The organism is Vibrio sp. OPT20 (assembly GCF_963889365.1).
Taxonomy (GTDB): Bacteria; Pseudomonadota; Gammaproteobacteria; order Enterobacterales; family Vibrionaceae; genus Vibrio; species Vibrio splendidus.
Window position 1 is genome coordinate 115,344 of record NZ_CAWPOA010000075.1, and the last position, 50,382, is coordinate 165,725.

General features: G+C 45.0%; 40 protein-coding genes, 6 tRNA genes and 1 rRNA gene. 14 read left to right on the forward strand and 33 right to left on the reverse strand.

Annotated elements, in window-relative coordinates:
* Positions 1–123 precede the first annotated feature (123 nt).
* The 4 genes from AACR09_RS24640 to hemB all read right to left on the reverse strand — a co-directional run bounded on the left by AACR09_RS24640 (position 124) and on the right by hemB (position 5,413).
* A complete protein-coding gene (locus AACR09_RS24640) occupies positions 124–171 on the reverse strand; it encodes a hypothetical protein (protein ID WP_438356636.1) in 48 nt (15 codons plus the stop codon).
* Positions 172–364: 193 nt separating this feature from the next.
* Positions 365–3,178 carry a DNA polymerase I gene (polA, locus tag AACR09_RS16840; protein ID WP_193834448.1) on the reverse strand — a complete coding sequence of 938 codons (2,814 nt, stop codon included), beginning with the start codon at positions 3,176–3,178 and terminating at the stop codon, positions 365–367.
* A 678-nt stretch (positions 3,179–3,856) separates the two neighbouring features.
* Positions 3,857–4,291 carry a GNAT family N-acetyltransferase gene (locus tag AACR09_RS16845; RefSeq protein ID WP_193834449.1) on the reverse strand — a complete coding sequence of 145 codons (435 nt, stop codon included), beginning with the start codon at positions 4,289–4,291 and terminating at the stop codon, positions 3,857–3,859.
* A gap of 78 nt (positions 4,292–4,369) precedes the next feature.
* Positions 4,370–5,413: a porphobilinogen synthase gene (hemB, locus tag AACR09_RS16850; RefSeq protein WP_004735569.1), complete on the reverse strand. Its 1,044-nt coding sequence runs from the start codon at positions 5,411–5,413 to the stop codon at positions 4,370–4,372.
* A gap of 207 nt (positions 5,414–5,620) precedes the next feature.
* Between hemB and AACR09_RS16855 the strand changes: the two genes are divergently transcribed.
* On the forward strand, positions 5,621–6,382 hold the full coding sequence (locus tag AACR09_RS16855) for a TatD family hydrolase (RefSeq protein ID WP_017079345.1): 762 nt from the start codon (positions 5,621–5,623) through the stop codon (positions 6,380–6,382).
* A gap of 364 nt (positions 6,383–6,746) precedes the next feature.
* On the opposite strand, the gene tatC is transcribed toward AACR09_RS16855, so the two are convergent.
* The 7 genes from tatC to rmuC all read right to left on the reverse strand — a co-directional run bounded on the left by tatC (position 6,747) and on the right by rmuC (position 13,077).
* The gene (gene tatC, locus AACR09_RS16860) at positions 6,747–7,502 is read right to left on the reverse strand and encodes a twin-arginine translocase subunit TatC (RefSeq protein ID WP_004735567.1); all 756 of its coding nucleotides are present in this window, start codon (positions 7,500–7,502) and stop codon (positions 6,747–6,749) included.
* 142 nt (positions 7,503–7,644) lie between these two features.
* Positions 7,645–8,052, reverse strand: coding sequence for a Sec-independent protein translocase protein TatB (gene tatB, locus AACR09_RS16865; RefSeq protein ID WP_004735566.1), 408 nt, complete (start codon positions 8,050–8,052; stop codon positions 7,645–7,647).
* Positions 8,053–8,055: 3 nt separating this feature from the next.
* Positions 8,056–8,310 (reverse strand): Sec-independent protein translocase subunit TatA, encoded by a 255-nt coding sequence (tatA, locus tag AACR09_RS16870; RefSeq protein ID WP_004735565.1) that lies wholly within the window; start codon positions 8,308–8,310, stop codon positions 8,056–8,058.
* A gap of 54 nt (positions 8,311–8,364) precedes the next feature.
* Entirely contained in the window at positions 8,365–9,999 is a 1,635-nt protein-coding gene (gene ubiB, locus AACR09_RS16875) for a ubiquinone biosynthesis regulatory protein kinase UbiB (RefSeq protein WP_017079346.1), read from the reverse strand.
* Complete coding sequence (locus AACR09_RS16880; protein ID WP_017086336.1) at positions 9,996–10,601, reverse strand: ubiquinone biosynthesis accessory factor UbiJ; 606 nt, start codon at positions 10,599–10,601, stop codon at positions 9,996–9,998. Before AACR09_RS16880 ends, ubiB begins: the two co-directional genes overlap by 4 nt.
* 98 nt (positions 10,602–10,699) lie before the next feature.
* Entirely contained in the window at positions 10,700–11,479 is a 780-nt protein-coding gene (gene ubiE, locus AACR09_RS16885; protein ID WP_026012235.1) for a bifunctional demethylmenaquinone methyltransferase/2-methoxy-6-polyprenyl-1,4-benzoquinol methylase UbiE, read from the reverse strand.
* A 65-nt stretch (positions 11,480–11,544) separates the two neighbouring features.
* The gene (gene rmuC / locus AACR09_RS16890) at positions 11,545–13,077 is read right to left on the reverse strand and encodes a DNA recombination protein RmuC (protein ID WP_004735561.1); all 1,533 of its coding nucleotides are present in this window, start codon (positions 13,075–13,077) and stop codon (positions 11,545–11,547) included.
* Between the two features lie 138 nt (positions 13,078–13,215).
* Between rmuC and AACR09_RS16895 the strand changes: the two genes are divergently transcribed.
* Positions 13,216–14,109 (forward strand): DMT family transporter, encoded by an 894-nt coding sequence (locus AACR09_RS16895; RefSeq protein WP_004735560.1) that lies wholly within the window; start codon positions 13,216–13,218, stop codon positions 14,107–14,109.
* A gap of 168 nt (positions 14,110–14,277) precedes the next feature.
* On the opposite strand, the gene AACR09_RS16900 is transcribed toward AACR09_RS16895, so the two are convergent.
* From AACR09_RS16900 to ftnA, 3 genes are all read right to left on the reverse strand, one after another.
* Positions 14,278–15,471 carry a BaiN/RdsA family NAD(P)/FAD-dependent oxidoreductase gene (locus tag AACR09_RS16900; RefSeq protein ID WP_017094892.1) on the reverse strand — a complete coding sequence of 398 codons (1,194 nt, stop codon included), beginning with the start codon at positions 15,469–15,471 and terminating at the stop codon, positions 14,278–14,280.
* A gap of 250 nt (positions 15,472–15,721) precedes the next feature.
* Positions 15,722–16,045 (reverse strand): universal stress protein UspB, encoded by a 324-nt coding sequence (uspB, locus tag AACR09_RS16905; protein ID WP_004735557.1) that lies wholly within the window; start codon positions 16,043–16,045, stop codon positions 15,722–15,724.
* Between the two features lie 68 nt (positions 16,046–16,113).
* Entirely contained in the window at positions 16,114–16,641 is a 528-nt protein-coding gene (gene ftnA, locus AACR09_RS16910) for a non-heme ferritin (RefSeq protein WP_004735556.1), read from the reverse strand.
* A gap of 189 nt (positions 16,642–16,830) precedes the next feature.
* Between ftnA and uspA the strand changes: the two genes are divergently transcribed.
* Both uspA and AACR09_RS16920 read left to right on the forward strand, forming a co-directional pair.
* Entirely contained in the window at positions 16,831–17,265 is a 435-nt protein-coding gene (gene uspA, locus AACR09_RS16915) for a universal stress protein UspA (protein WP_004735555.1), read from the forward strand.
* Between the two features lie 52 nt (positions 17,266–17,317).
* A complete protein-coding gene (locus tag AACR09_RS16920; RefSeq protein ID WP_004735554.1) occupies positions 17,318–18,196 on the forward strand; it encodes a carboxylate/amino acid/amine transporter in 879 nt (292 codons plus the stop codon).
* Positions 18,197–18,343: 147 nt separating this feature from the next.
* Here the strand turns inward: AACR09_RS16920 and AACR09_RS16925 are convergent, their stop codons facing one another.
* The 3 genes from AACR09_RS16925 to AACR09_RS16935 all read right to left on the reverse strand — a co-directional run bounded on the left by AACR09_RS16925 (position 18,344) and on the right by AACR09_RS16935 (position 23,155).
* Entirely contained in the window at positions 18,344–18,919 is a 576-nt protein-coding gene (locus tag AACR09_RS16925) for a hypothetical protein (RefSeq protein ID WP_102449147.1), read from the reverse strand.
* Positions 18,920–19,080: 161 nt separating this feature from the next.
* Positions 19,081–19,860 (reverse strand): class I SAM-dependent methyltransferase, encoded by a 780-nt coding sequence (locus AACR09_RS16930; protein ID WP_017081709.1) that lies wholly within the window; start codon positions 19,858–19,860, stop codon positions 19,081–19,083.
* Positions 19,861–20,032: 172 nt separating this feature from the next.
* Entirely contained in the window at positions 20,033–23,155 is a 3,123-nt protein-coding gene (locus tag AACR09_RS16935) for an EAL domain-containing protein (RefSeq protein ID WP_193834455.1), read from the reverse strand.
* Between the two features lie 126 nt (positions 23,156–23,281).
* Here AACR09_RS16935 and asnC point away from each other — a divergent pair, with 126 nt between their 5' ends.
* Positions 23,282–23,746 carry a transcriptional regulator AsnC gene (gene asnC / locus AACR09_RS16940; RefSeq protein WP_004735550.1) on the forward strand — a complete coding sequence of 155 codons (465 nt, stop codon included), beginning with the start codon at positions 23,282–23,284 and terminating at the stop codon, positions 23,744–23,746.
* Between the two features lie 151 nt (positions 23,747–23,897).
* On the opposite strand, the gene prlC is transcribed toward asnC, so the two are convergent.
* Positions 23,898–25,940 carry an oligopeptidase A gene (gene prlC, locus AACR09_RS16945; protein ID WP_017081711.1) on the reverse strand — a complete coding sequence of 681 codons (2,043 nt, stop codon included), beginning with the start codon at positions 25,938–25,940 and terminating at the stop codon, positions 23,898–23,900.
* A gap of 279 nt (positions 25,941–26,219) precedes the next feature.
* Here prlC and AACR09_RS16950 point away from each other — a divergent pair, with 279 nt between their 5' ends.
* The 3 genes from AACR09_RS16950 (at position 26,220) to AACR09_RS16960 (ending at position 28,998) form a co-directional block, all read left to right on the forward strand.
* Positions 26,220–27,074 carry a 23S rRNA (adenine(2030)-N(6))-methyltransferase RlmJ gene (locus AACR09_RS16950; protein ID WP_029222664.1) on the forward strand — a complete coding sequence of 285 codons (855 nt, stop codon included), beginning with the start codon at positions 26,220–26,222 and terminating at the stop codon, positions 27,072–27,074.
* Between the two features lie 188 nt (positions 27,075–27,262).
* Entirely contained in the window at positions 27,263–28,618 is a 1,356-nt protein-coding gene (gene gorA / locus AACR09_RS16955) for a glutathione-disulfide reductase (RefSeq protein WP_004735546.1), read from the forward strand.
* Positions 28,619–28,746: 128 nt separating this feature from the next.
* A complete protein-coding gene (locus AACR09_RS16960; protein WP_029224300.1) occupies positions 28,747–28,998 on the forward strand; it encodes a DUF6482 family protein in 252 nt (83 codons plus the stop codon).
* 92 nt (positions 28,999–29,090) lie between these two features.
* Here the strand turns inward: AACR09_RS16960 and AACR09_RS16965 are convergent, their stop codons facing one another.
* The 11 genes from AACR09_RS16965 to AACR09_RS17015 all read right to left on the reverse strand — a co-directional run bounded on the left by AACR09_RS16965 (position 29,091) and on the right by AACR09_RS17015 (position 38,993).
* A complete protein-coding gene (locus tag AACR09_RS16965) occupies positions 29,091–30,332 on the reverse strand; it encodes an NADH:ubiquinone reductase (Na(+)-transporting) subunit B (RefSeq protein WP_193834450.1) in 1,242 nt (413 codons plus the stop codon).
* Between the two features lie 198 nt (positions 30,333–30,530).
* Positions 30,531–31,487, reverse strand: a complete 957-nt coding sequence (locus AACR09_RS16970; protein WP_102573478.1) for an SPOR domain-containing protein — start codon at positions 31,485–31,487, stop codon at positions 30,531–30,533.
* A gap of 187 nt (positions 31,488–31,674) precedes the next feature.
* Complete coding sequence (locus AACR09_RS16975; RefSeq protein WP_004735541.1) at positions 31,675–32,613, reverse strand: ABC transporter permease; 939 nt, start codon at positions 32,611–32,613, stop codon at positions 31,675–31,677.
* A gap of 2 nt (positions 32,614–32,615) precedes the next feature.
* The gene (locus AACR09_RS16980) at positions 32,616–33,593 is read right to left on the reverse strand and encodes an ABC transporter permease (RefSeq protein WP_004735540.1); all 978 of its coding nucleotides are present in this window, start codon (positions 33,591–33,593) and stop codon (positions 32,616–32,618) included.
* Between the two features lie 180 nt (positions 33,594–33,773).
* Positions 33,774–35,327, reverse strand: coding sequence for an ABC transporter substrate-binding protein (locus AACR09_RS16985; protein ID WP_004735538.1), 1,554 nt, complete (start codon positions 35,325–35,327; stop codon positions 33,774–33,776).
* A 94-nt stretch (positions 35,328–35,421) separates the two neighbouring features.
* Positions 35,422–37,149 (reverse strand): dipeptide ABC transporter ATP-binding protein, encoded by a 1,728-nt coding sequence (locus AACR09_RS16990; RefSeq protein WP_004735537.1) that lies wholly within the window; start codon positions 37,147–37,149, stop codon positions 35,422–35,424.
* Positions 37,150–38,385: 1,236 nt separating this feature from the next.
* Positions 38,386–38,462: transfer RNA gene (locus AACR09_RS16995), tRNA-Pro, on the reverse strand.
* Positions 38,463–38,517: 55 nt separating this feature from the next.
* Positions 38,518–38,593 (reverse strand) — tRNA-His (locus AACR09_RS17000).
* Positions 38,594–38,637: 44 nt separating this feature from the next.
* Positions 38,638–38,714 (reverse strand) — tRNA-Pro (locus AACR09_RS17005).
* 77 nt (positions 38,715–38,791) lie between these two features.
* Positions 38,792–38,867: transfer RNA gene (locus AACR09_RS17010), tRNA-His, on the reverse strand.
* A 49-nt stretch (positions 38,868–38,916) separates the two neighbouring features.
* A tRNA-Arg gene (locus tag AACR09_RS17015) sits at positions 38,917–38,993 on the reverse strand.
* A 296-nt stretch (positions 38,994–39,289) separates the two neighbouring features.
* On the opposite strand from AACR09_RS17015, the gene AACR09_RS17020 reads away from it, so the two are divergent.
* On the forward strand, positions 39,290–39,703 hold the full coding sequence (locus AACR09_RS17020) for a c-type cytochrome (protein WP_004735792.1): 414 nt from the start codon (positions 39,290–39,292) through the stop codon (positions 39,701–39,703).
* 95 nt (positions 39,704–39,798) lie between these two features.
* Here AACR09_RS17020 and rep read toward each other — a convergent pair whose 3' ends face one another.
* Positions 39,799–41,817 (reverse strand): DNA helicase Rep, encoded by a 2,019-nt coding sequence (rep, locus tag AACR09_RS17025; RefSeq protein ID WP_193834451.1) that lies wholly within the window; start codon positions 41,815–41,817, stop codon positions 39,799–39,801.
* A 180-nt stretch (positions 41,818–41,997) separates the two neighbouring features.
* Between rep and AACR09_RS17030 the strand changes: the two genes are divergently transcribed.
* From AACR09_RS17030 to ubiK, 4 genes are all read left to right on the forward strand, one after another.
* Positions 41,998–42,579 (forward strand): TetR/AcrR family transcriptional regulator, encoded by a 582-nt coding sequence (locus AACR09_RS17030; protein ID WP_198137852.1) that lies wholly within the window; start codon positions 41,998–42,000, stop codon positions 42,577–42,579.
* 18 nt (positions 42,580–42,597) lie between these two features.
* Entirely contained in the window at positions 42,598–43,704 is a 1,107-nt protein-coding gene (locus tag AACR09_RS17035) for an efflux RND transporter periplasmic adaptor subunit (RefSeq protein ID WP_193834452.1), read from the forward strand.
* Positions 43,705–43,715: 11 nt separating this feature from the next.
* A complete protein-coding gene (locus tag AACR09_RS17040; RefSeq protein WP_004735788.1) occupies positions 43,716–46,838 on the forward strand; it encodes a multidrug efflux RND transporter permease subunit in 3,123 nt (1,040 codons plus the stop codon).
* A gap of 119 nt (positions 46,839–46,957) precedes the next feature.
* Positions 46,958–47,209 carry a ubiquinone biosynthesis accessory factor UbiK gene (gene ubiK, locus AACR09_RS17045; protein WP_004735787.1) on the forward strand — a complete coding sequence of 84 codons (252 nt, stop codon included), beginning with the start codon at positions 46,958–46,960 and terminating at the stop codon, positions 47,207–47,209.
* Positions 47,210–47,483: 274 nt separating this feature from the next.
* Here ubiK and ilvC read toward each other — a convergent pair whose 3' ends face one another.
* Complete coding sequence (gene ilvC / locus AACR09_RS17050; RefSeq protein ID WP_017077813.1) at positions 47,484–48,968, reverse strand: ketol-acid reductoisomerase; 1,485 nt, start codon at positions 48,966–48,968, stop codon at positions 47,484–47,486.
* A 146-nt stretch (positions 48,969–49,114) separates the two neighbouring features.
* On the opposite strand from ilvC, the gene ilvY reads away from it, so the two are divergent.
* Complete coding sequence (gene ilvY / locus AACR09_RS17055) at positions 49,115–50,005, forward strand: HTH-type transcriptional activator IlvY (protein WP_054548024.1); 891 nt, start codon at positions 49,115–49,117, stop codon at positions 50,003–50,005.
* 124 nt (positions 50,006–50,129) lie between these two features.
* Here ilvY and AACR09_RS17060 read toward each other — a convergent pair.
* Positions 50,130–50,220 (reverse strand) — tRNA-Ser (locus tag AACR09_RS17060).
* Positions 50,221–50,291: 71 nt separating this feature from the next.
* Positions 50,292–50,382, reverse strand: a 5S ribosomal RNA gene (gene rrf, locus AACR09_RS17065); the annotation flags it as partial.

Genomic DNA, 50,382 nt, shown 5'->3' on the forward strand with positions numbered 1-50,382 from the left:
CTTGAGAAAGCGTAAGAAAAGACACTAAAAAGGGCGGGTTTACGGGAGTAATAGTAGGTTAGAAATATTTTTCTTTCGCACAAGAAAAAACGCCCCAGTCAAATACTGACTGGGGCGGCTGAATCAGCCTAATCCAATAACGTGAAACAAAAGGTCTGAAAGATAGAACATCTTACCTCTGTACCCTACAAGATTTAATGTACAACAATTGCTCAGAAATGAAAACAATTTTTGTAGTTTTTTTTCATGAATGTTTTATTAAAACATCTAAATTCTTCTTACAGCTCAACTTTATTCGAGACAAAAAAAAGCCAGTGTTTGTGCACTGGCTCATACTAATTCACTCAATAAGGTCAAAAACTGATTAGTGGGCTTGATCCCAGTTGTCACCGTGGCCTGCTTCCGCGACTAACGGTACTTCTAGATCAGCGGCTGACTCCATCAATTCTTGTACTTTACTTTCAATTTCGGCTAAAGCTGACTCTTGAACTTCAAATACCAATTCATCGTGTACTTGCATCAATAGCTTCACACGACCATCGCCTTCCGCTTGAATCCATTCATCCACTAACAGCATCGCTTTCTTAATGATGTCTGCTGCCGTACCTTGCATCGGTGCATTGATCGCCGCACGTTCAGCGGCTTTACGACGCATGCCATTACGAGATTGGATTTCAGGCAGGTGCAAACGACGACCGTAAATGGTTTCAACGAAGCCTTGCTCTGAAGCCGCGCTGCGTGTGTCTTCCATGTACTGCATTACACCAGGGTAGCGTTCAAAGTAAGTGTCCATGTAGTGCTGTGCTTCACCACGAGGAATCCCCAGTTGCTTAGCCAAGCCAAAGGCACTCATGCCGTAGATAAGGCCGAAGTTAACGGCTTTAGCACGACGACGCTGTTCAGTGGTAACTTGATCAATAGCCACGCCGATAATCTCAGCAGCCGTTGCCGCGTGAATATCTTTGCCTTGTTGGAACGCTTCCAGCAGCGCTTTATCACCCGATAGGTGCGCCATGATACGTAATTCAATTTGAGAGTAATCGACCGCTAGGATCTTCCAACCATGTTGTGCAACGAATGCTTGGCGAATACGACGACCCTCTTCATTACGAATTGGGATATTTTGTAGGTTTGGATCAGTCGAAGACAAACGACCGGTTGCCGTTACCGCTTGGTGGTAAGACGTATGAACGCGACCCGTTTCAGCGTTGATCATCTTCGGTAGTTTATCTGTGTACGTCGACTTAAGCTTCGCAAGACCACGATACTCAATGATCAGCTTAGGCAACGGGTAATCAAGGGCCAGCTCTTGCAACACTTCTTCGTTAGTTGAAGGCGCACCTGATGGCGTTTTCTTGATAACCGGTAGACCCATTTTTTCAAACAAGATCGCTTGCAGCTGTTTTGGCGAGTTCATGTTGAACTCTTGCTCTGCAATCTCGTAGGCTTTCTGTTCTAACTCATCCAGACGAACCGCAATCTCTTGTGATTGAGCCCCTAAGAGCATGTCATCGATGAATACGCCAGTACGCTCAATGCGAGACATCACAGGAATCAGAGGTACTTCGATTTCTTCATAGATGGTTTTAAGCTTTTCATCTTGCTCGATGTTTTCCATCAGGCGGTTATGCAGACGTAGTGTCACGTCAGCATCTTCTGCAGCGTATGGAGACGCTTCACCCAGCTCAATCTGGTTGAAAGTAAGTTGTTTCTTACCTTTACCTGCGATTTGCTCAAATGAGATGCAGCTATGCTGTAGGAAGCGTAGCGCTAGGCTGTCCATATCGTGCTTGCCACCTACGCTATTGAAAACGTAAGAAGCCAACATAGTATCGTGTTTGATGCCTTTCATCTCGATACCGTAGCGCGCTAGCACACTCATATCGTACTTCAGGTTTTGACCCACTTTTGCTTGAGCATCATCTTCAAGAATCGGCTTAAGCTGTTCAAGTACCCAATCACGATCCAGCTGCTGCGGTGCATCTAGGTAATCATGAGCAACCGGCACATAAACGGCAACGCCTTCTTCGGTTGCGAATGACAAGCCAACGAGGTTCGCGACCATGTAATCTAAGCTGTCTGTTTCAGTATCGAAAGCAAACAATTCAGCTGCTTTAAGCTTTTCTAGCCAAACATTGAATGACGCTTCATCTAGAATCGTTTCGTAGTTGCTGCGATCAATCGTCACGGCAGACGTATTCATCTCTACAGTAGACGTTGTTGCAGAAGCGCTGCTGCGTACTGAACCAGCTCCCGTTACTGCAGATCTTTCATCCGCCTCAACCACACCACTGCCACCTTCAAGCAGCTCGTTCAACCAAGATTTGAAAACCAGTTGGCCGTATAGTTTGATCAGCTTGTCGATATTTGGCTGTGCTTTGACGAGTGACTCTGGTGTCTCTTCAAGTTCAACATCTAACTTAATCGTCGCAAGCTGGTAAGACATATCAGCATTGTCTTTATTATCAGCTAGCTTCTTAGCCATGGTTTTCGAACCACGGAAACCAAGCGCCGCAATATCATCAAGATTTTGATACAACTTTTCGATACTACCGATACCTTGCAGTAATGCCGTCGCAGTCTTATCGCCAACACCTGGAATGCCCGGAATGTTATCCACTTTATCGCCCATCAGCGCGAGATAATCGATAATAAGCTCAGGCGGAATACCAAACTTCTCAATAACACCTTCACGATCCATCACCACGTTGGTCATGGTGTTGATCAGAGTAACGTTGTCATCGACCAGCTGCGCCATATCTTTATCACCGGTACTGATAAGCACAGGCATACCCATCGCAGAAGCTTGAGAAGCCAACGTACCAATCACGTCATCTGCTTCAACGCCAGGAATAGAGATAAGTGGCAAACCCATCGCACGAATCACATTGTGCAATGGTTCTATCTGGCAACGAAGATCGTCAGGCATAGGTGGGCGGTTTGCTTTGTACTCTGGGTACATATCATCACGGAACGTTTTCCCTTTCGCATCAAAAATAACCGCAATACGATCAGAAGCAAATTGACGCATCATGCTGCGTAGCATGTTAACCACACCATAAACAGCATTCGTTGGGATATCACCATTGCTCATGGTGCCAGGGTAAGCATGGAACGCGCGATATAGGTAAGAAGAGCCATCGATCAGAATCAATGGATTATCAGGAATACGAGCCATAATGTTTGTGAATCCAGTAAGTACAGAAATTATCTGTTAAGAATGCCACGTCTGTTGGTTGGATTCTACGTTGTCGATCTGTATCCGTTCACTCGGTTGTGTTCGTAATAATCGATTTGTTGTTATTTTTTGTTCTTAGACACAAGCGTTCTGTGGATAACTCTGTTTATATTATTTACCCACCCTGTTGAGAACTAAGGTAAACCAACAAAAAAACGCAAATAAGCCACTGAAAATAAACGATAAAATTACAGATCGAACATATGATCAACGATCTTTTCTCGATCTTGCATTGTGGAAAAGAATGCTGATGGCGTTTTATTCATAAAAAAACGTGCCACTAAATATGCATCTTGTTGAAATGGAGGTATAAAAAAAGCGACACCCGAAGATGTCGCCTAGCAAAAACCGGTAAAGCCATTCAAATTGAATACCACAGCTTTACCTAAAAGCTATAAATTACACTGGAAGCAATGTGAGCAATGTCGTGTCAAAAAGAACTTAGTACAAGTTCGCGAGAATTCTGTTGGGTAACCAAGTAGATACTTGAGTACTTAACATCCTTGTGAACATTTCCTCATTCCCTAAGACGAAGTTAATAATAATGATTCTCATTTAATAGTCAACACTTAAATGATAATAAATCTCATTTAATTTATAAACCGTTAACCGCAGTGCTCAAATTTTCTTCAAAAAATGAATTCTATGGGCATTAATGTCTTCTTTTTCTTCAAATTTTTCGATTAGGTAACCGTTTCTCAATAACAGGCGCAACATTGCAGGGAACTGGTTACGAGACTTAACCTTTAACTGCTTGTAGCCCTGCTCTTGCGCCCACTGTTCTTGAGCGTCTAATTGCGCCTGTGCAACGCCTTTGTTCCTCGCGAGCGGTGATACGCCACCAAACCAGCCATAGAACGTGTTTTCATCCAATTCATAACCGATCTTAAAACCCAGTAACACACCCGCCTCTTCAGCAACGAGGATCAGGCTTGTTTTACCCGCTAGTCGCTCCGATAAAGACGCTACACTCTCTTTTCTGGCAAACTCGGTAATCTGTTCAACAACAGAAACAACCTCTTCTAATGAGCCTTCACGCACAATGGCAGACATCTTGTTTCATCCTCATAAAACAAAAGGGCTGGCACAACGGCCAACCCTTTGGTGATCATATGGTTTACTTGATCGTACTTACTTGCCTTGCAAGTGTTCAGCAGCTTGTGCGTTATCTTCAGCAAGCCACTCTGCGACATCTTTAGCGAAATACGTCAGGATGCCATCAGCGCCAGCACGCTTAAAGCACAACAGTGATTCCATTACGGTTTCGCGCTCTTTCAGCCAGCCGTTTTGAATCGCCGCTTTGTGCATCGCGTATTCACCAGATACTTGGTAAGCAAACGTAGGCGCTTGCAGTTCGTGCTTAACACGACGAACAATATCAAGGTAAGGCATGCCTGGTTTCACCATCACCATGTCCGCACCTTCATTAAGATCCATCGCGACTTCATGAATTGCTTCATCGCTGTTGGCTGGATCCATCTGGTAGTTCTTCTTGTTACCACCTTTCAGGTTCGAAGCACTGCCAACTGCATCACGGAATGGGCCGTAGTAGCACGATGCATATTTTGCAGAGTACGCCATGATTTGAGTATGAATGTAGCCAGCTTCTTCTAACGCTTCACGGATTTTACCAATACGGCCATCCATCATGTCTGACGGTGCAACCACATCAGCACCCGCTTCAGCGTGTGATAGTGCCTGCTTGATTAAGACTTCAGTCGTCTCGTCATTCATCACGTAACCATCTTCATCGATGATGCCGTCTTGACCGTGAGTAGTGAACGGATCCAGTGCTACGTCAGTAATCACACCCATATTTGGCACGTGCTCTTTGAGTAAGCGTACTGCTCGTTGTACCAAACCTTCTGAGTTATGAGCTTCAGCCGCGCATAAACTTTTAGCATCTTGGTTCACTACTGGAAACAGAGCAATCGCAGGAACACCCAATTTTGACAGGTAATCCGCTTCCTCAAGCATAAGATCGATAGACAGGCGTTCAACACCTGGCATTGACTCGACAGGTTCACGACGCTCTTTACCCATAAGAATAAACATTGGGTAGATGAGGTCATCCACAGACAATTGATTTTCTGCCATTAGGCGACGGCTAAAGTCGTGCTTACGCATACGGCGCATACGACGACCTGGGAATTGACCTTGAATTGAAACAGACACTAGATTCTCCTTGCCTAGTCTAAGCACCAAAATGCTCAGATATGAAAGTGCTAAATACAGGCAAAAGCATATCACTGATGGCTCAGGACGCTAACAGTAAAATATAAAACCCACTCAAAAACAGGGATAAATGGCAAAAAATGACCTTCTCCTCACACTGCCGTATACTCATGACAACTCAGAAAAGACCGCTTTCAGGACACAACAATGATCGACACCCATGCCCATATTTACGCGAGCGAATTCGATGAAGACCGCGAACAAGTCGTGCAACGCGCGCTTGCTCAAGGTATTGATACCATTCTGCTGCCGAACATCGATTTAGAATCTATCGAGCCAATGCTCGCGACGGAAGCTCAGTTTCCTGAGGTGTGTCGTTCAATGATGGGCTTACACCCTTGTTATGTGGATGCGAATATCGAGCAAACCCTCAAAACCATTCGAGCTTGGTTTGATAAACATGACTTTATCGCGGTGGGTGAGATTGGTATCGACTTGTACTGGGATAAAACCTTTAAGGCTGAACAAGAGATGGCTTTCGTGACTCAACTACAATGGGCAAAAGAGCTCGATCTACCTGTGGTGATCCACACTCGTGATTCCATTGAAGAGACACTTGCTCTGCTTCGTAAAGAGCAAGATGGCAGCTTACGCGGCGTATTCCACTGTTTTGGCAGTAGCTTAGAGGAAGCCCAAGCGATCAACGAGCTAGGCTTTCATTTAGGTTTAGGCGGCGTATCGACCTTTAAGAACTCGGGGATGGATAAGGTGATTCCACATCTTGATATGAATTACGTCATCCTAGAGACAGATTGCCCATACTTAGCACCAACACCGAATCGCGGTAAACGCAACGAGCCCGCGTACACTGAACTGGTGGCAAAACGCATCGCTGAATTACGCGGAATTACCCTTGAAGAAGTCGAAAATATAACCACCATCAATGCTAAATCATTGTTTAATCTATGATGAATCTATTAATAAGTAATTATTACGGATTTATCCTCAATTTATTTGAGAAAACAAGGTGATATGTATACTATCAACCGCCTGCATATGGAGGTAGTTGATTATGTGTGACCATTCACAACACTTACAACGTCAACATCGAACTCTATGGCATAAAATTTGGGGCATCAAAGAGCTCTATATATGTCAGAACTGTGGTTATCAGTTAAAGATTCGATAAACAGACATAATAAAAAAGCGGCCTAGGGCCGCTTTTTTATTATGTGATTTTTACTGAAGAACTCTAACGATCATGCTCATCCGTAATGACTACTGCTTTGATAGCATCTGCGAATATAGCATCTGCAAACATGGCATCTGCGAATTAAGACTCCGCTTCTTCCTCTTCATCCGCATCTGGTTTACGCACATAGAAACGCGCGAAGAACAGACCAATCTCAAACAGAATACACATTGGAATCGCCAACAGTGTCTGCGAAATCATATCAGGCGGCGTTAGCATCATGCCGACAATAAACGCACCTACAACAATGTAAGGACGCTTCTCTGCCAGTTCTTTAGGTGTCGTTGCACCCGTCCAACATAGCAAGATAATGGCGACTGGCACTTCAAAAGCGATACCAAAGGCAAAGAACAGCGCGAGCACAAAATCAAGATAACTCGATATGTCGGTTGCGAACTCTACTCCCCCTAATGATATGGCGGTAAAAAAGCCAAATACCAACGGGAATACAATGAAGTAAGCGAACGCCACACCACAGTAAAACAACAATGAGCTTGAAGCCAATAACGGCATGATCAAGCGCTTCTCATGCTTGTATAAGCCCGGAGCGACAAAAGCCCACACCTGATACAAAATAAACGGAACCGCGAGGAATATAGACGCGATCAAGGTCAGTTTTAAGGGTGTGAAAAATGGTGACGCTACATCAGTTGCGATCATCGTCGCGCCTTCAGGTAAGCGATCTACCAAAGGTGCAGAGACGAACTCATAAATATCATTAGCGAAATAAATTAGCCCAACAAACACCACCAGAACAGCAACAATCGCGCGCAATAGGCGATTACGCAGTTCTAGAAGATGGCTAATTAAAGGCTGTGTCTGCTCAGTCGAAGACATGTCAAACCTCTTAAACAGGAAGATCGAAAAGGAGCCGCGTGTATCTATCCAGTTGAATTGGTATCCACTTGAATAGTTATTTACTTAAATAGCTGTCTACTTAAATAACTACATAAGTATCTGGCGACTCCTCCTTGCGAGACTATTCGGCTTTCTTATCTGACGGTGCTGAAGCTTCACTGTTGACCTGAATGGTTTCAGATTCCACAGTTTCCGTGACACTAGGTTCAGTCTCACTCGGCTTATCAGACTCAGGCTTAGCATACGGGCGTTGAACTTGAGCAGCGGCCTGCTTAAGTTCATCAACTGATGCTTTTAGGTCTGGAGATAAATCTTCCATACCCATTTTTTCCGCCTTGCGTAGGTTTTCTTGCAGCTCTTGCACCTTAAGCTCGTGAGAAAGTTCATCTTTCACACTGTTTGCCATGCTTTTCGCTTGTCCAACAAACTTGGAAATACTGCGAATCGCCACAGGTAAACGCTCAGGTCCTAAAACGACTAACCCAACGACAGATATTAATACCAGTTCCCAAAAACCGATATCAAACACGATTTACGCCTGCTCTTTGTCTTTCTTTGTTTCAGCAGTCGTTTCAGCGCTAGCTTCTTTCTTCTGCTGTTCAATGTTCTTTGGTTCAAAGTCTGCGTCTTTCTTATCTGCAGGCTTATCTTCATCGCTCATTGCTTTTTTGAAGCCTTTCACCGCTGAACCTAAGTCACCGCCCATGCCGCGCAGTTTCTTCGTTCCGAAAAGTAAAATTACAATCACAGCAATGATTAGAAGTTGCCAAATACTGATACCACCCATTGTCATTGTCCTCGGGTCTGTCTACACATAAAAAATATTAAGGGAGTCTACTGTCTAACGACGGTAAGCTCGCCAACTTAGCAGCCAAAATGTGACACCTGCGATGCCACAGCCCATAGATAGCTGCTCATAAGGGCTTGAAACTAATATTGCGGAGCATACGACTAAAGTAGCTCCAACGCCAAACAAAAACTTTCCTGTTGCTTGCTGACGCTTACTATCTCGGTAACCTTGATAAAGCTGATCCATTCTGTGGTTCATCGCTTTACCTTGGCGCAAGCTGTCATAAAGTAGCTCTGGCAGCTCTGGCAGTTTTTCTGCCCAGAATGGCGCACGCTCTTTTACTGCGTTAATCACAGCTTGCGGCCCCACCTGATTCATCATCCAGGTTTCAAGGAAAGGCTTCGCCGTTGCCCACAAATCAAGTTGCGGATACAGCTGACGGCCTAGGCCTTCGACATACAACAAGGTCTTCTGAAGAAGCACCAACTGAGGTTGAACCTCCATGTTGAAACGTCTTGCTGTATTAAATAAGTTTAGCAACACATGGCCAAATGAGATCTCGCCAAGTGGTTTTGCAAAAATTGGCTCACACACCATGCGAATCGCGAACTCGAAATCGTTAACGTTGGTGTCGTGTGGCACCCAACCCGAATCCACGTGCAGCTCTGCGACCTTACGGTAATCTCGATTGAAGAAGGCCAGCAGGTTCTCTGCTAAATAACGCTTATCTTCGCTGTTGAGCGTGCCAACAATGCCACAATCCAAACCAATCCACTGAGGGTTATCCGGATTTTCTGGATTAACGAATACGTTACCCGGGTGCATGTCGGCATGGAAAAAGCTGTCTCGGAATACTTGAGTGAAGAATACCGTCACGCCACGTTCTGCCAACAATTTCATGTTGGTGCCGTTGGCGTTTAGAGTTTCAATATCGGAAACCTGAATACCATAGATTCGCTCTGACACCATCAAGGTTTCACTGCTTAAATCAGGGATAACCTCTGGGACATACAGCTCTTCGCTGCCTTCAAAATTACGTCGCAGCTGAATGGCATTGGCTGCCTCTCGGCGCAGGTCTAGTTCATCAATTAACGTTTTTTCGTACTCGTGAACGACCTCAACCGGTTTCAAACGACGTGCTTCAGGAAGCGACTTAGCGACTATACGCGCCATTCGGTGCATCAGTTTTAGATCTGCATCAATCACCGGGCGAATATCAGGGCGAATTACCTTCAGAACAATCTCGCGGCCGCTCTCTTTAAGCTTTGCCGTATGCACCTGAGCGATAGAAGCAGAGGCCAATGGCTCGATATCAAAGTCGGTAAACCAGTTATCTAAACTGCCACCCAGTGCCTTTTCCATATCTTGCTTGGCCAATGCGCCATCAAATGGAGCGACTTGGTCTTGCAATAACGCCAATTGATCAGCGATATGAGGAGGGAACAGATCACGACGTGTCGACATCATTTGACCAAACTTGATCCACACTGGCCCAAGTTCTTGCAGCGCAAGGCGTAAGCGATGACCCAACTCTTTATCTTGATGCTTGTTCTTAAGCCAAAACAGTGACTTTCGCGCCAGTAAAGGAGCTTTAGTCAAATGGTGCTCAGGCATCAATTCATCAAGGCCGTACTCTAACTGTACCTTGATAATATGATAAAGACGTTTCAGTTCTGTTGGGGTCATATTTTCTCCAACAGAGCGTTCAACTTAGCTTCAAGGCGAGCTACCGAGCTTTTTACGTCATCAACCTGATCGCAAAAATGCACCACTTCTAACGGAGCCGGTGCAATCTTCCACTCTTCTGTCAGAACCTGAGCAACATGGTTTTGATGCTTAGTTGCTTGCTTCGCCACAAAACCACCAACGTTTTTAACGCCTTGTACCACGGTATGCGCAACCACATCACCCGTTACGCGCGATAGCCACTCTTCTAAGTCCGGCTTGCAGTCTGTCATCAGCTGAGCGAATTTTTGTGCGAGTTGAATGTCACCCTCTAAGATCAGCTTATCTTGCTTGATCAGCTTGGTGATGTTCGATTGCTCACGCAGTTCAGGCAGTACCGATAGGTTCAAAGATAGGTAGCAATCAGGTTGCCCTTCGTATTCAGACAACACATCGATTTGTTGGCTAAAAACGAAAGTGAGAGTTTTATTCAGCTCTTTCAAATTAACTTGAATGATCTGCCCCTTTAAACGAGACAAACGACGAACCAAGGCTGGATCATCGTTCACGAAAGTATTTAAAGAGGTTTCAATAACCGCGGTGACCAATGGATCAAATGGCATGACTGTCCTTACCTTTGAAAACGGATAAGCGTTAACCTATCCGTTCTGTCTTTATTCTTATTTTTTAGCACGCCCTACGAGCCTGCTACCAAGTTCGACTAGAACTTGTAACCACGGTGCAGCGCAACAATGCCGCCCGTTAGGTTGAAGTATTTTGTATTTTCAAAACCCGCTTCTTGCATCATGCCTTCCAAGGTTTCTTGGTTCGGGTGCATGCGGATAGATTCTGCTAGGTAACGATAGCTGTCTGCGTCGTTGGCAATCAGCTCACCCATTTTTGGCAACAGGTGGAAAGAGTAGGCATCGTAAACCTTTGATAGAGGCTCAAGTACTGGCTTAGAAAACTCAAGAACCAACAGACGACCGCCCGGCTTCAGCACGCGGTACATTGAACGCAGCGCTTGGTCTTTGTCGGTAACATTACGCAGACAGAAGCTGATGGTAATGCAATCGAAGTAGTTATCTGGGAAAGGCAGCTCTTCAGCATTGGCTTGAACGTAATGTACGTTGCCAACAATACCGCTATCACGCAGTTTATCGCGGCCAACATTCAGCATTGAGTTGTTGATATCAGCAAGAACCACGTGGCCTTTTTCACCAACGATACGCGAGAATTTCGCAGTCAGGTCGCCAGTACCACCACCAAGATCTAGGATGCGTTGACCAGGGCGAACGCCACTGCAATCAATCGTGAATCGCTTCCACAAGCGGTGAACACCACCCGACATTAAGTCATTCATGATGTCGTATTTAGCGGCTACAGAGTGAAATACCTCTGCTACTTTCGCGACTTTTTCGTCTTTTGCGACTGTTTCGAAACCAAAGTGTGTGGTTTCTGACTCTACTGCTGAATTTGTCTGCACGCTTGTGTCCATAATGCTGTTATCTACCATGGTAAGTTCTCATCGACAGCACACTCTCTATTTAGAGGCGCTGCGGCCGATTAGTTTACTTTATCCTCAGTAGGTTGTCTTTCTACTAAAGAGACATTTTCTGAAAAAGCCTCATTTTGAGCCATTTCAGCCAAGCCTACCGAAATCGGTTTCTTCACCTCAACACCGAGTTGCTTGAAGCTTTCTGCCTGACGAATCACGTTGCCACGCCCAGTCACTAGCTTATTCATTGCTCCTTGGTAGCTTTGGTTGGCTCTATCTAATGAGCTTCCAAGACCTTCCATATCATCAACGAACAGGCGTAATTTGTCGTAAAGCTTGCTCGCACGTTCCGCGATAACTTGCGCGTTCTGATTCTGTCTATCGTTGCGCCACAAGTTATCAATGGTACGCAGTGCCACCAGCAAGGTGGTTGGGCTAACCAAGATAATGTTTTGCTCCATCGCATCTTTAACCAAGCTAGGGTCGGCTTGAATCGCCACCTGAAACGCAGGTTCTACCGGAATAAACATCAACACATAATCAAGGCTCTGTATGCCTTTGAGTTGATGATAATCCTTCTGGCTCAAGCCTTTAATGTGCGCGCGCAATGAAGCCAAGTGATCACGTAATGCAGCATCACGTTGTTGATCAGTTTCAGCATTGAAGTAACGCTCAAACGCCACCAAAGCCATTTTTGAATCCACCACCACTTGCTTGTCTTGTGGCAGATGCACAATCACATCAGGCTGGTAACGCTTGCCCGCATCGTTTTGCAGGTTCACTTGAGTTTGGTATTCATGACCTTCGCGCAGCCCTGATTCTGCCAGCACCCGTGCCAGTACCACTTCGCCCCAGTTACCCTGCTGTTTATTATCGCCCTTTAGTGCTTGGGTCAGATTAACCGCTTCACGAGTCATGCTCTCATTAAGACGTTGCAGGTTTTTAAGCTCATGTACTAAGGTGTGACGCTCTTTGGCTTCTTGGCTAAAGCTGTCGTTCACTTGTTTCTTGAAGCCTTCTAGTTGCTCTTTCAACGGCGACAACAAACCCTCTAAGCTTTGCTTGTTTTGTTGATCGACCTTAGCGGTTTTGCTCTCAAACAGTTGATTCGCTAACAGTTCAAACTGCTGCTTAAGTCGAGATTCTGCTTGTTCTAGCAGTTGCAGCTTTTCACTGTTGGCGAGGTTTTCTTGGTCATGTCTTGCCTCTTGCTCTCTAAGCTCAGCCTCTAACTCAGACTTATGCTCCTTAAGAACATTGATATCATCGGCATACTGTTGGCGCTCTTGCTTGACCGCCTCAAAGTAGCGCAGCTTTTCCATCGCGGCCATCACCTTGCCATGGGCTTGCTTGAGCTCGAATGCCGCTTTGTCTCGGTCATCATCCAACTCATTAAGCTCTTGTTGCGCCTCTGCGAGCGAGGATTTGAGCTGGGATTGTTGAGACTCATGCAGCAAACGGTCGGACTCTAGCTGCTGTTCAAGAAGTCGCTGTTGAAAAGAGAACTTCTGTTTGATCCACCAACCCACCACACCGCCGCTGACGAGAGCGCCAGAAATAGCAGCAATAAGCGGTGCTTGATGTTCGATAATCCATTGCATGATAATGATTTAGCCTAATTGGAAGTAACTCATTAAATGGTATTTTGATACTGGATAAATGTCCAGTTTGCCGTATTAAATTTCGACAGATAGACTAGGCGCTCCGTATTCTGTCCCATCAAATTAGAATGAGTTGCTATGAACGAACGTCGTGCCTTGGGCTTTGGCCTTTCCGCGGTATTACTGTGGTCAACAGTTGCTACTGCTTTTAAGCTGACCCTTGCTGAGTTTTCGCCGATTCAAATGCTGACCATTGCCAGCATAGTGTCATCAATGGCACTGATCGCCATCTGCGCCTTTCAAGGCAAGCTTTCTCAGCTGAGTACTACGTTTCTTTCAAACCCTTGGTATTACCTACTGCTCGGCTTGGTCAATCCACTGGCCTACTACCTGATTCTATTCAAAGCATACGACCTATTGCCTGCATCTCAAGCGCAGGCCATCAACTACAGTTGGGCAATCACGCTAACCTTGATGGCGGCGGTTTTTCTCGGACAAAAGATTCGTAAGCAAGATTGGATTGCTTGTACCTTCAGTTATGCCGGTGTGGTGGTCATTGCCACCAAAGGCGATGTGCTAGGAATGCAGTTCGATAGTCCACTCGGTGTGGCTCTGGCGCTACTTTCAACCTTGCTTTGGGCGGGATACTGGATTCTAAACACCAAAAACAAGGCTGACCCTGTGATTGGCGTATTGCTTGGTTTCTTAGTGGCATTGCCCTTCGCGATCGGTTTAACCCTTTACGAAGGCGAGAGCTTTAGTCAAATCACAGCGAAAGGCTGGATGGCGGTGACTTATGTTGGCCTGTTTGAGATGGGCATTACCTTTGTCTTGTGGTTATCAGCACTCAAGCTGACCAACAACACAGCGCGTATCAGCAATCTGATTTTTGCGTCGCCGTTTATCTCGTTGATGCTACTTTCCACTATTATCGGCGAAGAGATTCACCCAGCGACCCTGTTTGGCTTGGTACTGATCATTGCCGGCTTGGTGATTCAACAGGTCAAGTTTTCAAAAAACAAACCTGCGTGACTGAGTAAATGAGTAAATGAGTAAATGAGCCAAAAGATTCGATTGAGCACGAAAAGCTATCGATAAATTCGAATCTAGAGCTAGATTACCGCTTATAGATACAAAAATGGCGAGTCATATGACTCGCCATTTTTATGTAATTGAAAATCTAATGGATAAGCTCAAAGCTTAAACCCACTGGCCTGCTGCGAAGCCTGAGCTCCAGCACCATTGGAAGTTGTAGCCACCTAACCAACCTGTTACGTCCATCACTTCGCCAATGAAGTACAAACCTTTGATGTCCTTACATTCCATGGTTTTTGAAGATAGATGATTGGTGTCCACACCGCCTAGAGTCACTTCGGCCGTTCGGTAACCTTCCGTGCCGTTTGGCGCTATTTTCCAGTTCTCTAAATGCTCTACAATGTCATTCAGCTGTTTTTCATTGAACTGCTTGAGCGGCTTGTCTTCAAGCTCTTTGCGGTCAATCAGTACTTCTACAAAACGCTTTGGTAATGCTTTCGCTAAGGTGTTTTTCAGGCTCTGATTTGGGTGTTTCTCTCGAGAGTTTTCAAGTAGTTCAGCAACGTCCACTTCTGGTACTAGATTAATAGAAACCGATTGACCCGCTTTCCAGAACGAAGAAATTTGCAATACCGAAGGGCCAGATAGGCCGCGGTGAGTAAACAACAGCGCTTCTTTGAATAAAGTGCCGTCTTGCGCGGTGATCTCGGCAGGAATCGCGATTCCTGAAAGCTCAGCAAAGGCTTCTTTGTCTTCTTTATGCAGAGTAAATGGCACCAAACCCGCAGTAGTCGGCATCACAGACAAACCAAACTGCTCAGCAATCTTATAGCCAAATGGCGTCGCGCCTAGTTTCGGCATCGATAAACCGCCCGTCGCCACGACAAGTGAGTCACACTCAACTTCGTCGGTATTAAGGTGCATCTTAAAGCCAGCGTCTGTTTTTTCGATTGAGTGAACATCACAACGGTAGCGCTGTTCAACTTTCGCCTGCTTACACTCTTCAAGCAGCATACTCACAATGTCTTTTGCGGTATGGTCATTCACACAGAACAACTGGCCGTGGTCTCGCTCTTCGAACTCAATACCGTACTTGCTCACCATCGAGATAAAATCCCAGTTGGTGTATTGAGATAAAGCTGACTTCACGAAGTGAGGGTTGTTACATAGGAAGTTGTTGGCTGAAACATCATAGTTAGTGAAGTTACAACGGCCGCCACCTGAGATTAAAATTTTTCTGCCTGGTTTCTTTGCATGATCAACCACCAGCACTCGTCGGCCACGTTTACCCGCTTCCGCAGCACACATTAAGCCCGCGGCGCCCGCACCAATTACGATTACATCAAACTTTTCACTCATTGGGGTTCTGCTTTCTTCACTTTTGCACCTCGAGTACGCCCTGTTCTCGAAATGCCATCAATAAAAAAGGATGTGCATAAACAGCACATCCTTACTAATTGCTCGCTATTCTAGCGGCAATTTTAAACTTTGCAATTGATGTTCAATTGTACAATTTGCAGACAGCAGCAAAACCACTACTTGGCTTAGCGAACCAACAACCGAAGCTTTACACCAAAACCTAAACTCTACTTCACACGTACTAAATAACTTAGACGATGAAAGAAGACAGCAACGTTACACCCAGCAGAGCGGAAGAAAGTATAAACAACTGTCTTACGCGATCACACTTCGACATAAACACTTCGTCGTGGTGATGGTGATATTCTTTGCTTTTGATGTAACTAAACAAGCGAACCTGTTTGGTCATATTGCCATGAGTTGTGAAGAATCCACCTCCGTCTACTTGTTGATAAAGTAGAGGATGTGCTTCTCGCATTATATAAATGAGTGTTCTTAGCGCAGTAAAATATCGCGCCCAGTTCACGCAAGTCACAACCATTAGTGCAAATAGAATAGTGTCGCCGCTGATCATCCTTTCCTCCCTACATCTTCATAAGAAAACTCAAAAGAAAAAGATAATCAGTGTCTTTCCCGTACTACCTAAACGGCAGGAGCTTCCATAATTGAAGATGAACCATCTTTTGCCAATTGCGCTAGGTCTTTATCAATAAAGAACAGTGCTTTACCGTCTTCACCAACAAGCTCTAGCTTATCCAATACACCTTTAAACAACTTCTCTTCTTCGTGTTGCTCTGCAACGTACCATTGCAGGAAGTTAAAGGTTGAGTAATCTTGTGTGCTGAAAGCAACGTGAGCCAGTTTGTTGATCTTTTGAGTAATCATCTGCTCATGTTCGTAAGTTTCACGGAACACAGCACCAAGGCTATCAAATTCATGTTTTGGCGCTTCAATCGCACCTAGAATTGGCATTGCACCTGTTTCACTTACGTAAGTGAAAAGACGCTGCATATGTTCCATTTCTTCTACTGCATGAACACGCAGAAACTCTGCTGCACCTTCAAATCCTTTGTCTTCACACCAAGCACTCATTTGTAAGTATAGATTGGATGAGAAAAATTCTAGGTTAATTTGATCATTCAGTTGCTCAACCATAGTTTTTGACAGCATTTAAGACTCCTAATTACATCCTCAATTTTCTCTACTATATCACTATTTAATGAATATCTCGCAGGCCATTAGTTAACCAATATTTCGAGCTGTCATTACGCAAGACAGTGGATATGAGATCACTTCAGCAAAAAAAGCCATCGCATAGTGCTAATCTTAAATCAGACAATGAATAAAGGAGGTAGCGATATGAGTTACAAACATATTTTGGTCGCGGTCGATTTATCAGAAGACAGCAAATTAATTGTGGATAAAGCGGTAGCATTGGCTAAGCCATTGGAAGCCAAAGTCTCTTTTATCCATATCGATATTAACTACGCAGAGCTGTATACCGGCCTGATTGATATCAACATGGCAGAAACCCAACATAACGCGATGGAAGCATCTCGAGTTCAGCTGCAAAATTTTGCTGAGCATGCTCAATACCCAATCACCCATACCTTAGTGGGCAGTGGCGATTTGAGTCATGAGCTGTGTGACACCATCAACGAGTTTAATGTTGATTTGGTGGTTTGTGGTCACCATCAAGATTTCTGGAGCAAGCTACTTTCTTCAACACGACAACTGATCAACGCCTCTCCGGTTGATATGCTGGTCGTGCCTCTAAGAGATTCAGAAGACTAATGAATTAAGGTTAGGTAACATACAGCTCATATCTTATTAACGAAGTTTTACTATGAGCTATTTAGCTGGTGTTACCCTCCTATGGGCCTTCTCCTTTAGCCTGATCGGCGTTTACCTTGCTGGTCAGGTTGATGCTTGGTTCTCTGTACTGATGCGTGTTGCCCTTGCAGGTATCGTGTTTCTTCCTTTCCTTAAGTTCCGTGGCGTCTCGCGTAAGCTGATCGCCAAATTGATGGCCATTGGTGGCATCCAGCTTGGCTTAATGTACTGCTTCTACTATCAGTCTTTCTTGCTGCTATCCGTTCCTGAAGTCCTTTTGTTTACCGTTTTTACCCCAATTTACGTCACGCTTATTTATGATTTCCTCAAAGGGCAATTCTCTCCGTGGTACTTAGTAACGGCGGCAATTGCGGTATTGGGCGCGGTATTCATTAAATTTGCGGGCATCAATGAGAACTTTTTAGTTGGCTTCCTCGTCGTGCAAGGCGCGAACCTGTGCTTTGCTATCGGTCAGGTGAGTTACAAGGTGGTGATGGAGAAGGAATCGACTGAATTACCTCAGCGAACCGTATTTGGTTACTTCTACTTAGGGGCGTTATGCGTCGCTTCCGTTGCTTTCATGCTACTGGGCAATCCAGAGAAGCTGCCAACCACTACTCTTCAATGGGGAATCCTGATCTACCTTGGCTTGATTGCTTCGGGGCTGGGTTACTTTATGTGGAATAAAGGCGCGTGCATGGTCAATGCTGGCGCACTGGCTGTGATGAACAATGTCTTAGTTCCAGCTGGCCTTGTGGTGAACATCCTGATTTGGAACAGAGATGTCGATTTGGTTCGATTGTCTATTGGTGGTGCCGTTATCTTGTTCTCTTTGTTCGTCAATGAGACGTGGGTGAAGAAGCGTGTTGCGAGAGATGCTAGCAATGCCTAGCGCGTTAAGCTAACAAGCTGTATTTAACTAATAAGCTTTGTTTGACTAGCAAGATTCTTATTTAAAATAATACCCAGAAAGCAAAAGAGCGACCGTAGGTCGCTCTTTTTAAATCATCTGTGTAGCAATAAGCTCTTCGAATTAACTTCAGTGGATGTGATTGTGGCTCACCACCTGAGTCTTGCTTTCAGTGAAGGCAACGTCATCAAGTTGTAGGTTGATGCGTTCAAGGTCACTTTCCAATTTTTGGCTTTTCTTGAACAGCTTTTGCTGCTTCTTAATCATCTTCGCTAGCTTTTTGTTGTACTTCTCTTGTTTCTTCGCCGCTTTCTTCGCTTGTTTGAGTTCAGCTTTCTCATCGCCGCTCGCCTTCGCCACCAATTTTTTCAGCTTGGCTTTTTTCAACGCGACTTTATCCGCTTTTTCTACGATAGCAGGATCAAAGATTTGTACCGTTGGCTCAACGCTGTCCATTACCTCGATAAGAGAAACTTCTGGAGTTGGCAATGTTTCAGCAAGTAGACCACACGCGACTTTTTCTTCAGCGGGTTTATTCTGACAATCAATCGGTGGGATGGCTGTTGGTTTGCATAGATTCGCTTGATCCGACGATGAGCGCGCACAAGAGCGGCACACGAACTTCGGTTCAGTAACCAAACTGTGGATTTCTCCCAAGTGTTCGGTGATATCTCGACGGTTTAACTTACAAAAGCGTTTAGCCATGCTACAACTCCAGCTAAGAATAATAATGATTCTTAGTTAGATATACATCCGTAACGCGACTATCGCAAGTGTTAAATAGTGATTTATCGTATTTATGACGGAAAATTTTCTTAGCGTGTCTCTAAGTTATTGATGCTTTAACTGAGTAATTAATATTTTACCTAGGTCATTGATGCTTTCACATACACATCAAAACGGTTCTTTTTAGTTTCGATCGCCATGCTCGGTTTTTGCTCATCTAACCATGCTGCGTAATCCGGTCTTTTGACCACAACTCGCTTAGATGCGAGTTTAAGGGCTGGTTGCAATAGAGCATCTGCATCCATATCGGCACCCACCAATGATTGGAATACACGCATCTCTTTCTTAACCAACGCCGATTTCTTCTTGTTCTCAGGATGTGGGTACATTGGGTCTAGGTACACCACATCAGGCTGTTCGAAATTTGGATCGTTGCTGAGTTTATCTAACGCATCGTGACTTGAAGCGTGAATCAACTTCATACGTTCAGTTACCCAACCACCGATGTCAGGGTCTTGCTGAGCTCGCTGCAAGCCATCATCAAGCAGTGCAGCCACAACAGGGTGACGCTCGACCATCTGTACTTTACAGCCCAACGACGCCAACACAAACGCATCACGCCCTAAACCAGCGGTGCCATCTAAGATAGTTGGTGTTGCGCCTTTGTTTAGACCAGCTGCCTTAGCAATTGCCTGACCTTTACCACCACCAAACTTACGTCTGTGACCGACTGCGCCTCCGACTAAATCAACAAAGATAGCACCAAGCTTCGGTTCATCGACTTTACGTAGCTCAAGTCGCTCGCAAGTCAGTACCAAAGCAAAATCGCTGTTTTCATCATGAGATAAATTCCAACGGGTCGCTAAGTCATTTAAATGATCGATTTGGGTAGCATCTTCGCAAATCAGTTGTAGTTGCAAGGTCGTCTCCAACAGACAGTAGTATTCAAAACAAAAGAGGCAACCAGTTTACCTGATTGCCTCAACAATACATATTAGCGGTGCAAACTATTAGTAGATCTGAAAGCTATTAGCACTACAAACGATTAGCACTGCTAGTGCTAAAGAATACTCATCGTGCAGCTTGGTTCAATTAATCCAAGAACTCTAACGTTCGCTCTTTTTGTAACTCTTCAACGAGCTCAGCAAGTGGTTTAGGTCGGCCTATGATGTAACCCTGTGCGTAGTTCACACCAAGTTCGATCAGCTTGTCGATTATCTGGGTATTTTCAACAAACTCAGCCACCGTGTGTTTACCCATCTGCTTAGCTAAATCATTGATCGAGCGAACCATCACATGGTCCATCTCGTTGACAGCAATATCACGCACAAACAAGCCATCGATCTTCACGATGTCGACCGGCAGTTTCTTTAAGTAACCAAACGACGATAATCCAGAGCCAAAGTCATCCAGTGCAATCATACAGCCAAGCTCTTTGATTCGAGTAAAGAACTTGATCGCCTGCTTCATGTTACTCATCGCAGCCGTTTCGGTGATCTCTAAACAGATTTTATGGCACGGTATCGACGAGTCTCTCAAGCTCTCAATCAAGAACTCTACAAACTCACGATTACCCATCGAGTGACCAGACAAATTGATAGAGCACATTCCAAGTTCATCTATCACCTTTGGTCGATGTTCCAACCAAGCGAGCGTTTGGCTCACGACTCGGCGGTCAATCAAATGCGCGATGTTATAGCGCTCTGAGGCTGGCAGGAAAATCCCCGGGGAGATGTATTCACCGTGGATATTCTTGATGCGAACCAATATTTCGAAGTGCATTTTCTCGCTGTTTTTATCTAGGCCAAGAATGCGCTGAGCAAACAACTCTAAGCGATCGTTAGCCAAAGCCTCATGCACTAGATTGACGCATTCCATCTCTAGGTGACGACGACGCAGGTCTTCATCATCTTGATGGTAAAGGTTGTAACGGTTACGCCCTTCCTCTTTAGCAGCATGGCAAGCAGCATCGGCCTGAGCATGTACCATCTGTGGTGAGGCTGCAGTATGGTCAATCAATCGGATACCAATAGAGCTGGTAAGATTAAGGCGAATATCACCCCACAAGAATGGGTTCTCACTCATCGTCGAGATAATACTGCGACACACATTCACCGCATCTCGCTCAGTACAGTCTTTCATTAATACTGCAAATTCGTCACCACCCATCCGCGCTAACACGGCATTGTATGGCAGTACCTCTTCCAGCAGCTTGGCACTAAACATGATTGCGGCATCTCCCGCTTCATGCCCCGCTGTATCGTTCAAGACCTTAAGTTGATCTAAATCCAAGAACAACATCGCGTGAGTTCGCATGTGGCTCTCAACCTCTTTGAGCGCCTTTTGCAGCTCTTGCTCAAAGTGATTACGGTTAAACGTGTCCGTCAGCAAGTCATAACGAGCTTGATATTCTAGCTTTTCCGACAACTCACGAGTTTCGGTAATGTCTTCTCCAACAATCAACAGCTGATCAGACTCAACCAGCGGGCGAATATTTTCACGAATCCAGATGGTGCTGCCATTAGCATGGCGATATTCAATATCACGACGCCATACGCCACGAATCTTATGTTGTGGTTGCAATAAGATATGACGCGGGATCATTGAGTTTTCATCGACATAGAACTCTCTAGGACGATGACCTAGTAGCTGATCTAACGGGTAGCCTAGTAACTGCTCAGCAAACTGGTTCACTTGTTGAATGCGATTATTGCCATCAAGCGTAATCATCATCACGGGTTGTTTGTCGTAATACAGCTTGAGATTCGCTTCACGCTGAAACAACTTATTCTCCGCGAGCTTACCCGAGGTAACATCACGAGCTTCAAATAAGAACTGAACATCATCCTCTTCACTGCCCGGCATAGGCTTTAAAGAGATATCCAACACCATCGCACCACGATCACGACACCACACCTCAGCTTCAAATCGCAAAATCTGGTGTTCATCGCTCGAGATAAAGTATTCCTTCAGTTCCTGCCTTGCTGAGTCTTCCCAGTGTTGGTGGCTTTGAAGAGGTGTTCCCAATTTATAGCCTTGGTTATAAAGCAGCTCATGCAGTTTACTGTTACTCGACAGCAATACACCGCCCTTATCAATGATCCCCATGAACTGCAGACTTTGGTCGAATATCGACTCCAATAACAGTTGGCTTTGTCGGCTGGTACGCTCACTTTTCTTAAGGCGATTGAGGTAATACACCAAGGTTGCGATGACACACGACATAACCAAAAACAGCAAACCTATGGTGCGAATTTCATCTCGGTAGCGCACTAAAAATGACTTAGGCTTGTTGAGAAAAGTCACCGCCGCTTCATTCTCTGCGCCCAAATCCCAACGAGATATTTGTTGGTAATCGAGTTTGATTTCTGGCGCGCCAGCAACCACTTGGGGCAGCGGTTTATCCGGATTAGCGAGCACATTCAGTAGCACTCGCCCAGTGTCTCGTCCTTGCGTTTCTCCACTGTGGATCACGCCACCAATCGCACCAAACCCAAGTCCTAAATCATGCACAATATACAATGGCATCTGAGTTTTTTTGTTGAGCTGACGCCAGTCTTCTTTGCTGCTGACACGACCATTGATGTCGCGGTAGTAGGCCCAGAACAACAAGCTTTTGGTTAGATCAGCGCGTTGCGCGAACGTCATCAGTTCTTGATAAGAATCAGGCGTATATTGCTCCACCAGCCCAGAAAACTCAGGACGTTTTTGTAGGAAGAGATCCACTTGAGCGCGAATAGCTTCACCCGTTACCGAGTGATCGGTAACCACGTAAACTTTTTTAACCGTCGATTGAAGTCGATTGATCAGCTCAATATTGCTCGCCATATCAATATCTTCAGTGATACCGGTTGCGTGCAAGCCTTCAATCATCTGTGGAGAGAAATTGTTGATGCCGCCAAAAATAACAGGCGTTCCATTGAGTTCGGGCGCTAAGCGTTTCATCAGGTTGAGGGCGTTATTATCACTGACGACTACAGCGGCAAACTCTTCATGCGACAGCTTGGTGCGGTATAGCTGATAAATTCGCTCTAAGTATTCAGCGTTTTGAGTTCGCTTGGTATCGAGATAAACAACCCGGTAAGACAACCCATCTCGATCGAGTTCTTCAGCCAGCCCTTTATGGAAATCATCCGTCCAAAAAAAGCCTTGATGATAAGAGTGAATAACCAACACATCTTTTGCCTGAGCTGAAGCAAAAACACTCCAACACATCACAATAAAAAATAACGAAAATCGCACTGAATTCACCCTAACCCTATAGTTACTGCTAATATTATCACCCTTGGCTATGATGTGTACTCAAGCCGGTATGTTTTTCATTCAATCTAAGGATTATGCATGTCCACAACTACAGCTCGTCTAGATGATCTAGACCGTGCCATTCTCAAAACTTTGATGGAAGATGCACGTACTCCTTATGCTGAAATGGCAAAGCAGTTCGATGTCAGCCCTGCGACGATTCACGTTCGCATCGAAAAGATGAGATCAGCAGACATTATTGAGCGAACAGAAGTTGTGGTAAACACCAAAAAGCTAGGTTACGACGTGTGCTGCTTTATTGGTATTAACCTTAACGCAGCCCGCGACTACCACTCGGCCATTGCGAAGCTGAATGCTTTAGATGAAGTGGTCGAGGCGTACTACACCACCGGTGCTTACAATATTTTTGTAAAGCTGATGTGTAAGTCGATCGAAGAGCTGCAGTTCGTACTGATTGATAAATTGCAGGCGATTGACGAAGTTCAATCGACAGAGACATTGATTTCATTGCAAAACCCTATCAATCGCAATGTGAATCCCTAGCTCACATACGAACTAGATTCTTTGGGGTGCCCCAAAAAGAAAAGGCTGAACGCAATGTTCAGCCTTTAATCTATCTAGCTTATGTCGTCTAGAATCTAAGCTCTGTTACCTAATACAAGCTATGCAGCTAGCAATATAAGGAATCATAAACCTAAGCTTGAATACCCGCATGACGCAGCATCGCGTCGATTTGAGGCTCACGACCACGGAAGCGTTTAAACAGCTCCATTGGCTCTTCGCTGCCCCCCATCTCAAGAATGTTGTTCAAGAAGCGATTACCGGTTTCAGTATTGAAGATACCTTCTTCTTCAAATGCCGAGAACGCATCTGCAGACAATACTTCTGCCCACAGGTAGCTGTAATAGCCTGCACTGTAACCACCAGCAAAGATGTGCCCAAAGCTGTGCGAGAAGCGGTTCCAATCAAGGCTTGGCAATACCGATACCTTAGACTTCACGTCGGCTAGTGTTTCTAGTACGCGAGCACCGACTTCAGGGTCGTACTCTGTGTGCAGCGTGAAATCGAACAGGCCAAGCTCTAGCTGACGTAGGATAAACATCGCTGACTGGAAGTTCTTCGCCGCTAGCATCTTCTCTAGCATCTCTTTCGGTAACGCTTCACCAGTTTCGAAATGACCAGAGATGAACGACAACGCCTCCTCTTCCCAACACCAGTTCTCTAGGAACTGACTTGGCAACTCAACCGCGTCCCAAGGCACGCCATTGATACCAGAAACCGCACCCGCATCAACTTGCGTTAACATATGGTGGATACCGTGGCCGAATTCGTGGAATAAGGTCACCACTTCATCGTGAGTAAATAACGCAGGCTTATCACCGACTGGCTTGTTGAAGTTACACGTTAGGTAAGCAACAGGCGTTTGTAGCTCGCCAGATTGAGTGATGCGACGACCACGACAGTCATCCATCCAAGCTCCGCCACGTTTGTGTTCACGTGCGTATAGATCTAGGTAGAAGCTACCGCGCAATGTGCCTGTCGCATCAAAGATGTCGAAGAAGCGCACTGAATCATGCCATGTATCCACGCCTTCACGCTCAGTCACCGACATACCAAACACACGGTTTAGTACTTCGAACAAACCAGAAACCGCGTTCGACTCAGGGAAGTATGGACGAAGCTCTTCATCAGAGATCTCGAACAGGTTCTGTTTTTGTTTCTCGCTGTAGTAAGCGATATCCCACAGGTTTAGCTCAGAGACACCAAACTCTTTCTCAGCAAACTGACGTAGCTCTTCTACTTCGCGCTCACCTTGCGGTTTGGCTTTTACTGCTAGGTCGTTAAGGAAACCAAGTACTTGGTCTGGCGTTTCTGCCATCTTAGTCGACAGAGATTTTTCGCTGTAAGTGCTAAAGCCAAGCATGCGTGCGATCTCGTGACGCAGCTTAAGTTGTTCAGTGATGATCTCAGTGTTGTCCCACTTGCCAGCATTTGGACCACGGTCAGAAGCACGCGTTACGTAAGCTTCGTAAAGCTCTTTGCGTAGATCTTGGTTATCACAGTAGGTCATCACAGGCAGGTATGATGGGATATCCAGAGTCAGTAGGTAACCTTCTTGCTCTTTAGCTTCTGCCGCGGCTTGTGCTGCCGCCAGTGCTGATTCAGGCATACCGGCCAGTTCAGCGACGTCTGTGATCTGCTTGCTCCAACCCATGGTTGCATCAAGCACGTTATTTGAGAATTGAGAACCTAGCTCAGACTGGCGCTTGCTGATCTCACCGTAGCGATGCTGTTCGTCCGCGGGTAAGCCAATGCCTGACAATTCAAAGTCACGCAGTGCGTCAGTGATGGTTTTTTGTTGAGCTTGGTTTAATGCCGAGAATGCTTCGCTCGCCTTGATCGCTTTATACGCTTCGAACAAACCTTTGTGTTGACCGACCCACGTGCCGTACTCAGAAAGTACAGGCAGGCAGCTCTCATAAGCGTCACGCAGTTCGTCGCTGTTCATCACAGAATTCATATGGCTTACAGGTGACCAAATACGGCCTAAACGATCATCCACTTCATCAATTGGAGCAACGAGGTTGTCCCAGCTTGGTGAAGTATTACCTTCAAGTACTTGTTCTATCTTGTTGCGACACTCTTCAATCACTTGCTCAACCGCTGGCTTAACGTGCTCAGGTTTGATCTGTGAAAACGGAGGTAAGTCCGTGAAGGTTAATAGCGGATTAGACATATAAACATTCCTTTGGCTTTAGAGACTTTCGTCTTTTTTGTAATGAGGTCGTCTTACAGTCATCAGGCTCAGGGTCGCCCTAAAAAATCACCTGCGAATAGTTATTAGATAGTGCCCAACAAGGCAAATTTCAATAGTAGAACCAATAACTAACTGCATATTGCTAGCGACTGTTCCTGAATTGTTCGAGAATTTATGGTCCATTGGGGGTTATAATAGTCAAACTAACCCCACCTACACTAACCACACTCTAATTCGAGAGTGTTACGAGAGTTTAATTTGTTAAGTTATCGCCACAGCTTCCACGCGGGCAACCATGCCGACGTAGTAAAGCATATCGTACAGAGCCTTATTCTTAATTCTTTGAAACAGAAGGATAAGCCTTTTGTTTATCATGACACTCACTCTGGTGTAGGTCGTTACGACTTAACGCATGAATGGTCTGAAAAAACGGGCGAATACAAACAAGGTATTGCACGTCTATGGTCTGCAAGTGAAGCGGGGCAACAAGATCTTCCTGAAGACATTCAAAGCTACCTTGAGTCTATCTCTGCACTCAACAATGGCGAAAAACTGCGTTTCTACCCGGGCTCACCACGTGTTGCACGCGCGCACCTGCGTGACCAAGACCGCATGGTATTAACCGAACTTCACCCTGCAGACCACCCTCTGCTTGAGCAAGAGTTCCACCGCGATCGTCAGGTGTCTATCTACAAAGAAGATGGCTTCCAACGCCTAAAAGGCAGCCTGCCACCTAAAGAACGTCGTGGTTTGGTGCTTATCGACCCGCCTTATGAGCTGGCAAAAGAGTATCGAGATGTTGTGACTGCGATTGCTCAGAGCCATAAACGCTGGGCAACTGGTATCTACGCAATTTGGTACCCAGTGGTAAATCGCTGTGATATCGAAGATATGATCGAAGGACTTGAAGGCTTAGGCATCAACAAAATTCTACAAATCGAACTTGGCGTATCACCAGACACCAACGAGCGTGGTATGACCGCATCAGGCATGATTGTTATCAACCCACCTTGGAAGCTAGAAAGCCAAATGAACGAAATTCTTCCATTCTTGAAGGAAGCAATTGCGCCGGCAACCGGTCACTTCAAAGTAGAGTGGATCGTACCCGAGTAATCTCGAACTTAACGTCATCGTCTGACGAATACTCAGCAGACTGTGACGTACACGAATAAATTTTAAACAGGGAGATTGAGTTCAACCGATCTGCCCTCAATATAATAATTAGACAATTTAAGAATCTATAGGACGTAGGTGTTCAGTGCGCTCACTGTACCCACAACCTTCAATAAATGGAGAAAGTAATGGCGACTCATTTTGATTACATCTGTATCGGCGGCGGTTCAGGCGGCATCGCATCAGCTAACCGCGCAGCAATGCACGGTGCAAAAGTTGCACTTATCGAAGCTCAAGACCTTGGTGGTACTTGTGTAAACGTTGGTTGTGTTCCTAAAAAGGTTATGTGGCACGGTGCTCAAGTTGCTGAAGCAATCAACCTATATTCAAAAGACTACGGCTTCGACGTTGACGTAAAAGGCTTCAACTGGGGCAAACTGGTTGAAAACCGTCAAGCGTACATTGGTCGTATCCACCAATCTTACGATCGTGTTCTTGGTAACAACAAAATAAACGTAATCAAAGGCTTTGCTAAGTTTGTCGATGAGAAGACCGTTGAAGTTAACGGCGAACACTACACAGCGGATCACATCCTGATCGCAGTGGGTGGTCGTCCAACCATTCCAAACATCCCTGGCGCAGAGCACGGTATCGACTCAAACGGTTTCTTCGACCTGATGGAGCAACCTAAGCGTGTTGCTGTAATCGGCGCAGGCTACATCGCAGTAGAAATCGCAGGCGTACTAAGTGCACTTGGCACAGAGACACACTTGTTCTGTCGTAAAGAGTCACCACTTCGCAGCTTCGACCCAATGATTGTTGAAACACTGGTTGAAGTAATGGAAGCGGAAGGTCCAACACTTCACACGCACTCTGTTCCTAAAGAAGTAGTGAAAGAAGCAGATGGCACGCTGACTCTGCACCTAGAGAACGGCAACACTCAAAACGTTGATCACCTAATTTGGGCTATCGGTCGCCACCCAGCCACTGACGCTATCAACCTAGCATCAACTGGCGTTGCAACGAACGACCGTGGCTACATCAAAGTAGACGAATTCCAAGCAACCAACGTTCCTGGCATCTACTGTGTTGGCGACATCATGGAAGGCGGTATCGAACTAACACCTGTTGCTGTTAAAGCCGGTCGTCAGCTTTCTGAGCGTCTATTCAACGGTCAAACAAACGCAAAAATGGACTACACGCTCGTTCCTACTGTTGTATTCAGCCACCCACCTATCGGCACTATTGGTCTAACGACTCAAGAAGCTGAAGAGCAATACGGCAAAGACAACATCAAGGTATACACGTCTGGTTTTACTGCAATGTACACTGCAGTCACTCAGCACCGTCAACCTTGTAAAATGAAGCTAGTATGTGCTGGCGAAGAAGAGACTGTAGTTGGCCTACACGGCATCGGTTTCACTGTTGATGAAATGATTCAAGGCTTCGGCGTTGCAATGAAGATGGGCGCAACCAAAGCAGATTTCGACTCTGTTGTGGCGATTCACCCAACTGGCAGCGAAGAATTTGTGACGATGCGTTAATCGCAAATCATAAGATTGAAGAAAGAAGCAGGCTTAGGCCTGCTTTTTTTATGCTCCCTCTTGAACCTTACTTCCCAACTCCACGTAACACAGGTACTGACCTATCTAGAACAGCAATGGAGTTTGTGATGAATCTACTAATTGAATCATTTGAAGGCGGGATCTACTTGGCTTACCAAATCGTTGGCGAACAAAAGCAATTAATTAAAGACGACCACCAGCACCCAATGAAGTTTTTGAGTGTTAACCAAGCACGCGACCACTTTAGCGACCAAGGCGTGGCGTCGGCAATGCTGGTTCACAACAGTGCCTACGACGAGATGTGTGGCGAGCATTGTGGCCACACCCAACCGTTCGAGATTGATTTGAAGTGGAGTTAAATCAACTTCAAATCAATCGCGATAAAAATTAAAAGGCTTACATCAATGTAAGCCTTTCTTATGGGAATCACTTTCCCTTTTATTCATTTAAATCAACGCAATGTCCGCTTCTGTCTGCGTTTGATGTTTTGCTCTTTCACAATAAAATCGAACAGTGGAGCGAAGAGGTTGGCGAATAAGATAGCCAGCATGATGCCCTCTGGATAAGCAGGGTTGAGCACGCGAATACCAACCGTCATCACACCGATAAGAATCCCGTAAGCCCATTTACTCTGATTGGTAAAAGCGGCAGAAACTGGGTCGGTCGCCATAAAGAAAGTACCAAAGGCAACGCCACCCAACACAAAGTGCCAGTAGAACGGCATAGAAAACATCGAGTTGGTTTCGGATCCGATCCAATTCATCAAACTAGAGGTCGCCACAAGGCCAATAATCACACCCGCAACAATGCGCCAAGAGGCTATCTTCATGGCAATCAGAATCAGACCCGTCAACATGATAAGCAATGAAGAAACCTCACCCATCGAGCCCGGTATATTACCGACAAACGCATCCATCCAGGTGATCGCCTCGCCAGTCATATTATTGATAAGCGAAGTACTGCCACCCTCATACCATTGACTCAGTGGTGTCGCGCCTGAATAGCCGTCAGCGGCAACCCACACAAGCCCACCCGACATGTTGGCTGGATAAGCGAAATAGAGGAAAGCCCGTCCAGCTAACGCAGGATTAAGGAAATTTCGTCCTGTACCACCGAACAGCTCTTTGGCGACAACGATACCAAAAGTGATACCTAATGCGGCTTGCCAGAGCGGAATGGTTGGCGGGAGGATTAGTGCAAACAGCACCGAGCTGACAAAGAAGCCTTCATTAACTTCGTGCTTGCGAACGACTGCAAACAAGACCTCCCAGAAACCACCCACAACAAACACCGTGGCATAAACGGGTAGAAAATAGAGTGCACCAAGCAACATCTGGTTTGCCCAGCCACTTGCCATCAATGACTGCGCATCACCAAATGCCCAAGACAAGCGCCAGCTGCTTTCAATAACAGAGGTAAGTTCGTTAAGTTGATAGCTGGACGTTAATGCGAGGAAGCTTTGGTGTCCGACGTTATACATCCCCCAAAACATCGCGGGAAAGGTCGCTAGCCACACCAGGATCATGATTCGTTTGAGATCGATACTGTCTCTAACATGGGTCTGGCCTTGGTTTACGTTGCCGGGCGTATAAAATATGGTGGCGAACGCTTCATACACAGGGTAAAGCTTTTCGTACTTCCCTCCAGCTTCGAAGCGTGGAGCCACGTCTTCTAATCGTTTTTTTAAACTCATAATCTCAATCACCTTATTGCTTGAGTTATGGTTTTCTACGCATCAACTGCTCTATTTGAACAATTTATCGCGATTTTTAGTCAAATTCGTATGAAGAAAGGGTGTCCAGAAGTCGAACCGATGTTGAAAAAAGAAGGTGTATAAACAACAAAGCCCCAGCAATGGCTGAGGCTTGTTTAGTCTTACAACGGGTCTTCGCTACTTCACGCACATCACATTAAGCAATGAAGAACCTTTCAATTGATTTACGTTACCGTTAGTAAACAGACCTTTCTTATCTGCGCCCCAATAAGGGAGATGCATTGGCCAGTTCTGTTTTTCCATAACCTTTGAGCTCAAGATGCTCTGCCATTGCTTTTCAGTCATCAGTTTCATGTTGACCTGATTACACACCAACTCAGCGCTATCGTAATCTAGACGGCTCCAAGGCTTGCCTTGTTCCATATAGAACTGCTGCTGATGGTCTAGAAGGTAAGGAATCGCATATTGGCTACCCGCAACATTGGCTGTCACACGGATTTCGATTTCCAAATCGTTGTCTGAATTCGCGTTACCGCTTGGTAGCGTCTGAATAGCTGCAGCACTCGTTACCGCTGCCGCTTGCTTCGCAGCCACAGGTTTCGGAGCAGGTTTTGGTTTTACAGGGGCCTTAGGCTTAACCATTTTTGGCTCTGCCGGTTTTGCAACGATAGGCTGTGATGAGGTTTTCGACTTATCGACCATGCGAATAAAGGCTTCACCATAACCGGGAACCTTGCGCACCTGAGCTAAGTCTTTTCTCGCATCAGAGAAGGTAGAATAAGGTCCGATTAAGCAACGATAGTCTCCGCCTTCAGGCTTCATCCAGACGTTGGTCGAGATCTTCTCATATAGGGGCTTTGCTCGGTTCAGTGACAAAGGCTTATTCAGCAGGCCACATTGAACCCAAAACAGCTCGTTATCTGAATGACGTTTAGGCGCCTTACTTCCCCAAACACCCTTGCCGATCGGACATGATTGCTCTAGCTGTGGTAATTGGTTAGTGCTTGCCTGAGTTGCATCACATAGAACCGACTCTGCACTCACTTGGCTCGAGACCAAAAGGGATGCAGCGATAAGCCCCATACGATAATTTCTCGTCACAGCACGACATACAGCATTCATTGTCAATTTCATAACCACCACTTAAACCCTCACGGGCTAATTATTACCGAATCTATGTCGATAAAACATGAATTCCATTTTAAGTATTATTGACACTATCAATGATACTAAGTTCCAGATCCATTAAGCAAAAAAAGAGCCGTAATTGCTTACGGCTCTTAATTTAGTGACTTTTTTATCTAAAAATCAATCAGAGCTATCACCCTTTATAAATTTTAGGGTTAAACACGTCACGTAACCAGTCGCCTAATAGGTTAATAACTAGAACCAATGTTACCAAAAGCACACCTGGGAATGCTGTGATCCACCATGCTCCTGAGAAAATGTAGTTAAAACCTGTACTGATCAGAGCACCCAGTGATGGTTGGTCTACCGGAAGACCTAAACCTAGGAAAGAAAGTGCCGCTTCTGACATGATGGCATTTGCCACCTGTACCGTAGAGATAACCAAAATTGGAGATAAACAGTTAGGCAGAATATGACGGAACATGATGCGAGGCGCTCTAAAGCCCATCACACGCGCCGCTTCAACGTATTCTTTCTTCTTCTCAGCCAATACCGATGCACGAATCGTACGAGCATACTGCGGCCATTCAGCAATACCGATGATCACCACCAGCATAACAACGGCATATTGCGCATAGAAGTCACTGCCGAAGCTAGCCTTAAAGATGGCCGAGACAATGATCGCAACCATCATGGTTGAGAACGAAAGCTGAACATCAGCGAAACGCATCAAGAAGCTATCAATACGGCCACCGAAATAACCCGCAGACAAGCCAATGATAATACCAAGCGTCAGTTGTAGGCCTACCGCTAAGAAACCAATGGTCAGTGATAAACGCGAACCGTAAAGCATAGTCGATAAAATATCACGGCCTTGCTCATCCGTTCCGAGCAAGAAACGTTCTTCGCCATCTTCCATCCATGATGGTGGAAGCTCTGAATCCATGATATCAATCGATGTCACGTCGTACGGGTCTGTTGGCGCTAGAATAGGTGCTGCTAATGCCATCACTAAAAAGATTGAGAAAATGGCGAAACTCACCATTGCCACTTTGTCGCGTAAGAAGTAATACACAATGTCTGATTGCTTAAAACGTTCCCAGCGAGACGGCACTGTCGATGTCTGTTCCATGATTATGCTCCTTTCCCTGTGATGTTAACGGTTGGGTTGATAACACCGTAAAGCAAATCAACAATCGTGTTAGTCACTACGAAAATAAGACCAACAAAAATAACGTATGCGGTAATCAGCGGTGTATCTACACGGTTGATCGCTTCTAAAAATAAGAAACCTGTGCCGGGCCACTGGAAAACCGTTTCAGTAAGAATGGTGTATGCCACCATAGTACCAATCTGAACACCACCAACAGTAAGAACCGGTAGCATGGTGTTTTTCAATGCGTGTTGGTAATAGATTTTGTTTAGCGCTAAGCCTTTCGCTTTACCAAACTTAATGTATTCAGAACTTAGAACTTCTAGCATTTCAGAACGAACTAGACGAATAAACAGAGGCAGCATGATAGATGCTAGAGCAATGCTCGGCAGTACCAAGTGTGCAAGGCCATCGAGCGTTAAGAAGCCAGACTCCCAACCAAACCAGTTGGCAGTATCACCACGTCCAAATGACGGTAGCCAACCTAGCTCAATAGAGAACACATACATCAGCATGATTGCAGTTAAGAAAACAGGTACCGAGATGCCGATACTACTGCCCGCCATGACCAATTTAGTGAAGAAACTTTTTGGGTGTATTGCAGAATAAACGCCTAATGGAATCGACAGACAAACAATAATCAGAGAAGCACCGAACACAAGTTCAAGCGTCGCGACCAATTTGTCTAAAATCACGTCCACTGCAGGGCGTTTAAAGAAATATGAAGTACCAAGATCACCTTGTAGGGCTGCGCCTATAAAGCGAGTATATTTTGTAACGAAGGGATCATTTAAGCCGAGTTCATCGCGTAGCGCTTGACGCTCCGCCTCTGAAACAGATTGACCGACTAACTCACGTAACGGGTCGCCCAGGTTATCCTGAATGGCAAACGCCACCAAACTGATCACAAACATCACTATCAGTGCCTGAAACAGGCGCTTGACCAGAAACGTAACCATTCCTTGCCCCTTATCTATCCATGACTGTCTAATCGAAATCCGCGACTAGACAACAAAAAATTCAGTCTTAAAAAAGGTATTTAGCCAGACTGAAGGAAGACCAAATACCGAAACTTAAATCTATATCTTAATAATATTGAGAGCCTGAAAGCTTCAGGCTCTCGATTCTAGCAAGCTAGATTATTTTACAACTAGGTCGCCGAAGTAAGGCATAACCATTGGGTTTACTACGTCTGCTGCACCTACGTTAGATTTCGCGCCCCACGCTTCACTTTGCCAGTGTAGAGGTACGAATACTGCGTCGTTGTAAAGTGTTGCTTCAACGCCTTTCAGCATCTTAGAACGCTTAACAGGGTCAGTTTCAGTGTTAGAAGCTTCTACAATCGCATCCATTTCTGGGTTTGAGTAACCAGAACAGTTGTATTGACCACGGCCAGTCTCTTCGTTACGAGTCATCGTTAGGAACTCGTTGAAGTTAGCTGAATCTTCTGTATCTGAGTGCCAGCCGATCATCATCATGTCTGCTGAACATAGGTCAAACTCAGGCCAGTACTGTGCTTTAGGCATCGTCTTAAGATCAACTTTGATACCAATCTTAGACAGCATTGCCGCAGACGCTTGCGCTACTTTCGCATCGTTCACGTAACGGTTGTTAGGCGCTGCCATAGTTAGTGTAAAGCCATCTTCATAGCCAGCTTCTTTCATCAGCTCTTTCGCTTTTTTCAGATCGTAACGAGGAACTAGATCTTCGTTGTGACCCGCGTAGCCTGTTGGGCTTTGCTGACCAGCAGCTGTCGCGAAACCTTTCATGATTTTCTTAACAATACCTTCATTGTTAATCGCATGAACGATTGCTTGACGAACGCGCACATCTTTCAGTGCTTCGTTGCTGTTTTGGTTCATTTGGAACGTAATGATACGAGTACCAGGTAGCGTTACTAGATCGATGTTCTTAGCGTTTTTAACACGCTTGTGATCGTTTGGTGCTACAGGGTGAATCATGTCCACGTCACCAGAAAGAAGTGCTGCTACACGCGTTGCATCTTCTTTGATTGGCACAAGAGTTAGCTTGTCTACGTTGCCTTCAGTTTCTGTGTCCCAGTAATCGTTGAAACGCTCGAACGTTACTTTAACGCCTTGTTCACGTTGAGTTACGATGAATGGGCCAGTACCTGAAACGTTAGTCGAAGCGAACGAGTTACCGTGCTTAACTAGCTCAGATTTATCATTACCTTCCGCTGTCTGACCAGAGTAGAACTTGCTGTCCATTGGGAAGATGTAAGTTGCTGTTTGTAGTACTAGTGGGTAAGCCGCTTTTGATATTAGCTCAACTGTGTAGTCATCCACTTTTACCATTTTTTCGTATGGCGTGAAGATAGACTTAAAGTCTGGAGAAGCTTGTAGACGTTCAAAAGTCCACACTACATCATCAGCAGTCAGTTCGTTACCAGAGTGGAATTTCACACCTTTACGTAGATTAAAACGGAAAGTCGTATCATCAACACGCTCCCAGCTAGATGCTAGGCGGCCTTCAAAATCCATCTCTTGAGTGAAACGTACTAGAGGGTCAAACACCATGTGAGACATTTGCAGTGTGCCACCAGACAGCTGCTCGTGCGGGTCAAGTGATACTGGGTCAGCTGCGTAGCCAACGGTAATATCTGCTGCTGCTGCACTAAAGCTTAGGCCAGCTGCCATTAAAGCTACTGCTAATTTGCTTTTCATGGTTTTCATTGCATAACTCCTTCATGCGGGAATCCAGATCCCTAGTTGTTGTATTTGCGTCTGTTTATTGTTTTTAGCAAGCCAAACTCCAGCCTGCTGATTTTTATATCGCGGCTTTTGCCACTGCTTTTTCTTCTCTTAAACCCGTAAATTCAGGCATTAAAGAAATTAGGTGTTTGCTGTATTCATGCTGAGGCGATTGGAACAGCTGCTCTGTTGGCGCTACTTCCAATAGTTCTCCCATTTGCATCACACCAACACGATCACACATTTGACGTATAACCGGTAAATCGTGACTGATGAACAGCATGGTTAGGTTGAGCTCGTCTTGTAAGTCTTTTAATAGATTAAGAATCTGAGCCTGTACCGACACATCCAAAGCCGACGTAGGTTCATCACAAATCAGAAGACGTGGGCGAGTTGCCAAGGCGCGAGCGATAGAAATACGCTGACGTTGGCCACCTGAGAATTCGTGTGGGTATTTAACTCCAGCCATCTTGCCTAAACCAACGTGCTCTAGCAGGTCGTGAACGATCTGACGAGTTTCATTCTCGTTGCGCGTAAGCTTATGGAATCGGATAGGTTCAGCAATGATGTCGAAGATCTTCATTCGGGGGTTCATTGATGTGTATGGGTTTTGGAACACCATCTGCATTTGGCGACGCATTGGGCGACGCTCTTTCTCAGACTTAAGCCCAGTAAGGTCAATACCTTCAAAGGTCACTTTGCCTGAATTGGGTGCGTACAAGCCAGCAATCACACGAGCAATCGTTGATTTACCCGAACCAGATTCACCCACAAGACCAAAAGTTTCACCTTCGTGTACTTCAAAGCTCACATTGTTTGACGCCTGAACGTACTCACGACGACTCTCAAAGAAAGAATCCTTGGTAGTAAAGCGTAAGTTGACGTTTTCAACATTCAACAACGGGCCAGTGTAATCACGGTGATCTTGGCTTTGACCTAACCAGTGGTTTTTCACATCAAGTGGTTCCATCTCGTGCGCTTCTTCGATGTAGCTCACAAGAGGGAAACGATCGAGTTTACGATCTGAACGCGGAACCGCTGAGATAAGACTGTGCGTGTAAGGGTGTTCAGGAGTACCAAGGACTTTCGCCGTCGGGCCAAACTCAACTAAATCACCACGATACATAACCGCTACGCGATCGGTAACGTTAGATACGACACCCATGTCGTGCGTGACCAACATACAACCTACGTTCTTCTTAATACAGAGATCGCGAATTAAACCCAAAATCTGGTCTTGGATAGACACATCCAGTGCGGTTGTTGGTTCATCTGCGATGATTAAGTCAGGTTCACCTGCCAATGCGATCGCGATAACAACACGCTGACGCATACCGCCAGAGAATTGGTGTGGGTACTGCTTTAAACGGTTTTCTGGTTGCGGAATACCAACTTGGTTCATCAAGTCTAATGAGCGTTGGTAAGCTTCTTGATCCGAAACCTTCATGTTGGCATGAATCGTTTCTTTTAACTGCTGCTCTACTGTGAATAGAGGGTTAAGAGAAGTCATTGGGTCTTGGAAGATAAAACCAATCTTTGAGCCGCGAACAGAACGCATCTGTTCAGGAGATAGGCCAGAGACTTTTTCGCCATCCAAAAATACCTCGCCGCTAGCAATGCGACCAGGAGGGCTCAGTAGATCGATCACAGCATTGCCTACTGTTGATTTACCGGCACCAGACTCCCCTACAACGCCAACAATCTCACCACGTTCAATGTTGAACGAAAGCGATTTTACTGCTGCGTGAACTCCATGACGAGATGGGTATTCGATACGAAGATTTTTTACTTCTAAAAGTGACATTACCAGACCTCTACTGCTTTGGCAGCTCTCTGCCCTGTCTGCAAAATTGAATCCATTCTTACCAGAATATTGTTCTGATATTTTATACGGTTGACAATTTGGCAAATAATTCACAGAAAAGCAACAAAAATAGGATAAAAAGTCGACATTAAACGCTTAACAAGCAAAAGCACCACATAACTATTCACCCAGAGAGCATATAGTAATAAAAATCAACATTCTATTGTCGATAATAAATACTCAGAAATCCCTTACTACCACTTACTTGTAGAGTTAAAACTATGGTTAAAAGCAGATCTCACTACCAGTCACTAAAAACAAATAATTATTCCAAAAAACAATTAACACTATAGAAACAAACGCTAATTTTTGTCATTTAAGCAAACAAAACAACCAGATAGAAGCATATTAACCATATATATTACCCCTAACATCATTTCAACGAATACCAACCAGTGAAACGAAAGACTTACTAAAATGGAGACGATTTTGAGCGACTTGATGTAAAGAAAACTGTCAAATACAGGCCTTAGAGAACATATTTAGCGTCAAATTTCACTTTTCATAGAAATCTTTAGACCAAACCTATTAATTTGTCGAATGATTGGCGGTGAATTTTATATAAAATTAGATATCGATCAGCTCATTTAATAAAGCCGACACCTCTAGAAAGGCGCGATAATCTAGAAAAAAGGTAAGAGTTCTCCTGATACAAAGGATGGATTTTACGAAGGCCACATCAAGCAAGACATTGAAATATTTAGGGTATCAGTATTCAAAATCAAGAATAACTTCAACTACAGATGTCAAAAATCTCAACCTTTCGACTGAAGCCTCTATTGTGGTAAATAAAGAGAGATTAGGCACGGAAGCGCTTCCTGTGGCCTGACGAACCACCGGGCTGGCGATCTATCAGCTTGGCGGCAAGTCCACGACCTTCTGGTCCCAACTATCTAAATTTCAGATGTAAAAAAACCCCGTCATTTCTGACGCGGACGGCTAGTTGAGGCTTCTTAAGTGATCGGTGAAGAGACATTCTTTGAACATCAGGCGAACCCCACTTGGGTTCCAACCTAGTGATCTACAGATGAAAAAAGCTCATCATTTCTGATGAGCTTTCTTAAAGGTGGTCAGTGAAGAAGGATTTGATGCGACTGGGCTTCCAGACCCAAATACACCATTATCTTTTCTCCAGATAGAAAAAAAGCTCATCATTTCTGATGAGCTTTCTTAAGGTGGTCGGTGAAGAGGGATTCGAACCCCCGACCCTCTGGTCCCAAACCAGATGCGCTACCAAGCTGCGCTATTCACCGAGACGTTTCGTTTGATTTCTCAAACTGGGAACTTCAAAGAAGCTACCAAAATTAATGGGGTGGCTAACGAGATTCGAACTCGCGACCACCGGAATCACAATCCAGGGCTCTACCAACTGAGCTATAGCCACCACTAATTTTTTATATAACCGCTTAAAAGCGATTATTGAAATAGTGGTCGGTGAAGAGGGATTCGAACCCCCGACCCTCTGGTCCCAAACCAGATGCGCTACCAAGCTGCGCTATTCACCGACTAATTTTGTATCGACTCTTGGGAATAATGAATCAACACTGGAAGCCGAAGCTACCGATATTTTGTAAAGAAAGAATGGGGTGGCTAACGAGATTCGAACTCGCGACCACCGGAATCACAATCCAGGGCTCTACCAACTGAGCTATAGCCACCATTATTTCTTTTTTGCCAATTTCTCACTTACCGAAGTAAGAGACCGGATGGCGCGCCTGAAAGGATTCGAACCTTCGGCCTTTGGCTCCGGAGGCCAACGCTCTATCCAGCTGAGCTACAGGCGCATGCCCTGTCGGCGGAGTGGAATAATACGTATATCACCCAATGCCGTCTAGTACTTTTTTAACTTTTTTTTCTGTTTGGTCTCTTTTTCGACAGTTAATATGTGATAAACCCCTTATTTGAGTACTACAACCCGCCACAGCTTATAAGTTGTTGTTTATTGCAACAACTTATCGGGATATAATCACCCATTATTTACATTGGTTTAACAGTTGCTCTTTGCTGGTGAAGCCAAAACACCCTCCAACACTATAAATTGGTAAGCACGTACTTACCTTGGGAATGTAAAGTGAGTTTAATGGATATGTCTCGTCGAATTTTAAGCGTTGTCATCGCAGTTTTAACCTTTTCAACTGGCGCAATGGCTTCAGGCCTTAGCGAAGCAGAGCAAGATGCAATTGCTGAACGCATCAAACCAGTTGGTCAAGTTTACCTAGTCGGCAGCGAACCAGTAGTCGCAGAACCAACAGGCCCTCGTGATGGCGCAACAGTTTACGGTACCTTTTGTATCGCTTGTCACGCATCTGGCGTAAGTGGCGCACCTAAAACAGGAGATGCTGGTGATTGGGGGCCTCGTATAGCTCAAGGTCGCGATATCCTAGCTAACCACGCAATCAACGGCTTTAATGCAATGCCAGCGAAAGGTTCATGTATGGACTGCTCAGACGACGAAATCAAAGATGCTATCGAGCACATGATTGCTGGTCTGTAATTTACCGATCTGTAATTAAAAATACCCAATTCAAAAAAGGTGACCCTATGGTCACCTTTTTATTTGTCTCTATTTAATGCTTTCAGAACCAGACGCTACTTTTTGTTGAACATCGCACGAATATTAGCAATATGTGCCTGTCCTTTTTCCATTCTTTCTTCAGCGGATTGTGGTTTCTTAACGCTTTCCCACTCCACATCATCATGCGGCAACTCGTCAAGGAAGCGGCTTTGTGTTGGCTTAATCAATTCACCGTACTGACGACGTTCACGACACTTAGTAAAAGTCAGCTCTTTCTGCGCTCGCGTAATCCCTACATACATAAGACGACGCTCTTCTTCTACATTACCTTCATCAACACTGGTTTGGTGTGGCAAGATGCCCTCTTCAGCCCCCATCAAGAATACATACGGAAACTCTAGGCCTTTCGAAGCGTGCAATGTCATTAGTTGAACTTGGTCTGCATCGTCATTATCTTCCCCGCGCTCCATCATGTCGCGTAAAGTTAAACGTTGAACAACCTCTCGTAGCGTCTTCTCTTCTTTATCATAGTTGTCACCTTCGAGGTCGGCCACAATCCAGCTATAGAGATCAGACACGTTTTTCATTCGCATTTCAGCGGCTTTCGGACTTGGAGAGGTTTCGTAGAGCCAATCTTCGTAATTAATGTCACGAACCAAAGAGCGAACCGCCTCAACTGTATTACCACGCTCTGCATTATCCGAGATACGAACAATCCAATCGCTGAAACGACGCAGGTTTTCCAAACCACGGCCCGTCAGCGTTTGCTCTAAGCCCATTTCGAAGCTGGCTTCAAACAGGCTTTTACCGCGCATGTTGGCGTAGCTGCCTAATTTTTCAAGCGTAACTGGGCCGATCTCACGACGTGGTGTGTTTACAATACGCAAAAAGGCGTTGTCATCATCAGGATTCACCAACACACGTAGGTAAGCCATGATGTCTTTAATTTCTGCTCTGGCGAAAAAGGATGTACCGCCTGAGATTTTGTAAGGCACGCGGTTCTGCATCAAGGCTTTTTCAATCAAGCGAGATTGGTGGTTACCGCGGTAAAGCACTGCATAATCTTTGTATTCTGTGCGATTCAAAAATTTGTGGGCGATGATCTCACCGGTAATACGCTCTGCTTCATGCTCTTCATTCTTAGCATTTAATACCTTGAGCTTTTCACCATCTGGGATCTCAGAGAACAGTGACTTCTCATAGACGTGCGGATTGTTGGCGATCAAGATATTCGCAGCACGCAAGATACGACTGGTTGAGCGGTAGTTTTGCTCAAGCTTAATCAGACGTAGATTTGGGTAATCTTCACCAAGCAACACCAAGTTTTGTGGTTTCGCACCACGCCATGAATAGATCGACTGGTCATCGTCGCCAACGACGGTTAAACGACCGCGTTCACCGACAAGCAAGCGAACCAATTCATATTGACTGGTGTTGGTATCTTGATACTCATCGACCAACAGGTAACGAATACGTGACTGCCAACGCTCACGAACGTCTTGATTGGTTTTCAATAGCAAAACAGGCATTGCGATCAAATCATCGAAGTCTAATGCGTTATAAGCCTTCATTTGTTTTTGATACATCTCAAAACAGAATGCAAATAACTGCTCTTGTTCACCTTGAGCTCGTGCTTTCGCCTGATCTGGCGTGAGCATGTCATTTTTCCAATTTGAAATAGTGCTCATCAAAGAACGCAGCAGATCCTTATCACCATCGATCTGTGTTTCAGTTAGTTCTTTAAGTAGAGCTAACTGGTCTTGGTCATCAAATAACGAGAAGCCCGCTTTCAAACCCAGCGCTTTGTATTCTCGGCGAATGATAGTTAAACCCATGGTATGGAACGTTGAAACGATCAGACCTTTAGATTCACCTTTACCCAGAGTTTGACCCACACGCTCTTTCATCTCGCGTGCCGCTTTATTGGTAAAGGTTACCGCTGCAATATTACGAGCCTTGTAGCCACACTCTTGAACCAAGTAAGCAATCTTGTTGGTGATAACACGTGTTTTACCCGATCCAGCGCCCGCTAATACTAAGCAGGGACCAGAAACATACTTCACGGCTTCATCTTGTCTTGGGTTCAGTCTCATTTGATTCTCAATTTGGTCTAGAGGGGCGAATTCAATTGCGCGCCTATAATAATGCTGCAACACCACGAATGCTACGTTCTCTTATACAAGATTTTTACGCGACTTGTGTAAAACTTTGTTGCACATGTGTATGGTTCTTGGGCTATAATGAATGAACGTTCATTCACTGGTGATGGAATAATGACAACTCATGCACCTCAGGATAAACGCCAACAAATACTTTCTGCCGCTGAAAAGCTCATTGCGGAGGTCGGCTTTCAAGGCCTTTCAATGCAAAAATTAGCCAAAGAGGCGGGAGTTGCTGCAGGCACTATCTACCGCTACTTCGACGATAAAGATCACTTGATAGATGATGTTCGAGTGCTCGTGACTCAACGAGTAGCAGATGCTGTTCAAGAAGGGGTTGATGATTCGGATCCAATTAAGCAACGCTATCGTACTATGTGGTTGAACATATGGAACTTAGCGGGAACGAACTTAGCCGCGATAAAAAATCGGGTTCAATATGACTCACTGCCCATCACAAATAGCCTAAACTTCAGGGAACTAGAACGTAAAATGTTTGCCCAAGTTGAGCTGCTATTTAATGAGGGTAAAGAGCAAGGACTGTTTAAACCACTTGATAATGAAGTATTAAGCGGCTTGAGCTTAGCGGCTAGTGTATCTCTAGCGCGAAAGCATTCTTTAGGATTTTACCAACTCGACGAGGCAGAACTAGAATCTGCAATAGAAGCCAGTTGGGATGCAATAATTAAACACTAGATCGGAGTTTTGACCATAATGAAAAAGTGGACTTTCTTCATGTTACTCATCGCTGTACTTCTTTTCGGCAGCGTTATTGGGTTCAACATGTTCAAACAACAAAAAATTGCTGAGTATATGGCCAACCGCCCTGAACCAGAGTTTCCAGTAACGGTTACTGAAGTTCAGCCGATCGACTGGGTTCCAGTAATTGAAGCTATCGGCTTCATCGAACCTAACCAAGGTGTCACGCTAGCGAATGAAACCAACGGTGTTATTGACCAAATCTCTTTTGGTTCTGGTACTGATGTTAAAAATGACCAACTTCTTGTTCGTCTTGATTCTGGCGTAGAAAAGGCAAATCTAAAGAGTTCTGAAGCTCGCCTGCCTGCGGCAAAAGCAAAATACAAACGCTACCAAGGCCTGTATAAGAAAGGTTCTATTTCAAAAGAAGCATACGATGAAGCAGAAGCAAACTACTACTCTCTATCTGCTGATATTGAAAGCCTAAAAGCATCTATCGAACGCCGTGAAATTCGCGCTCCTTTCGATGGCAAAGTGGGTATTCGTAACGTGTACCTAGGTCAATACCTGCAATCAGGTACAGATATCGTTCGTTTAGAAGATACCAGCGTGATGCGCCTACGCTTTACGGTATCTCAAACAGATATCTCTCGTATCAATGTTGGTCAGGCTATCGACATCTTTGTTGATGCTTACCCAGAGAAACCGTTTGAAGGCTCTATCAGTGCCATTGAACCCGCAGTAAGTATCCAAAGTGGTCTTATTCAAGTTCAAGCAGACATTCCAAACAATGATGGCAAGCTTCGTAGCGGCATGTTTGCGCGTGCTAACATCATTCTGCCTAAGCTAGAGAACCAAGTAACGTTGCCTCAAACAGCGATTACTTTCACTCTATATGGTGACAATGTTTACATCCTGACGGAAGAAGACGGCGTTCAACGTGTTGCTCAACATGTTGTAAAAGTAGGTGAGCGTACCGCTGAGATTGCACACATCCTTGAAGGCGTTAAAGCCGGTGATACGGTTGTAACTTCTGGCCAAGTACGCCTAAGTAACGGTGCCAAAGTTAAGGTTGTTGAAAGTGATGCAATCACTCCACCACCTGAAACACCTAAGCTGTAACTGGAGGCACAATGCGCTTTACTGATGTTTTTATTAAACGTCCAGTTCTAGCGGTATCCATCAGCTTTTTGATTGCTCTGCTTGGCTTACAAGCAATCTTCAAAATGCAGGTGCGTGAATACCCTGAAATGACGAATACCGTCGTAACCGTAACCACGAGTTACTACGGTGCAAGTGCCGATCTTATCCAAGGCTTTATCACCCAGCCCCTCGAACAAGCTGTGGCTCAAGCGGATAATATCGACTATATGACTTCTTCTTCTGTACTTGGTAGTTCTACGATTACCGTAAACATGAAGTTGAACACCGACCCGAATGCGGCGCTGTCTGACATACTGGCCAAGACAAACTCGGTGCGTTCTCAGCTTCCAAAAGAAGCCGAAGATCCAACCGTAACTATGTCGACCGGTTCAACGACCGCGGTACTTTATATTGGTTTTACCAGTGATGAGCTCGTATCAAGTCAAATTACCGATTATCTAGAGCGTGTAATCAACCCGCAGCTATTTACGGTAAATGGTGTATCTAAAGTCGACCTTTATGGTGGTATGAAATACGCACTGCGCGTATGGCTAGATCCGTCAAAAATGGCAGCTGTTAACCTCACCGCTACTGATGTTATGTCGGTATTGGATGCCAACAACTACCAATCAGCGACAGGTCAAGCTACTGGCGAATTCGTTCTTTATAACGGCAGTGCCGATACGCAGGTATCAAACACTGAAGAGCTAGAGAACTTAGTCGTTAAAAGTGGTGAGGGTGAAATTATTCGCCTGTCTGACATCGCTAAGGTTTCTTTAGAAAAAAGCCACGATATTTACCGAGCGAGTGCAAACGGTAAGGAAGCGGTTGTTGCAGCAATTAACGCGGCACCAAGTGCGAACCCTATCAACATTGCCGCTGATGTCCTTGAGCTTCTACCTCAATTAGAGAAGAACCTTCCAAGTAACATCTCGATGAATATCATGTATGACTCGACTATTGCGATTAATGAATCCATTCAAGAGGTTATTAAAACTATTCTTGAAGCGGCATTAATTGTACTCGTCGTAATTACTTTGTTCTTAGGTTCATTCCGTGCGGTTCTTATCCCGATCGTTACTATCCCACTATCTCTAATTGGTGTGGCTATGGTAATGCAGGCGATGGGCTTCTCTTGGAACCTAATGACGCTACTGGCAATGGTACTGGCTATCGGCTTAGTAGTTGATGATGCCATCGTTGTATTGGAAAACGTCGACCGGCATATAAAATTAGGGGAGTCTCCTTTCCGAGCTGCCATCATCGGTACTCGTGAAATTGCAGTACCCGTTATCGCAATGACATTAACGCTAGGTGCAGTATATGCTCCTATTGCAATGATGGGTGGTATCACAGGCTCGTTGTTTAAAGAGTTTGCACTAACCCTTGCTGGTGCTGTTTTTGTATCGGGCATTGTGGCGTTAACGTTATCGCCAATGATGTGTTCAAAAATGCTCAAAGCTCACGCCGAGCCAAGCAAGTTTGAGCAGAAAGTACATAGCGTACTAGACGGCATGACCAATCGCTACGAGCGTATGCTTGGCGCGGTAATGCAGCATCGTCCAGTCTTCATTGGCTTCGCTATCATCGTATTTGCAAGTTTGCCACTGTTATTCAAGTTCATCCCTAGTGAGTTAGCGCCTTCAGAAGATAAAGGTGTAATCATGCTTATGGGTACAGCACCTTCGAATGCGAACTTAGACTACATGCAAAACACCATGAATGACGTAAACAGCCTTCTGTCTGATCAGCCAGAAGTAGCGTATGCGCAGGTGTTTACAGGTGTTCCTAATGCAAACCAAGCTTTTGGTATCGCATCAATGGTTCCATGGAGTGAGCGTGAAGCAAGCCAGTCTGAAGTAGCAAACCGTGTTGGTAACTTGGTGAAAGATGTTCCTGGTATGGCCGTAACAGCCTTCCAAATGCCAGAACTTCCAGGTGCAGGTTCAGGCCTTCCTGTTCAGTTTGTTATTACAACACCGAACAGCTTCGAGAGCCTATTCCAAATTACGACAGAGATCTTAGCCGAAGTATCGACAAACCCGCTGTTCGTTTATTCAGATCTTGATTTGAATTACGACTCAGCAACGATGAAGATCCATATCGACAAAGACAAAGCGGGTGCTTACGGCGTGACGATGCAAGATATCGGTATCACTCTAGGTACTATGATGTCTGATGGTTACGTAAACCGTATCGACTTGAATGGTCGTTCTTACGAGGTTATCCCTCAAGTTGAACGTAAGTTCCGTCTAAACCCTGAATCGATGAACAACTACTATGTTCGTGGCGCAGATGGTAAAGCAATTCCTCTAGGCAGTTTAATCACGATTGATGTTGTGGCTGAGCCTCGCTCTCTTCCTCACTTCAACCAATTGAACTCGGCTACGATTGGTGCGGTACCGGCTCCAGGCGCTGCAATGGGTGATGCAATTGCGTGGTTTGAAGACACAGCTGCCAATAAGCTTCCAAGTGGCTATAACCATGACTACATGGGTGAAGCACGCCAATACGTAACAGAAGGTAGCGCACTTTACGCGACCTTTGGTTTAGCGTTGGCTATCATCTTCTTGGTATTGGCGATTCAGTTTGAATCACTAAAAGATCCACTGGTTATCATGGTATCTGTACCACTGGCGATTTGTGGTGCCCTAATAGCTCTGGCTTGGGGTGCGGCAACGATGAACATCTACTCGCAAGTTGGTTTGATCACCTTGGTCGGCCTGATTACCAAGCACGGTATCTTGATCTGTGAGGTAGCGAAAGAAGAACAGCTACACAATCACAAGACTCGTATTGAAGCGGTAATGGAAGCGGCGAAGGTTCGTCTTCGTCCAATCCTGATGACAACGGCTGCGATGATCGCGGGTCTAATCCCACTGATGTACGCAAGTGGTGCGGGTGCGGCTCAGCGTTTCAGTATTGGTATCGTAATCGTTGCAGGTCTAGCGATTGGTACTATCTTCACACTATTTGTACTGCCAGTGATTTACAGCTACTTGGCTGAAAAACACAAACCTCTACCTGTATTTGTTGAAGACAAAGACCTAGAAAAGCTAGCTCGCGTCGATGAAGCAAAAGCAGCGCACAGAGAATTAGCTGATAATAAGTAATCACTAAGTCGTAATAACAATAAAAAGGCTACTTCGGTGGCCTTTTTTTGTACGCCATAGGCGACATCTCAAGTGTGATTAAATAGAATAGTGACAAATATTCAGGAGTTTTAATTGATATGTTTGATCCAAAAAAACTAGAGCAGATTGCTAAGCAGATCCACGATTCTATGCCTCAACCAGTAAAAGAGCTTGGTTCAGACGTAGATCAAAAAGTCCGTCAGGTTATCCAAGGCCAACTGAACAAGCTAGACGTTGTAAGCCGTGAAGAATTTGATGTTCAAACACAAGTACTACTGCGCACTCGCCAAAAGCTGACTGAAATGGAACAAAAGCTAACGGACTTAGAAGCAAAGATTGCCGACAAGTAAGCGTAAAGCAAGAAAACTGAAAGGGTTGGTGTGAAAGCACCAACCCTTTTGTATTTCTGAAGATCAATCAAAAACTGAAAGTCGACAAAGACTGATCAAACAATGTTCATTTAATTGATTTTTAAGACTTTGTTACTAAAAGCAAAAAGGCTTGGTCAACGGCGACCAAGCCTTTTCATTAGATGTTGTGTTGCTTATTTATAACTCCAACCTGTAAGGAGTTAGTGATACTGCTTCGCTTTTTCTGCAAATTTATCAGTATCTAAGCGACTAATTAACCGCCTACAGCGATACGCTTCATGTCACTCATGTAGCTACGTAGCTCTTCACCAATGTACTCTACAGGGTGGTTACGGATAGCTTCGTTTACTTCAATTAGCTTAGCGTTATCAACTTGGTTAGATGTTTCACCTAGACCGCGGCCGATTACGTCAGTTGCTACTGAAGGCATGAACTTCTCACGTAGTAGCGGTGTGGCTACGTTAGCGAATAGGTAGTTACCGTACTCAGCAGTATCTGAGATTACAACGTTCATTTCGTAAAGACGCTTACGAGCAACTGTGTTTGCGATTAGTGGAAGCTCATGTAGAGATTCGTAGTAAGCAGACTCATCGATGATACCAGATGCAGTCATAGCTTCGAATGCTAGCTCAACACCGGCACGAACCATAGCAACCATTAGGATACCGTTATCGAAGTACTCTTGCTCTGAGATTTCTACGTCAGAAGTTGGGTAGTTTTCGAATGCAGTTTCACCTGTCTCTTCACGCCAGCCTAGTAGGTTCACGTCATCGTTCGCCCAGTCAGCCATCATAGTGCTAGAGAAGTGACCAGAGATGATGTCATCCATGTGCTTGTTGTAAAGCGGACGCATTAGGTCTTTAAGCTCTTCAGAAAGCTCAAACGCTTTAACTTTAGCTGGGTTAGATAGACGATCCATCATGTGGGTTACGCCACCGAACTTAAGTGCTTCAGTGATCGTTTCCCAACCGTATTGTAGAAGCTTGCCTGCATAGCCTGGTTCAATGCCATCAGCAATCATCTTCTCGTAAGATACGATAGAACCCGCTTGTAGCATGCCACAAAGGATAGTTTGCTCACCCATAAGGTCAGATTTAACTTCAGCTACGAAAGAAGACTCTAGGCAACCTGCACGGTGACCACCAGTACCAGCAGCCCAAGCTTTAGCGATATCCCAACCTTCGCCTTTAGGGTCATTTTCTGGGTGAACAGCGATCAGTGTTGGAACACCGAAGCCACGCTTGTACTCTTCGCGAACTTCAGAACCTGGACACTTAGGTGCAACCATTACTACAGTAAGGTCAGCACGTAATTGCATGCCTTCTTCAACAACGTTAAAGCCGTGAGAGTAACCAAGAGCAGCGCCTTGCTTCATTAGAGGCATTACTGTTTCAACAACGTTTGTATGTTGCTTGTCTGGAGTAAGGTTGATAACTAGATCTGCTTGAGGGATTAGCGTTTCGTAGCTACCCACAACAAAGCCGTTTTCATCAGCGTTTTTGAATGATTGACGCTTTTCATCAATTGCCGCTTGGCGTAGAGCGTAAGATACGTCTAAGCCAGAATCACGCATGTTTAGACCTTGGTTTAGGCCTTGAGCACCACAACCAACAATTACGATTTTCTTACCTTCAAGATATTCAGCTTCTGTCGTGAATTCTTCACGATCCATGAAACGGCAACGACCTAATTGGTCTAGTTGTTCACGAAGGTTTAATGTATTGAAATAGTTAGCCATTCTAGGGCACTCCTTTAAAAATAAGTCCGTAAGGTCGATATCTCTCTATCGAATGACTTCATACTAAAACAGACACTCCGTTGCTGAAAGTGATATATTCACAATTAGTTATTGCAATAAATGCAACATGGAAACGATCGCAAAACATGAACATAAAATCTCTACAATTATTTATACATTTATGTGATAGCAAGAGTTTCAGCAAAACCGCTGCTGCTATGCACGTCAGTCCTTCAGCACTTAGTCGTCAGGTACAAAAGCTTGAAGAAGAAACGGGGCAAGAATTGCTTATCAGAGATAACCGCAGTGTTGATCTCACTCCAGCAGGAAAGCACCTATTGCCAGTAGCATTAAGCATCGTTGGAGAGTGGCAGCAATACAATCTTCACCTGAAAGGTGGTGAGCAAGAACTTAAAGGTGAAATTCGCATATTTTGCTCGGTAACGGCTAGTTACAGCCACCTACCTGAGCTCATAACCGAATTCAGAGCTATTCATCCGTACATTGAATTTAAGCTTTCTACAGGCGATCCGGCTCAATCTATCGACAAGATTTTAAATGATGAAGCAGATATTGCTATCTCAGCGAAACCAGACATTCTTCCCTCAAGATTAGAGTTCGAAACCATCAGCGATATACCACTGTCAGTCATCATCCCATCCGGTGTAAGTAGTTTTAGCCAGCAGCTGCAATCAGATAAACCAAACTGGAATGAAGTACCTTTTATCATCCCAGAAGCAGGTACTGCACGAGAACGTGCGAACGCGTGGTTCAAAAAGATGAAGATAAAGCCCAACATTTACGCTCAAGTATCAGGTCATGAAGCGATCGTAAGTATGGTTGCTCTTGGTTGTGGGGTTGGTATTGCTCCAGATGTCGTCATCAACAACAGTCCTGTGAGAGATAAAGTCGACCGCTTAAAAATAGAGCCAATCAAGCCGTTTGAATTGGGAGTGTGCTGTAAGCGATCGCAGTTAGAAAATCCCTTAATTAGAGCATTTTGGCAGGTAGCTGAAGGTAAATACCTCCAAGACTAGTTATCTATAAGTGATAACAAGCCGGTGTGGAGTCACAGATAAAGAGCACCTTAGTGCTCTTTTTTGTTTTTCTAAACGACAAATATGAAAAAGCCCGCTGATTTCTCAGCGGGCTTTTCAATGGTGGTGGAGGGATAGGGATTTGAACCCTAGAACCGCTATTAACGGTTGCCGGTTTTCAAGACCGGTGCTTTCGACCACTCAGCCATCCCTCCAACAAATTGTCATCAATAGATTAGTACACTAATGATGTTGTTAATTGCTAATGCAAGTAACGATATTTAAAGCCTGGCGATGTCCTACTCTCACATGGGGAAACCCCACACTACCATCGGCGCTATTGTGTTTCACTTCTGAGTTCGGCATGGAATCAGGTG

What these genes read in the sequence shown, in the direction of transcription:
- polA (WP_193834448.1), bottom strand. Translation starts at nt 3,178, where the DNA reads ATGGCTCGTATTCCTGATAATCCATTGATTCTGATCGATGGCTCTTCT.
- AACR09_RS16845 (WP_193834449.1), bottom strand. Translation starts at nt 4,291, where the DNA reads ATGTCTGCCATTGTGCGTGAAGGCTCATTAGAAGAGGTTGTTTCTGTT.
- AACR09_RS16855 (WP_017079345.1), top strand. Translation starts at nt 5,621, where the DNA reads ATGATCGACACCCATGCCCATATTTACGCGAGCGAATTCGATGAAGAC.
- tatC (WP_004735567.1), bottom strand. Translation starts at nt 7,502, where the DNA reads ATGTCTTCGACTGAGCAGACACAGCCTTTAATTAGCCATCTTCTAGAA.
- tatA (WP_004735565.1), bottom strand. Translation starts at nt 8,310, where the DNA reads ATGGGTGGTATCAGTATTTGGCAACTTCTAATCATTGCTGTGATTGTA.
- ubiB (WP_017079346.1), bottom strand. Translation starts at nt 9,999, where the DNA reads ATGACCCCAACAGAACTGAAACGTCTTTATCATATTATCAAGGTACAG.
- AACR09_RS16880 (WP_017086336.1), bottom strand. Translation starts at nt 10,601, where the DNA reads ATGCCATTTGATCCATTGGTCACCGCGGTTATTGAAACCTCTTTAAAT.
- rmuC (WP_004735561.1), bottom strand. Translation starts at nt 13,077, where the DNA reads ATGCAATGGATTATCGAACATCAAGCACCGCTTATTGCTGCTATTTCT.
- AACR09_RS16895 (WP_004735560.1), top strand. Translation starts at nt 13,216, where the DNA reads ATGAACGAACGTCGTGCCTTGGGCTTTGGCCTTTCCGCGGTATTACTG.
- AACR09_RS16900 (WP_017094892.1), bottom strand. Translation starts at nt 15,471, where the DNA reads ATGAGTGAAAAGTTTGATGTAATCGTAATTGGTGCGGGCGCCGCGGGC.
- uspB (WP_004735557.1), bottom strand. Translation starts at nt 16,045, where the DNA reads ATGATCAGCGGCGACACTATTCTATTTGCACTAATGGTTGTGACTTGC.
- ftnA (WP_004735556.1), bottom strand. Translation starts at nt 16,641, where the DNA reads ATGCTGTCAAAAACTATGGTTGAGCAACTGAATGATCAAATTAACCTA.
- uspA (WP_004735555.1), top strand. Translation starts at nt 16,831, where the DNA reads ATGAGTTACAAACATATTTTGGTCGCGGTCGATTTATCAGAAGACAGC.
- AACR09_RS16920 (WP_004735554.1), top strand. Translation starts at nt 17,318, where the DNA reads ATGAGCTATTTAGCTGGTGTTACCCTCCTATGGGCCTTCTCCTTTAGC.
- AACR09_RS16925 (WP_102449147.1), bottom strand. Translation starts at nt 18,919, where the DNA reads ATGGCTAAACGCTTTTGTAAGTTAAACCGTCGAGATATCACCGAACAC.
- AACR09_RS16935 (WP_193834455.1), bottom strand. Translation starts at nt 23,155, where the DNA reads ATGTGTTGGAGTGTTTTTGCTTCAGCTCAGGCAAAAGATGTGTTGGTT.
- asnC (WP_004735550.1), top strand. Translation starts at nt 23,282, where the DNA reads ATGTCCACAACTACAGCTCGTCTAGATGATCTAGACCGTGCCATTCTC.
- prlC (WP_017081711.1), bottom strand. Translation starts at nt 25,940, where the DNA reads ATGTCTAATCCGCTATTAACCTTCACGGACTTACCTCCGTTTTCACAG.
- gorA (WP_004735546.1), top strand. Translation starts at nt 27,263, where the DNA reads ATGGCGACTCATTTTGATTACATCTGTATCGGCGGCGGTTCAGGCGGC.
- AACR09_RS16960 (WP_029224300.1), top strand. Translation starts at nt 28,747, where the DNA reads ATGAATCTACTAATTGAATCATTTGAAGGCGGGATCTACTTGGCTTAC.
- AACR09_RS16965 (WP_193834450.1), bottom strand. Translation starts at nt 30,332, where the DNA reads ATGAGTTTAAAAAAACGATTAGAAGACGTGGCTCCACGCTTCGAAGCT.
- AACR09_RS16970 (WP_102573478.1), bottom strand. Translation starts at nt 31,487, where the DNA reads ATGAAATTGACAATGAATGCTGTATGTCGTGCTGTGACGAGAAATTAT.
- AACR09_RS16975 (WP_004735541.1), bottom strand. Translation starts at nt 32,613, where the DNA reads ATGGAACAGACATCGACAGTGCCGTCTCGCTGGGAACGTTTTAAGCAA.
- AACR09_RS16980 (WP_004735540.1), bottom strand. Translation starts at nt 33,593, where the DNA reads ATGGTTACGTTTCTGGTCAAGCGCCTGTTTCAGGCACTGATAGTGATG.
- AACR09_RS16985 (WP_004735538.1), bottom strand. Translation starts at nt 35,327, where the DNA reads ATGAAAACCATGAAAAGCAAATTAGCAGTAGCTTTAATGGCAGCTGGC.
- AACR09_RS16990 (WP_004735537.1), bottom strand. Translation starts at nt 37,149, where the DNA reads ATGTCACTTTTAGAAGTAAAAAATCTTCGTATCGAATACCCATCTCGT.
- AACR09_RS17020 (WP_004735792.1), top strand. Translation starts at nt 39,290, where the DNA reads ATGGATATGTCTCGTCGAATTTTAAGCGTTGTCATCGCAGTTTTAACC.
- rep (WP_193834451.1), bottom strand. Translation starts at nt 41,817, where the DNA reads ATGAGACTGAACCCAAGACAAGATGAAGCCGTGAAGTATGTTTCTGGT.
- AACR09_RS17030 (WP_198137852.1), top strand. Translation starts at nt 41,998, where the DNA reads ATGACAACTCATGCACCTCAGGATAAACGCCAACAAATACTTTCTGCC.
- AACR09_RS17035 (WP_193834452.1), top strand. Translation starts at nt 42,598, where the DNA reads ATGAAAAAGTGGACTTTCTTCATGTTACTCATCGCTGTACTTCTTTTC.
- AACR09_RS17040 (WP_004735788.1), top strand. Translation starts at nt 43,716, where the DNA reads ATGCGCTTTACTGATGTTTTTATTAAACGTCCAGTTCTAGCGGTATCC.
- ubiK (WP_004735787.1), top strand. Translation starts at nt 46,958, where the DNA reads ATGTTTGATCCAAAAAAACTAGAGCAGATTGCTAAGCAGATCCACGAT.
- ilvC (WP_017077813.1), bottom strand. Translation starts at nt 48,968, where the DNA reads ATGGCTAACTATTTCAATACATTAAACCTTCGTGAACAACTAGACCAA.
- ilvY (WP_054548024.1), top strand. Translation starts at nt 49,115, where the DNA reads ATGAACATAAAATCTCTACAATTATTTATACATTTATGTGATAGCAAG.